Annotated in this window: 53 protein-coding genes, 3 tRNA genes and 1 pseudogene (1 of these 57 running past the window's edge); 33 read left to right on the top strand and 24 right to left on the bottom strand. The window is 72.3% G+C overall.

Translation table 11 applies throughout. From position 1 onward, the window contains the following. The first annotated feature begins 81 nt into the window (after positions 1-81). The 3 genes from ACIPUC_RS05890 (at position 82) to ACIPUC_RS05880 (ending at position 3,635) form a co-directional block, all read left to right on the top strand. The gene (locus tag ACIPUC_RS05890; protein WP_446586974.1) at positions 82-1,461 is read left to right on the top strand and encodes a helix-turn-helix domain-containing protein; all 1,380 of its coding nucleotides are present in this window, start codon (positions 82-84) and stop codon (positions 1,459-1,461) included. Positions 1,462-1,566: 105 nt separating this feature from the next. Then, positions 1,567-2,724: an acyl-CoA dehydrogenase family protein gene (locus ACIPUC_RS05885; RefSeq protein ID WP_446586973.1), complete on the top strand. Its 1,158-nt coding sequence runs from the start codon at positions 1,567-1,569 to the stop codon at positions 2,722-2,724. Between the two features lie 26 nt (positions 2,725-2,750). Next, complete coding sequence (locus ACIPUC_RS05880; protein ID WP_446586972.1) at positions 2,751-3,635, top strand: acyl-CoA thioesterase; 885 nt, start codon at positions 2,751-2,753, stop codon at positions 3,633-3,635. Positions 3,636-3,686: 51 nt separating this feature from the next. Here ACIPUC_RS05880 and ACIPUC_RS05875 read toward each other — a convergent pair whose 3' ends face one another. Beyond that, on the bottom strand, positions 3,687-4,514 hold the full coding sequence (locus ACIPUC_RS05875; protein ID WP_446586971.1) for a phosphatase: 828 nt from the start codon (positions 4,512-4,514) through the stop codon (positions 3,687-3,689). A 56-nt stretch (positions 4,515-4,570) separates the two neighbouring features. Next, the gene (locus tag ACIPUC_RS05870; RefSeq protein ID WP_446586970.1) at positions 4,571-5,149 is read right to left on the bottom strand and encodes an SACE_7040 family transcriptional regulator; all 579 of its coding nucleotides are present in this window, start codon (positions 5,147-5,149) and stop codon (positions 4,571-4,573) included. Positions 5,150-5,248: 99 nt separating this feature from the next. Here ACIPUC_RS05870 and ACIPUC_RS05865 point away from each other — a divergent pair, with 99 nt between their 5' ends. The 10 genes from ACIPUC_RS05865 (at position 5,249) to ACIPUC_RS05820 (ending at position 18,362) form a co-directional block, all read left to right on the top strand. Then, positions 5,249-6,865 carry a carboxyl transferase domain-containing protein gene (locus ACIPUC_RS05865; protein WP_446586969.1) on the top strand — a complete coding sequence of 539 codons (1,617 nt, stop codon included), beginning with the start codon at positions 5,249-5,251 and terminating at the stop codon, positions 6,863-6,865. 16 nt (positions 6,866-6,881) lie between these two features. Then, entirely contained in the window at positions 6,882-8,924 is a 2,043-nt protein-coding gene (locus ACIPUC_RS05860) for an acetyl/propionyl/methylcrotonyl-CoA carboxylase subunit alpha (RefSeq protein WP_446586968.1), read from the top strand. Further along, positions 8,921-9,853: a hydroxymethylglutaryl-CoA lyase gene (locus tag ACIPUC_RS05855; RefSeq protein ID WP_446586967.1), complete on the top strand. Its 933-nt coding sequence runs from the start codon at positions 8,921-8,923 to the stop codon at positions 9,851-9,853. The genes ACIPUC_RS05860 and ACIPUC_RS05855 overlap by 4 nt, the downstream gene beginning before the upstream one ends. A gap of 7 nt (positions 9,854-9,860) precedes the next feature. Beyond that, on the top strand, positions 9,861-11,021 hold the full coding sequence (locus ACIPUC_RS05850) for an acyl-CoA dehydrogenase family protein (protein WP_446586966.1): 1,161 nt from the start codon (positions 9,861-9,863) through the stop codon (positions 11,019-11,021). A 127-nt stretch (positions 11,022-11,148) separates the two neighbouring features. Beyond that, entirely contained in the window at positions 11,149-12,186 is a 1,038-nt protein-coding gene (locus ACIPUC_RS05845; protein ID WP_446586965.1) for an ABC transporter substrate-binding protein, read from the top strand. A gap of 2 nt (positions 12,187-12,188) precedes the next feature. Next, a complete protein-coding gene (locus ACIPUC_RS05840) occupies positions 12,189-13,067 on the top strand; it encodes a siderophore-interacting protein (RefSeq protein WP_446586964.1) in 879 nt (292 codons plus the stop codon). 142 nt (positions 13,068-13,209) lie between these two features. Next, positions 13,210-14,700 (top strand): pyridoxal phosphate-dependent decarboxylase family protein, encoded by a 1,491-nt coding sequence (locus tag ACIPUC_RS05835; protein ID WP_446586963.1) that lies wholly within the window; start codon positions 13,210-13,212, stop codon positions 14,698-14,700. Continuing rightward, positions 14,684-15,985, top strand: coding sequence for a lysine N(6)-hydroxylase/L-ornithine N(5)-oxygenase family protein (locus ACIPUC_RS05830; protein ID WP_446586962.1), 1,302 nt, complete (start codon positions 14,684-14,686; stop codon positions 15,983-15,985). The genes ACIPUC_RS05835 and ACIPUC_RS05830 overlap by 17 nt, the downstream gene beginning before the upstream one ends. Continuing rightward, complete coding sequence (locus ACIPUC_RS05825; RefSeq protein ID WP_446586961.1) at positions 15,982-16,581, top strand: GNAT family N-acetyltransferase; 600 nt, start codon at positions 15,982-15,984, stop codon at positions 16,579-16,581. The genes ACIPUC_RS05830 and ACIPUC_RS05825 overlap by 4 nt, the downstream gene beginning before the upstream one ends. Then, positions 16,578-18,362, top strand: coding sequence for an IucA/IucC family protein (locus ACIPUC_RS05820; RefSeq protein ID WP_446586960.1), 1,785 nt, complete (start codon positions 16,578-16,580; stop codon positions 18,360-18,362). Before ACIPUC_RS05825 ends, ACIPUC_RS05820 begins: the two co-directional genes overlap by 4 nt. A 90-nt stretch (positions 18,363-18,452) precedes the next feature. Here ACIPUC_RS05820 and ACIPUC_RS05815 read toward each other — a convergent pair whose 3' ends face one another. Further along, positions 18,453-20,057: a beta-N-acetylhexosaminidase gene (locus tag ACIPUC_RS05815; protein WP_446586959.1), complete on the bottom strand. Its 1,605-nt coding sequence runs from the start codon at positions 20,055-20,057 to the stop codon at positions 18,453-18,455. A 51-nt stretch (positions 20,058-20,108) separates the two neighbouring features. Here ACIPUC_RS05815 and ACIPUC_RS05810 point away from each other — a divergent pair, with 51 nt between their 5' ends. From ACIPUC_RS05810 to glmS, 3 genes are all read left to right on the top strand, one after another. Further along, entirely contained in the window at positions 20,109-21,014 is a 906-nt protein-coding gene (locus ACIPUC_RS05810) for a DUF4429 domain-containing protein (protein ID WP_446586958.1), read from the top strand. 97 nt (positions 21,015-21,111) lie between these two features. Beyond that, a complete protein-coding gene (locus ACIPUC_RS05805; protein WP_069920372.1) occupies positions 21,112-21,387 on the top strand; it encodes a hypothetical protein in 276 nt (91 codons plus the stop codon). A 73-nt stretch (positions 21,388-21,460) separates the two neighbouring features. Further along, a complete protein-coding gene (gene glmS / locus ACIPUC_RS05800) occupies positions 21,461-23,278 on the top strand; it encodes a glutamine--fructose-6-phosphate transaminase (isomerizing) (protein WP_446586957.1) in 1,818 nt (605 codons plus the stop codon). A gap of 74 nt (positions 23,279-23,352) precedes the next feature. Here the strand turns inward: glmS and ACIPUC_RS05795 are convergent, their stop codons facing one another. Then, the gene (locus ACIPUC_RS05795) at positions 23,353-23,922 is read right to left on the bottom strand and encodes an acetate uptake transporter (RefSeq protein WP_446586956.1); all 570 of its coding nucleotides are present in this window, start codon (positions 23,920-23,922) and stop codon (positions 23,353-23,355) included. A gap of 98 nt (positions 23,923-24,020) precedes the next feature. Next, a complete protein-coding gene (locus ACIPUC_RS05790; protein WP_215147414.1) occupies positions 24,021-24,554 on the bottom strand; it encodes a universal stress protein in 534 nt (177 codons plus the stop codon). A gap of 322 nt (positions 24,555-24,876) precedes the next feature. Between ACIPUC_RS05790 and ACIPUC_RS05785 the strand changes: the two genes are divergently transcribed. The 4 genes from ACIPUC_RS05785 (at position 24,877) to ACIPUC_RS05770 (ending at position 27,761) form a co-directional block, all read left to right on the top strand. After that, positions 24,877-25,329 carry a hypothetical protein gene (locus ACIPUC_RS05785; protein ID WP_446586955.1) on the top strand — a complete coding sequence of 151 codons (453 nt, stop codon included), beginning with the start codon at positions 24,877-24,879 and terminating at the stop codon, positions 25,327-25,329. A gap of 376 nt (positions 25,330-25,705) precedes the next feature. Continuing rightward, a complete protein-coding gene (locus ACIPUC_RS05780; protein ID WP_031150010.1) occupies positions 25,706-26,878 on the top strand; it encodes a helix-turn-helix domain-containing protein in 1,173 nt (390 codons plus the stop codon). 112 nt (positions 26,879-26,990) lie between these two features. Beyond that, positions 26,991-27,593: an oligoribonuclease gene (gene orn / locus ACIPUC_RS05775; protein ID WP_362587348.1), complete on the top strand. Its 603-nt coding sequence runs from the start codon at positions 26,991-26,993 to the stop codon at positions 27,591-27,593. A 95-nt stretch (positions 27,594-27,688) separates the two neighbouring features. Then, positions 27,689-27,761, top strand: a tRNA-His gene (locus ACIPUC_RS05770). An 85-nt stretch (positions 27,762-27,846) separates the two neighbouring features. On the opposite strand, the gene ACIPUC_RS05765 is transcribed toward ACIPUC_RS05770, so the two are convergent. Further along, complete coding sequence (locus ACIPUC_RS05765; RefSeq protein ID WP_446586954.1) at positions 27,847-28,674, bottom strand: NAD(P)H-binding protein; 828 nt, start codon at positions 28,672-28,674, stop codon at positions 27,847-27,849. A 94-nt stretch (positions 28,675-28,768) separates the two neighbouring features. Here ACIPUC_RS05765 and ACIPUC_RS05760 point away from each other — a divergent pair, with 94 nt between their 5' ends. Both ACIPUC_RS05760 and ACIPUC_RS05755 read left to right on the top strand, forming a co-directional pair. Then, on the top strand, positions 28,769-29,269 hold the full coding sequence (locus ACIPUC_RS05760) for a MarR family winged helix-turn-helix transcriptional regulator (RefSeq protein ID WP_446586953.1): 501 nt from the start codon (positions 28,769-28,771) through the stop codon (positions 29,267-29,269). Between the two features lie 152 nt (positions 29,270-29,421). Continuing rightward, entirely contained in the window at positions 29,422-30,714 is a 1,293-nt protein-coding gene (locus tag ACIPUC_RS05755) for an MFS transporter (protein WP_446586952.1), read from the top strand. On the opposite strand, the gene ACIPUC_RS05750 is transcribed toward ACIPUC_RS05755, so the two are convergent. From ACIPUC_RS05750 to ACIPUC_RS05730, 5 genes are all read right to left on the bottom strand, one after another. Continuing rightward, positions 30,635-30,931: a DUF3303 family protein gene (locus ACIPUC_RS05750; protein ID WP_446586951.1), complete on the bottom strand. Its 297-nt coding sequence runs from the start codon at positions 30,929-30,931 to the stop codon at positions 30,635-30,637. The genes ACIPUC_RS05755 and ACIPUC_RS05750 overlap by 80 nt on opposite strands. Positions 30,932-31,013: 82 nt before the next feature. Further along, entirely contained in the window at positions 31,014-31,667 is a 654-nt protein-coding gene (locus tag ACIPUC_RS05745; RefSeq protein ID WP_446586950.1) for a disulfide bond formation protein B, read from the bottom strand. Then, positions 31,667-31,831 (bottom strand): DUF5993 family protein, encoded by a 165-nt coding sequence (locus ACIPUC_RS05740; protein WP_446586949.1) that lies wholly within the window; start codon positions 31,829-31,831, stop codon positions 31,667-31,669. Before ACIPUC_RS05740 ends, ACIPUC_RS05745 begins: the two co-directional genes overlap by 1 nt. A gap of 67 nt (positions 31,832-31,898) precedes the next feature. Continuing rightward, positions 31,899-33,284: a sensor histidine kinase gene (locus ACIPUC_RS05735; RefSeq protein ID WP_446586948.1), complete on the bottom strand. Its 1,386-nt coding sequence runs from the start codon at positions 33,282-33,284 to the stop codon at positions 31,899-31,901. A 7-nt stretch (positions 33,285-33,291) separates the two neighbouring features. Continuing rightward, positions 33,292-33,981: a response regulator transcription factor gene (locus tag ACIPUC_RS05730; protein WP_257556221.1), complete on the bottom strand. Its 690-nt coding sequence runs from the start codon at positions 33,979-33,981 to the stop codon at positions 33,292-33,294. A gap of 79 nt (positions 33,982-34,060) precedes the next feature. Between ACIPUC_RS05730 and ACIPUC_RS05725 the strand changes: the two genes are divergently transcribed. After that, positions 34,061-34,588, top strand: a complete 528-nt coding sequence (locus ACIPUC_RS05725; RefSeq protein ID WP_446586947.1) for a hypothetical protein — start codon at positions 34,061-34,063, stop codon at positions 34,586-34,588. A 43-nt stretch (positions 34,589-34,631) separates the two neighbouring features. On the opposite strand, the gene ACIPUC_RS05720 is transcribed toward ACIPUC_RS05725, so the two are convergent. The 3 genes from ACIPUC_RS05720 to ACIPUC_RS05710 all read right to left on the bottom strand — a co-directional run bounded on the left by ACIPUC_RS05720 (position 34,632) and on the right by ACIPUC_RS05710 (position 36,686). Next, the gene (locus ACIPUC_RS05720; protein ID WP_446586946.1) at positions 34,632-35,270 is read right to left on the bottom strand and encodes a class I SAM-dependent methyltransferase; all 639 of its coding nucleotides are present in this window, start codon (positions 35,268-35,270) and stop codon (positions 34,632-34,634) included. A 109-nt stretch (positions 35,271-35,379) separates the two neighbouring features. Next, on the bottom strand, positions 35,380-36,273 hold the full coding sequence (locus tag ACIPUC_RS05715) for a spermidine synthase (protein ID WP_446586945.1): 894 nt from the start codon (positions 36,271-36,273) through the stop codon (positions 35,380-35,382). Positions 36,274-36,302: 29 nt separating this feature from the next. Beyond that, positions 36,303-36,686 (bottom strand): hypothetical protein, encoded by a 384-nt coding sequence (locus ACIPUC_RS05710; protein WP_446586944.1) that lies wholly within the window; start codon positions 36,684-36,686, stop codon positions 36,303-36,305. A gap of 283 nt (positions 36,687-36,969) precedes the next feature. Here ACIPUC_RS05710 and ACIPUC_RS05705 point away from each other — a divergent pair, with 283 nt between their 5' ends. After that, a complete protein-coding gene (locus ACIPUC_RS05705) occupies positions 36,970-38,295 on the top strand; it encodes a tetratricopeptide repeat protein (protein WP_446586943.1) in 1,326 nt (441 codons plus the stop codon). 11 nt (positions 38,296-38,306) lie between these two features. Here ACIPUC_RS05705 and ACIPUC_RS05700 read toward each other — a convergent pair whose 3' ends face one another. Next, positions 38,307-38,648 (bottom strand): VOC family protein, encoded by a 342-nt coding sequence (locus ACIPUC_RS05700; protein ID WP_446586942.1) that lies wholly within the window; start codon positions 38,646-38,648, stop codon positions 38,307-38,309. 69 nt (positions 38,649-38,717) lie between these two features. Continuing rightward, positions 38,718-39,314 (bottom strand): histidine phosphatase family protein, encoded by a 597-nt coding sequence (locus ACIPUC_RS05695; protein ID WP_446586941.1) that lies wholly within the window; start codon positions 39,312-39,314, stop codon positions 38,718-38,720. Between the two features lie 159 nt (positions 39,315-39,473). Between ACIPUC_RS05695 and ACIPUC_RS05690 the strand changes: the two genes are divergently transcribed. From ACIPUC_RS05690 to ACIPUC_RS05680, 3 genes are read left to right on the top strand one after another with little or no spacing between them, the layout of a single operon-like run. Continuing rightward, a complete protein-coding gene (locus ACIPUC_RS05690; protein WP_446586940.1) occupies positions 39,474-40,607 on the top strand; it encodes a hypothetical protein in 1,134 nt (377 codons plus the stop codon). Next, positions 40,604-42,178: a hypothetical protein gene (locus tag ACIPUC_RS05685; RefSeq protein WP_446586939.1), complete on the top strand. Its 1,575-nt coding sequence runs from the start codon at positions 40,604-40,606 to the stop codon at positions 42,176-42,178. The genes ACIPUC_RS05690 and ACIPUC_RS05685 overlap by 4 nt, the downstream gene beginning before the upstream one ends. Next, positions 42,175-43,509: an AAA domain-containing protein gene (locus ACIPUC_RS05680; protein WP_446586938.1), complete on the top strand. Its 1,335-nt coding sequence runs from the start codon at positions 42,175-42,177 to the stop codon at positions 43,507-43,509. Before ACIPUC_RS05685 ends, ACIPUC_RS05680 begins: the two co-directional genes overlap by 4 nt. Positions 43,510-43,526: 17 nt before the next feature. On the opposite strand, the gene ACIPUC_RS05675 is transcribed toward ACIPUC_RS05680, so the two are convergent. Continuing rightward, positions 43,527-44,015 (bottom strand): MarR family winged helix-turn-helix transcriptional regulator, encoded by a 489-nt coding sequence (locus ACIPUC_RS05675; protein ID WP_446586937.1) that lies wholly within the window; start codon positions 44,013-44,015, stop codon positions 43,527-43,529. Between the two features lie 116 nt (positions 44,016-44,131). Here ACIPUC_RS05675 and ACIPUC_RS05670 point away from each other — a divergent pair, with 116 nt between their 5' ends. From ACIPUC_RS05670 to ACIPUC_RS05655, 4 genes and pseudogenes are all read left to right on the top strand, one after another. Further along, the gene (locus tag ACIPUC_RS05670; protein ID WP_446586936.1) at positions 44,132-44,701 is read left to right on the top strand and encodes an NADPH-dependent FMN reductase; all 570 of its coding nucleotides are present in this window, start codon (positions 44,132-44,134) and stop codon (positions 44,699-44,701) included. Positions 44,702-44,785: 84 nt separating this feature from the next. After that, complete coding sequence (locus ACIPUC_RS05665) at positions 44,786-45,133, top strand: hypothetical protein (RefSeq protein ID WP_446586935.1); 348 nt, start codon at positions 44,786-44,788, stop codon at positions 45,131-45,133. A gap of 112 nt (positions 45,134-45,245) precedes the next feature. Further along, positions 45,246-45,837 (top strand): annotated as a pseudogene (locus ACIPUC_RS05660) (bifunctional DNA primase/polymerase). After that, positions 45,828-45,901, top strand: a tRNA-Lys gene (locus ACIPUC_RS05655). The pseudogene ACIPUC_RS05660 and the gene ACIPUC_RS05655 overlap by 10 nt, the downstream one beginning before the upstream one ends. Positions 45,902-45,950: 49 nt before the next feature. Here the strand turns inward: ACIPUC_RS05655 and ACIPUC_RS05650 are convergent. Beyond that, positions 45,951-47,186, bottom strand: coding sequence for a M6 family metalloprotease domain-containing protein (locus ACIPUC_RS05650; RefSeq protein ID WP_446586934.1), 1,236 nt, complete (start codon positions 47,184-47,186; stop codon positions 45,951-45,953). 346 nt (positions 47,187-47,532) lie between these two features. Here ACIPUC_RS05650 and ACIPUC_RS05645 point away from each other — a divergent pair, with 346 nt between their 5' ends. Next, positions 47,533-49,419, top strand: coding sequence for a putative bifunctional diguanylate cyclase/phosphodiesterase (locus ACIPUC_RS05645; protein WP_446586933.1), 1,887 nt, complete (start codon positions 47,533-47,535; stop codon positions 49,417-49,419). A 35-nt stretch (positions 49,420-49,454) separates the two neighbouring features. Here ACIPUC_RS05645 and ACIPUC_RS05640 read toward each other — a convergent pair whose 3' ends face one another. The 4 genes from ACIPUC_RS05640 to ACIPUC_RS05625 form a co-directional block, all read right to left on the bottom strand. Continuing rightward, the gene (locus ACIPUC_RS05640; protein ID WP_446586932.1) at positions 49,455-49,715 is read right to left on the bottom strand and encodes a DUF397 domain-containing protein; all 261 of its coding nucleotides are present in this window, start codon (positions 49,713-49,715) and stop codon (positions 49,455-49,457) included. Beyond that, positions 49,663-50,523 carry a helix-turn-helix domain-containing protein gene (locus ACIPUC_RS05635; protein WP_446586931.1) on the bottom strand — a complete coding sequence of 287 codons (861 nt, stop codon included), beginning with the start codon at positions 50,521-50,523 and terminating at the stop codon, positions 49,663-49,665. Before ACIPUC_RS05635 ends, ACIPUC_RS05640 begins: the two co-directional genes overlap by 53 nt. A gap of 168 nt (positions 50,524-50,691) precedes the next feature. Beyond that, complete coding sequence (locus ACIPUC_RS05630; RefSeq protein ID WP_446586930.1) at positions 50,692-52,374, bottom strand: glycosyl hydrolase family 18 protein; 1,683 nt, start codon at positions 52,372-52,374, stop codon at positions 50,692-50,694. Between the two features lie 254 nt (positions 52,375-52,628). Continuing rightward, positions 52,629-53,741, bottom strand: a complete 1,113-nt coding sequence (locus ACIPUC_RS05625; RefSeq protein WP_446586929.1) for an LLM class flavin-dependent oxidoreductase — start codon at positions 53,739-53,741, stop codon at positions 52,629-52,631. Between the two features lie 229 nt (positions 53,742-53,970). Here ACIPUC_RS05625 and ACIPUC_RS05620 point away from each other — a divergent pair, with 229 nt between their 5' ends. After that, a complete protein-coding gene (locus tag ACIPUC_RS05620) occupies positions 53,971-54,729 on the top strand; it encodes an IclR family transcriptional regulator (RefSeq protein WP_266609609.1) in 759 nt (252 codons plus the stop codon). A 74-nt stretch (positions 54,730-54,803) separates the two neighbouring features. On the opposite strand, the gene ACIPUC_RS05615 is transcribed toward ACIPUC_RS05620, so the two are convergent. Then, positions 54,804-54,877: transfer RNA gene (locus tag ACIPUC_RS05615), tRNA-Lys, on the bottom strand. 48 nt (positions 54,878-54,925) lie between these two features. Beyond that, positions 54,926-55,168, bottom strand: partial view of a LuxR C-terminal-related transcriptional regulator gene (locus ACIPUC_RS05610; protein ID WP_446586928.1) — the end only. Its footprint extends 414 nt past the window's final position; the window shows 243 of its 657 coding nt (coding positions 415-657); its start codon lies beyond the right edge, outside the window; its stop codon occupies positions 54,926-54,928.

The raw sequence follows: 55,168 nt of genomic DNA, 5'->3' as shown, positions 1-55,168 counted from the left end.
CCTTCGAGCGTAAGCCGGTGCCTGCGACCGGCGAAGTGTACGTTTCCTCCATAGAGCACCTCGAACCTGTACGGAGTATCCATGGAGGCACCGCCCACCCCGCCGGTCCCCCTCGGCGCGCTGCTCCCCGACCGGGAGCTGGGCCTGCGCCACCTCGCGGGGCCGGCCGAGGCCGACGTGCACGGGGTGCACGCCTCGGAGATGGCGGACCCGTCCCCGTACCTGCTGGGCGGCGAGCTGCTGCTCACGGCGGGGGCGGCGCTGGCCGACGCCGAGGCGTACGTCGCACGGCTGTCCCGGGCCGGGGTGGCGGCGCTCGGCTTCGGCGTGGCCCCGGTTCACGAGGCGGCGCCGCCGGGCCTGGCCGAGGCGTGCGACCGGTACGGGCTGCCGCTGCTGGAGGTCCCGCCCGGGACCCCGTTCACCGCGGTGGCCCGTACGGTCTGGCGGCTGATGGCGGAGGCCCGTACGCGCGAACTGCGCCGGGTCACCGAGGCCCAGCAGTCCCTCGCGGCGGCGGCCGCCCGGCCCGATCCGGTCCCCGCCGTGCTGTCCCGCCTCGCGGCGAGTCTGGGCGGCCACGTCAGCCTGCTCCCCGCCGGGCGCTCCGCGGGCCGGGCCCTGCCGGCGGAGAGCTCCGAGGCGCTGGCCTCCCTGCTCGCCCGCAGCGGGGCGCCCGACGGGCCGGCCACGGCCACCGACTCGGCGGCGGGCTGGCAGCTGGCCGGCTACGCCCTGGGCACCGGCCACGTCCTGGGCACCGCCACCCCGCGGCGCGTCCCGGGCGACCACGCCATCACCGCCATCGCCGCCGTCCTGCTGACCCTGCTCACCGCCGACCGGCCCGCCGGGGACGAGGCCGCCGCGCTCACCCGGCTCCTCCTGGACGGCGACCCCGCGGCGGCGCTGGCCCCCGGGCCCTGGCACGTGGTGCACGCCCGGGGCTCCGGTGATCCGCAGGCCCTGGCGGCGGCTCTGGGCACCGTACTGCTGGACCCGCGCGGGGACCCGGTACGGCTGCTCACCGACCGGGAGCCCGGGCCGCAGCCCGGCTGGCGGCTCGGGGTGAGCGCACCGGCGGCGCCCGCACGGCTGCCCGGGGCCGAGGCGCAGGCCCGGCGGGCCCTGCACCGGGCGGAGGCGGCCCGTACCGCGCTCGCCCGCCACACCGAGGGCGGCCTGACCGCCCTGCTGGACCCGGCCGAGGCCCGCGCCCACGCCGAGGCCCTGCTCGCCCCGCTGAACGCGGCCCTGCGCGAAACCCTGCGCGCCTGGCTCGCCCACCACGGCAGCTGGGACCGCACCGCGGCCGCCCTGTCCGTCCACCGCAACACCGTCCGCCAGCGCATCGCCCGCTGCGCAGCGCTCCTCGGCACGGACCTCGACGACCCGGACACCCGCATGGAACTGTGGTTTGCGCTACGCACCCTGGACACGAAGGACAACCCGCCGGTAACTTAATTGAGCAAGCGCTTAGACATCAGCCATCAATTGAGCAACCACGACGGCGCGCAGCCACCTCCGCGAGAGCGGCGGCGGTTTAGCCGCAAAAAGGGAGGGCCGGCCGTGCGCCGTACCGTTTTCAACGAGGACCACGAGGCGTTCCGCGAGACCATCCGCGCCTTCATCGAGGCCGAGGTCGTTCCCGTCTACGACGAGTGGTTCCAGGCCGGCCAGGCGCCGCGCGACTTCTACTACAAGCTCGGCGAGCTGGGCGTCTTCGGCATCAACGTGCCCGAGGAGTTCGGCGGCGCGGGCCTGGACACCCACAAGTTCGAGGCCGTCCTCTACGAGGAGACCTCGCGCGCGGGCGTCAACTTCGGCGGCTCCGGCGTCCACGTCCTGCTCGCGCTCCCCTACATCAAGATGCTCGCCACCAACGAGCAGAAGAAGCGCTACCTCGAGAAGTTCGTCTCCGGCGAGGAGATGTGGGCGCTCGCCATGACCGAGCCGGGCACCGGCTCCGACGTCGCGGGCATGAAGACCACCGCCAAGCTCTCCGAGGACGGCACCCACTACGTCCTCAACGGCGCCAAGACCTTCATCACCGGTGGCGTCCACGCCGACCGCGTGATCGTCTGCGCCCGCACCTCCGCCCCGCGCGAGGACGACCGCCGCTTCGGCATCTCCCTGTTCGCGGTGGACACCAAGTCCGAGGGCTACTCCATCGGCCGCAAGCTGGACAAGCTCGGCCTGCGCACCTCCGACACCGCCGAGCTGGCGTTCGTCGACGTGAAGGTGCCGGTCGAGGACCTGCTCGGCGAGGAGAACAAGGGCTTCTACTACCTCGGCGCCAACCTGCCCTCCGAGCGCTGGGGCATCGCCTTCGGCGCGTACGCGCAGGCCAAGGCCGCCATCCGGTTCGCCCAGCAGTACGTGACGGAGCGCACCGTCTTCGGCAAGCCGGTCGCGCACTTCCAGAACACCAAGTTCGAGCTGGCCGCCTGCCAGGCCGAGGTGGACGCGGCCGAGGCCGTCGCCGACCGCGCCCTGGAGGCCCTGGACGCCGGTGAGCTGACCGCCGCCGAGGCCGCCTCCGCGAAGCTGTTCTGCACCGAGGTCGCGCACCGCGTCATCGACAAGTGCCTCCAGCTGCACGGCGGCTACGGCTACATGAACGAGTACCCGATCGCCCGCCTGTACGCCGACAACCGCGTGAACCGCATCTACGGCGGCACCAGCGAGGTCATGAAGTCCATCATCGCGAAGTCCATGGGCCTGTAAGGAAGCCGGGCCTCGGCCCTCCCCCCATGAACGAGGCACTGACGACGCTCCTCGATCTGCTCGACCTCGAGCAGATCGAGGAGAACATCTTCCGCGGTACCAGCCGTTCGGCGCTGGTACCGCGCGTTTTCGGCGGTCAGGTCGCGGCCCAGGCACTGGTCGCGGCCGGCCGCACCGTGCCCGGGGACCGCACCGCGCACTCGCTGCACTCGTACTTCCTGCGCGCCGGGGATCCCGGCGCGCCCATCGTCTACTCGGTGGACCGGATCCGCGACGGGCGCTCGTTCACCACGCGCCGGGTGGTCGCCGTCCAGCACGGGCAGCCGATCTTCCACCTCTCCGCGTCCTTCCAGACGCACGAGGAGGGCCTCGACCACCAGGCCGCCATGCCCGCCGCGCCGGACCCGGAGACGCTGCCGACCGCGGCCGAGTCGCTGCCCGCGTACCGGGAGGTCTTCCGCGACCCGGGCACGGTGGAGCGGCTGATCGAGGCACGCGGCGCGGTGGACCTGCGGTACGCCACGACCCCGCCCTGGGGGAGCGTCGGCGAGCCGGTGGAGCCGCGCTGCCAGGTGTGGTTCCGTACGGCCGGCAAGCTGGAGAGCGACGACGCCCTGCTGCACACCTGCCTGGCCACGTACGTCTCCGACATGACCCTGCTGGACTCGGTGCTGCTCGCGCACGGGCGCGGCGGATGGGCGGTCGGCGACGTGGTCGGCGCCTCGCTGGACCACGCGATGTGGTTCCACCGGCCGTTCCGCGCGGACGAGTGGCTGCTGTACGACCAGGAGTCCCCGTCCGCGGCCGCCGGCCGGGGTCTGGGCCAGGCCCGCATCTGGACCCAGGACGGCCGGCTGGCCGTGACCGTCATCCAGGAGGGCGTGGTCCGCGTCCCGCGGCCGCAGCACTAGGGGGCGGGCGGGCCCTGCGGGGTGTCCCCTGCCTGCCCTCCGGCAACGGCCCTACGCGACCGGCAGGCCCGCAGCCGCGAGGAGGTACGCCACCACCGGGTCGTAGAAGCGCGGATCGCGGACGTGGTCGTCCAGCGGGACCGCCACCTGGAGGGTGCCTTCGGCCTCGCCGAGGAAGAGCGCCGGGTCGTTGCAGTCCGCGTACCCCACCGCGTCCAGCCCGCGCTGCGCCGCGCAGCCCGCCCAGCCGTGGTCGGCGACGACCAGGTCCGGCTGCGGGCGGTCCGCCGCCGCCAGCCCGTCCAGGATCGCGGCCATCGGCTCCGGGGAGTGGGTGTGCCACAGCGTCGCGCCCCGCTCCAGCACGGCGACGTCCGCGAACTGCCACACCGAGCCCTCGTCGGCCGTCAGCCCGGCCGGGATCACCACGATCTCGCAGCCCGCCGCCCGCAGGGCCGCCGCCGTGGCCCGGTGGACGTCCAGCAGCCCGCCCGGGTGACCGGTGGCGAGCAGCACGCTCTGCCGGTCCAGCGCGGCCTTCCGCAGCCGGGCCGCCATCCGCTCCAGGCCGGCCACCGTCAGCTCCGGGTCGATGGTGTCCTGGCCGAAGCGGTGCGCCGGGTCGTCCACGACCCCGCAGCGCTCCGCCATCACGGCGAGCACGTCCTGCTCGTCGGTCCAGCGGTCTCCCAGCTCCAGCCCGAGCCAGTAGTGCCGGTCGCCGTTGGCGAGCTTGCGGTAGTGGGAGAGGTTGTTCTCGCGCGGGGTGGCGACCTGGCCGGCGATGCGCGTGCGGACCAGGTGGTCGACGAGTTCTGCACGGCTCGGCGTGTGAACAGAACGGTCGGGCGTCTCTATCGGCTTCGGCATGCGGCCCATTCTGCCGCCGCCGAGGCGGAGGCGCCGCGTCCATCCCGACCGGCGGACGCGCCCGTTCACACGGTCAGCGCCCCGAACGCCCCGTGCGCGAGCCGCCGGAGCAGTGACTCCGTCGCCTCCCGCCCCAGGGCGGCCAGGTGCGGGGTGGAGTTGAGCAGGCCGAAGACGGCGTGCACGGAGACCCGTACCTCCGCCTCGCCCACCTCCGGGTGCAGTTTCCGTACGACGTCCACCCACAGCTCGACGTACTGGCGCTGCAGCTGCCGGACGAGCTTGCGGTCGGTGTCCCGCAGCCGGTCGAGCTCCCGGTCGTGCAGGGTGATCAGCGCCCGGTCGTCGAGGGCGAAGTCGATGTGCCCGTCGATGAGGGAGGACAGGACCAGCGCGGAGTCGCCCGCGGCCTCCTCCACCCGGCGCCGGCCGCCGGTCAGCAGCCGTTCGCTGATGCCTACCAGCAGCTCCGCCAGCATGGCGTCCTTGCCCGCGAAATGCCGGTAGAGGCCGGGGCCGCTGATCCCGACCGCCGCCCCTATCTCGTCGACCCCGACGCCATGGAATCCGCGCGCGGCGAAGAGGCGGGCGGCCTCGCTGAGGATCTGCTCCCGACGGGTCGGGGCGGCGGCTCTGGTGCTCATGGGAAACCATTCTAGACAGGGCCGTTAGCGGTCGTTAACCTAAGCCGTACATGCGTTAACGCTCATTAACAGCGTGCACCGAGCAAGGGAGCTCGACCGATGCAGCAGGCACCAGTGCTGACGAGCGCCGCGGACCCGGCGTCCGAGGCCTGGCGGACCAACGAGGCCGCCCACCGCGAGCTCGCCGAGGGCCTGCGGGCCCGGCTCGACGCGGCCCGGCTCGGCGGCGGGGAGAAGGCCCGCGCCCGCCACACCGCCCGCGGGAAGCTCCTCCCCCGCGACCGCGTGGACACCCTCCTGGACCCCGGGTCCCCCTTCCTGGAGCTGGCTCCGCTGGCCGCCGAGGGGATGTACGGGGGCTCGGCCCCCGCCGCCGGGGTCATCGCGGGCATCGGCCGGGTCAGCGGCCGCGAATGCGTGATCGTCGCGAACGACGCCACCGTCAAGGGCGGCACGTACTACCCGATGACCGTCAAGAAGCACCTGCGCGCCCAGGAGGTGGCACTGGAGAATCGTCTCCCCTGCCTCTACCTGGTCGACTCGGGCGGCGCCTTCCTGCCCATGCAGGACGAGGTCTTCCCGGACCGGGACCACTTCGGGCGCATCTTCTACAACCAGGCGCGCATGTCGGGGGCCGGCATCCCGCAGATCGCCGCCGTCCTCGGCTCCTGCACGGCGGGCGGCGCGTACGTACCCGCCATGAGCGACGAGGCCGTCATCGTCCGCGGCCAGGGCACGATCTTCCTCGGCGGCCCGCCGCTGGTGAAGGCCGCCACCGGTGAGGTGGTCACGGCGGAGGAGCTGGGCGGCGGCGAGGTCCACTCCCGGACCTCCGGCGTCACCGACCACCTCGCGGAGGACGACGCGCACGCGCTGCGGATCGTACGGAACATCGTGTCGACCCTGCCCGCCCGCCCGGCCCTGCCCTGGCCGGTCCAGGCGGCGGAAGCGCCCAAGGTGGACCCGCACGGGCTGTACGGCGCGGTCCCGGTCGACTCCCGCACCCCGTACGACGCCCGCGAGATCATCGCGCGGATCGTGGACGGCTCCCGGTTCCAGGAGTTCAAGGCGGAGTTCGGCCAGACCCTGGTCACCGGCTTCGCCCGGATCCACGGGCACCCGGTCGGGATCGTCGCCAACAACGGCATCCTGTTCTCCGAATCCGCCCAGAAGGGCGCCCACTTCATCGAGCTGTGCGACCAGCGCGGCATCCCGCTGCTGTTCCTCCAGAACATCTCCGGGTTCATGGTCGGCCGCGACTACGAGGCGGGCGGCATCGCCAAGCACGGCGCCAAGATGGTGACGGCGGTGGCCTGCACCCGGGTGCCGAAGCTGACGGTGGTCGTCGGCGGCTCGTACGGGGCCGGCAACTACTCGATGTGCGGGCGGGCGTACTCGCCGCGCTTCCTGTGGATGTGGCCCAACGCCAAGATCTCCGTGATGGGCGGCGAGCAGGCGGCCTCGGTGCTGGCCACCGTCAAGCGGGACCAGATCGAGGGCGCGGGCCAGGAGTGGCCGGCCGAGGACGAGGAGGCCTTCAAGGCCCCGGTCCGCGCGCAGTACGAGGAGCAGGGCAACGCCTACTACGCCACGGCCCGGCTGTGGGACGACGGGGTCATCGACCCCCTGGAGACCCGGCAGGTGCTCGGGCTGGCCCTGACCGCGTGCGCGAACGCCCCGCTGGGCGATCGCGGCTTCGGCATCTTCCGTATGTGACGTGAGGAACTCACTGATGTTCAGCACTGTTCTGGTCGCGAACCGGGGCGAGATCGCGGTCCGGGTCATCCGCACCCTGCGCGAGCTCGGGATCCGCTCGGTGGCCGTCTTCAGCGACGCGGACGCGGACGCCCGCCACGTCCGGGAGGCCGACACGGCCGTCCGGATCGGCCCGGCGGCGGCCGCCGAGAGCTACCTGTCGGTGGAGCGGCTGCTGGATGCCGCGCGCCGCACGGGTGCCGAGGCGGTCCACCCGGGCTACGGCTTCCTCGCGGAGAACGCGGCCTTCGCACAAGCCTGCGCGGACGCCGGCCTCGCCTTCATCGGGCCGCCCGCCTCCGCCATCTCCCTGATGGGCGACAAGATCCGGGCCAAGGAGACGGTGAAGGCGGCGGGCGTGCCCGTGGTCCCCGGTTCCTCGGGCAGCGGCCTGTCGGATGCCGAACTGGTCGCCGCCGCCGAGGAGATCGGCATGCCGGTGCTGCTGAAGCCCTCGGCGGGCGGCGGCGGCAAGGGCATGCGGCTGGTGCGCGACGCGGCCGTCCTGGCCGAGGAGATCGCGGCGGCCCGCCGCGAGGCCCGCTCCTCCTTCGGCGACGACACGCTCCTGGTCGAGCGGTGGATCGACCGGCCCCGGCACATCGAGATCCAGGTCCTCGCCGACTCGCACGGGAACGTGGTCCACCTGGGCGAGCGCGAGTGCTCCCTCCAGCGGCGCCACCAGAAGGTGATCGAGGAGGCGCCGTCGGTCCTGCTGGACGAGAAGACCCGCGCGGCGATGGGCGCGGCGGCGGTGGAGGCGGCCCGCTCGTGCGGGTACGTCGGCGCGGGCACGGTGGAGTTCATCGTCCCGGGCGGGGACCCGTCCTCCTACTTCTTCATGGAGATGAACACCCGCCTCCAGGTCGAGCACCCGGTGACGGAACTGGTCACCGGCGTGGACCTGGTGGAGCAGCAGCTGCGGGTCGCCTCCGGCGCGGCCCTGCCCTTCGGCCAGGACGGGGTCCGGCTGACGGGCCACGCGATCGAGGCGCGCGTCTGCGCCGAGGATCCGGCGCGGGGGTTCCTGCCGTCCGGCGGGACGGTGCTCGCGCTGTCGGAGCCGTCGGGCGGGGCGGTCCGTACGGACTCCGGCCTGACGGCGGGGGTGCCGGTGGGGTCGACGTACGACCCGATGCTGTCGAAGGTCATCGCGTACGGGCCGGACCGGGCCAGTGCCCTGCGGGTGCTGCGCGGGGCTCTGGCGGACACGGTGATCCTCGGCGTCCAGACCAACGCCGGTTTCCTCCGGAGGCTGCTGGCGCACCCTGACGTGGTGTCCGGGGACCTGGACACCGGGCTGGTGGAGCGGGACCTCCCGTCCCTCCTCCCGGACGGCGTTCCGCCGGAGGTGTACGTCACGGCAGCCCTGCTGGCGCAGTGCCTCCGGGCTCTGCCCGAACCGGATGGTGCCGCCTGGGCGGACCCCTTCGACGTTCCCAGCGGCTGGCGGCTGGGCGGCACACCGGCCTGGACCGTGCATCACGTCCGCCTTCCCGGCCAGGAGCCGGCGACGGTCCGCACCCGCCCCCTGGGCACGGACTCCGAGCTGCTCGTCTGGGAGCTTGAGGCGCAGGGTCTGGGGCAGAGCGCCGGCGCACCCGCCCGCGGCCGGATCGTGGCCCGCACCACCCACACCGTCACCGTCGAACTCGACGGCGTCACCCACCGCTTCGCGTACGCCCCCTCCGCGGAGGGGACCTGGCTGGGCCGCGACGGGGACAGCTGGCACGTCCAGCACCACGACCCCGTATCCGCTCACGGCGCGGCCGGCGCGGGGGCCGACACCCTGGCCGCCCCGATGCCCGGCACCGTCACCGTCGTCAAGGTGGCCGTCGGCGACAAGGTGGCCGCCGGTCAGAGCCTGCTGGTCGTCGAGGCGATGAAGATGGAGCACGTCATCTCCGCCCCGCACGCCGGGACCGTCACCGAGCTCGACGTCACCCCGGGCGCCACCGTGGCCATGGACCAGGTCCTGGCCGTCGTCACCCCGGACGAGGACGAGGAGGAGGGCGAATGAGCAGGCTGCCCATGACCGTCCCCGCGCCCGGCCTGCCGGCCCGGGTCCGGATCCACGAGGTCGGCGCCCGTGACGGGCTGCAGAACGAGAAGACGGCCGTGCCCACGCAGGTGAAGGCGGAGTTCGTGCACCGCCTCGCCGCCGCCGGGCTGACCACGATCGAGGCCACCAGCTTCGTGCACCCCAAGTGGGTGCCCCAGCTGGCCGACGCCGAGCAGCTCTTCCCGCTGCTCGGCGACGTCGACGCGGCGCTGCCCGTGCTCGTGCCGAACGAGCGCGGCCTGGACCGGGCCCTGGCCCTCGGGGCCACCCGCATCGCCGTCTTCGGCTCGGCGACCGAGACCTTCGCCTCGCGCAACCTCAACCGGACGGTCGCCGAGTCCCTCGCCATGTTCGAGCCGGTCGTGGCCCGCGCCAAGGAGGGCGGGGCGCACGTCCGCGGCTACCTCTCCATGTGCTTCGGCGACCCCTGGGAGGGGCCGGTCCCGGTCCACCAGGTGGTCCGCGTCGCCAAGGCCCTGCTCGACCTCGGCTGCGACGAGCTGAGCCTCGGCGACACCATCGGTGTCGCCACCCCCGGCCACGTCCAGGCGCTGCTCAGCGCGCTCAACGAGGACGCAGTGCCCACCGACCGCATCGGCGTGCACTTCCACGACACCTACGGCCAGGCCCTGTCGAACACCCTCGCCGCGCTCCAGCACGGCGTGACCACGGTCGACGCCTCCGCCGGCGGCCTCGGCGGTTGCCCGTACGCGAAGAGCGCCACCGGCAACCTCGCCACCGAGGACCTGGTGTGGATGCTCGACGGCCTGGGCGTCGAGACCGGTGTCGACCTGGCCGCCCTCACCGCCACGAGCGTGTGGATGGCCGAACAGCTGGGCCGGCCCAGCCCCTCCCGTACCGTCCGCGCCCTCTCCCACAAGGAGTAACGAAGACATGTCCCTCGACCACCGGCTCACCCCCGAGCACGAGGAACTCCGCCGCACCGTCGAGGCGTTCGCGCACGACGTCATCGCGCCGAAGATCGGCGACCTGTACGAGCGGCACGAGTTCCCGTACGAGATCGTCGCCGAGATGGGCCGCATGGGCCTGTTCGGCCTGCCCTTCCCCGAGGAGTACGGCGGCATGGGCGGCGACTACCTCGCCCTCGGCATCGCCCTGGAGGAGCTGGCCCGCGTCGACTCCTCGGTCGCCATCACCCTGGAGGCCGGGGTCTCCCTCGGCGCCATGCCGCTCTACCTCTTCGGTACCGAGGAGCAGAAGCGGCAGTGGCTGCCGAAGATGTGCTCCGGCGAGATCCTGGGCGCCTTCGGCCTGACCGAGCCGGGCGCGGGCAGCGACGCCGGCGGCACCCGCACCACCGCCGTCCGCGACGGCGACGAGTGGGTCGTCAACGGCTCCAAGTGCTTCATCACCAACTCCGGTACGGACATCACCGGCCTGGTCACCGTCACCGCCGTGACGGGCCGCAAGGCCGACGGCCGCCCGGAGATCTCCTCGATCATCGTCCCGTCCGGCACGCCCGGCTTCACGGTCGCCGCCCCGTACTCCAAGGTCGGCTGGAACGCGTCGGACACCCGCGAGCTGTCCTTCGACGGCGTGCGGGTGCCGCTCGCCAACCTGGTCGGCGAAGAGGGCCGCGGCTACGCGCAGTTCCTGCGGATCCTCGACGAGGGCCGGATCGCCATCTCCGCGCTCGCGACGGGCCTGGCCCAGGGCTGTGTGGACGAGTCGGTGAAGTACGCGAGGGAGCGGCACGCCTTCGGCAAGGCGATCGGCGACAACCAGGCCATCCAGTTCAAGCTGGCGGACATGGAGATGCGCGCCCACATGGCCCGCATCGGCTGGCGCGACGCCGCTTCGCGGCTGGTGCGCGGCGAGTCGTTCAAGAAGGAGGCGGCGATCGCCAAGCTGTACTCCTCCACGGTGGCCGTGGACAACGCCCGGGACGCCACTCAGATCCACGGCGGCTACGGGTTCATGAACGAGTACCCGGTGGCGCGCATGTGGCGGGACTCGAAGATCCTCGAGATCGGCGAGGGCACCAGCGAGGTCCAGCGCATGCTCATCGCCCGCGAACTGGGCTTCTCCGCCTAGTCGGGGGTCGGGTGTCGGGGGTCCTGAGGAAACTTAGGGCCCCCTTACCTTTTCCAGCCAAGGTTAGGCTAACCTTCGTTCCGAACGGCTCAGTGGCCGCCCGGAACGCACGAAAACGGACATCGACATGCCCAAGTCCCGCACCTCCTCCTTCACCCGCCGCGGGTTCATCGCGGCCGGCGGCGCCCTCGGCCTCGTCGCGGCACTGGCCGCGTGCGGCGGCACCGATTCGGCGAAGGGCGACGGCGGCGCGGACAAGAGCGCCGCGGCGTCGGGCCCGTGGACCTTCAAGGACGACCTCGGCAAGGACGTCAGCACCAAGGCCAAGCCGAAGAACATCGTCGCCTTCACCGGCACCGCCGCCGCGCTGTACGACTACGGCATCCCGGTCAAGGGCGTGTTCGGCCCGACCAAGACCGCCGACGGCAAGGCCGACGTCCAGGCCGGCTCGATGGACATCTCCAAGGTCGAGATCATCGGCAACGTCTACGACGAGTTCAACGTCGAGAAGTACGCGGCCCTGCAGCCCGACCTGCTCGTCACCAACACCTGGGACGGCAGCTACTGGTACGTGCCCGAGGCCTCCAAGGACAAGATCCTCGGCCTGGCCCCGGCCGCCGCGATCTCCGTGGGCGGCGACGCCACCCTCGACAAGGCGCTGGAGCGCACCGCGGAGCTCGCCAAGTCCCTCGGCGCCGACATGAACGCCAAGAACACCGTCGACTCCAAGGCCCGCTTCGAGGCCGCCGCCGCGAAGGTCCGCGAGGCCACCAAGGCCAACCCCGGCATCAAGGTGCTCGTCGGCTCCGGCTCCGCCGACCTGTTCTACGCCTCCACCCCGGACACCTCGGCCGACCTGAAGTACTTCAAGTCCCTCGGCGTCGAGTTCGTGACCCCGGAGAAGCTGGACGAGGGCGGCTTCTTCGAGAGCCTCAGCTGGGAGAACGCCGGCAAGTACAAGGCCGACGTCGTCCTGCTCGACAACCGCACCGGCACGCTGCAGCCGGCGGACCTGAAGGCGAAGGCCACGTGGGCCGAGCTCCCGGCGGTCAAGGCCGGCCAGATCACCCCGCGCACCACCGAGCCGATCTACTCGTACGCCAAGTGCGCCACGATCCTCGAGGACCTCGCGAAGGCCATCCAGAACGCCAAGAAGGTCAGCTGACCATGACGGCCGAAGCGCACTTCCGGTTCTTCGCGCTCGATGTGCTCCGCACGCGCCGCCTCGGCCGCTCGTTCCTGCGGGTCACGTTCGGCGGCGAGTCCCTCGCGGACTTCCGCCCGGGCGGCTTCGACCAGAGCCTGTCGCTCTTCCTGCCGGCGGGCGACCAGGAGCACACCGTCCTCCCGTCCACGGACGAGGACACCTGGTTCGCCGCCTGGCGCGGGATGCCGGACGAGGAGCGGCCGGTGATGCGCTCCTACACGGTGCGCGCACAGCGCCGTACGGCCGAGGGCGTGGACGAGGTCGACATCGACTTCGTCCTCCACGGGGACTCGTCCCCCGCCTCGCGCTGGGCGGGCCGCGCGGTGACCGGCCGCCGGATCCTGGCGATCGGCCCGACCGTCGCGGAGAACAAGTCCGTACGGTTCCAGCCGCCGGCCGGGGCCGACGCCGTCTGGATGTACGCGGACGAGACCGCCCTGCCGGCCGCGGCCGCGATCCTGGACGGGCTGCCGGCCGGGACCCGGGTCCGGGCCTGGTTCGAGGTCCCGCACGAGGACGACCGGCTCGCGCTGTCGACCCTCGCCGACGCGGACATCAGCTGGATCGTCCGCGAGGGCGACGGCCGGGACCGCACCGAACAGGTGCTGAGCGCGCTGCGCGCGGCCGGGCCGCTCGCCGCCGAAGCCCCGTACGTCTGGCTGGCGGGCGAGGCGGGCACCGTACGCGCGACGCGCCGCCACTTCGTGCAGGAACGATCCGTCGACCGCCGCTCGGTGCGTTTCACCGGCTACTGGCGGCTCGGCGCGAGCGAGGAGCAGCTCCTCGCCGAGGCATACGCGGGCCAGGCGCCCAGTGAGGACCCGACCTCCGACCTGTAGTCGATTTCCGCACGTCACAGGGCATTTCAGCGATGGGCCCCGGCTTTCAGCCGGGGCCCATCGTCGTTTGGCTTGTTACTTAGGTTAGGCTAACCTAAGTGCACACCCCACCCCCCTTCTCCCCCTGCCCGGAGGAAAGTTGATGCGCTCGCATCTGCTGAACGAGACGACCGCGGACCTCTACCGGCGATCCGTCACCGAGGGCGTCGACCGTGTCGCCGCCAAACTCGCGACCACGCAGCGCCCCCACACCGGTATCTCCGTGGACGAACTCGCCCCGGTCATCAACGGGATCGATCTGGACAAGCCGCTCGAGGACCCCTCCGCCGTCCTCGACGAGCTGGAGGACGTCTACCTGCGCGACGCGGTCTACTTCCACCACCCGCGCTACCTCGGCCACCTCAACTGCCCCGTCGTCATCCCGGCGGTGCTCGGCGAGGCGGTCCTCTCGGCCGTCAACTCCTCCCTCGACACCTGGGACCAGTCCATCGGCGGCACGCTCATCGAGCGCCGCCTCATCGACTGGACCGCGCAGCGCATCGGCCTCGGCCCCGCCGCGGACGGGATCTTCACCTCCGGCGGCAGCCAGTCCAACTTCCACGCGCTGCTGCTGGCCCGCGACGAGGCCTGCCGCACCGTGATGAAGAAGGCGCTGGCCGGCGGACGCGAGCTCACCAAGGCCGAACTCCTCCCCAAGCTGCGCATCTTCACCTCCGAGGCCGGCCACTTCAGCGTGAAGAAGTCGGCCGCCATGCTCGGACTCGGCTACGAGGCCGTCATCGCCGTCCCGGTCGACCGGAGCCGCCGGATGGACACCGCGGTGCTCGCCCTGGAGCTCGAGGCGTGCGCCGCCGAGGGCCTCTTCCCGATGGCCGTCGTCGCCACCGCCGGCACCACCGACTTCGGGTCCATCGACCCGCTTCCCGAGATCGCCCAGCTGGCCGCCGAGCACTCCGCGTGGATGCACGTGGACGCCGCCTACGGCTGCGGACTGCTGGTCTCCCCCACCCGTCGGCACCTCCTCGACGGCATCGAGCGCGCCGACTCCGTCACCGTGGACTACCACAAGTCGTTCTTCCAGCCCGTCAGCTCCAGCGCCATGCTGGTGCGCGACCGCGACACCCTGGGGCACGCCACGTACCACGCGGACTACCTCAACCCGCGCCGCATGGCCGAGGAGCGCATCCCCAACCAGGTCGACAAGTCCATCCAGACCACGCGCCGCTTCGACGCGCTCAAGCTCTGGATGACCCTGCGCGTCATGGGCGCCGACGGGATCGGCTCCCTCTTCGACGAGGTCATCGACCTGGCCGCCGCGGGCTGGGACCTCATCGACGCCGACCCCCGCTTCGAGGTCGTCGTCAAGCCCCGGATCTCCACCCTGGTCTTCCGCTACGTACCGGAGGGCGACGTCCGGGGGGACCTGGTCGACGAGGCCAACCTGCACGCCCGCAAGGCGCTGTTCGCCTCGGGCGAGGCCGTCGTCGCCGGCACCAAGGTGGACGGGGACCAGTACCTGAAGTTCACCCTCCTCAACCCGCAGACCACGACGGCCGACATCGCGGCCGTACTCGACCTTCTTGCCGCACACGCCGAGCAGTTCCTGGGAGAATCCCTTGCCGTCCACCGTTAAGCCCCACGACTTCATCGGCATCGGCCTCGGCCCCTTCAACCTGGGACTCGCCTGCCTGACCGCCCCGATCGACGAGCTCGACGGCCTGTTCATCGAGTCGAAGCCGCACTTCGAGTGGCACGCCGGAATGTTCCTGGACGGCGCGCACCTGCAGACGCCGTTCATGTCGGACCTGGTCACCCTCGCGGACCCGACCTCGCCGTTCTCCTTCCTGAACTACCTGAAGGACAACGACCGGCTGTACTCCTTCTACATCCGGGAGAACTTCTACCCGCTGCGGGCCGAGTACAACGACTACTGCCGCTGGGCCGCCGACCGGCTCGACAACGTCCTGTACTCCACTTCCGTCACCGAGGTCACCTACGACGAGCGGGCCGGCCTCTACGAGGTCCACACCGACAAGGGCGAGACCCACCTGGCCCGCCGCCTGGTCCTGGGCACGGGCACCACGCCCTTCGTCCCGGAGGCCTGCGCGGGCCTCGGCGGCGACTTCCTGCACAACTCCGCGTACATGCGGCACAAGCCGGAGCTCCAGAAGAAGAAGTCGATCACGCTGGTCGGCTCGGGCCAGAGCGCCGCCGAGATCTACTACGACCTCCTCGCCGAGATCGACGTGTACGGCTACCGGATCAACTGGGTCACGCGCTCACCGCGCTTCTTCCCGCTCGAGTACACGAAGCTGACGCTGGAGATGACCTCCCCCGAGTACGTGGACTACTTCCACGCCCTCCCCGAGGACACCCGCTACCGGCTGGAGACCCAGCAGAAGAACCTCTTCAAGGGCATCGACGGCGATCTGATCAACGCCATCTTCGACCTGCTCTACCAGAAGAAGATCAGCATGCCCGGCCCGGTCCCGACCACCCTGCTGACCAACACCTCGCTGAACAGCACGGCGTACGACACCACCACGGGCACGTACACCCTCGGCCTGCGCCAGGAGGAGCAGGAGCGGGACTTCTCCCTCGCCACCGAGGGCCTGGTGCTGGCCACCGGCTACAAGTACCGGGTCCCGGAATTCCTCGCCCCGGTGCGCGACCGGCTGAACTTCGACGGCCGCGGACGCCTGGACGCCGCCCGCAACTACAGCGTCGACACCACCGGCCGCGGGGTCTACCTCCAGAACGGCACGACCCACAACCACTCCCTCACCTCGCCCGACCTGGGCATGGCCGCGTACCGCAACGCGTACATCATCGGCGAGCTCCTCGGCCGCGAGTACTACAAGGTCGAGAAGTCCATCGCGTTCCAGCAGTTCGCAGTCCCGGAAGGCATGCACGCATGAGCACCACCGGCTCCACCACCGAGATCCTCTACGCCCGCACCGACGCGGTCCTCGGCACCTTCGCCATCCGCCCGCTGGACCCGTTCTCCGACGCGGAGCTCCTGCACGGCTGGGTCACCCACCCCAAGGCCTCGTTCTGGATGATGCAGGACGCCTCGCTGCCGGACGTCGAGCGCGAGTACATGAGGATCGCCGCGGCCGAGCACCACCAGGCCTTCATCGGCCTGCACGAGGGCCGGCCCGCCTTCCTGATGGAGACGTACGACCCGGCCCGCCTGGAGCTCGTCGGCCTGTACGAGGCCCGGCCCGGCGACGTCGGCATGCACTTCCTCGTCGCACCGAGCGAGCAGCCGCTGCACGGGTTCACCCGCGCGGTCATCACCACCGTCATGGCGGCCGTGTTCGCCGACCCGGCGGCCGAGCGCGTCGTGGTCGAGCCCGACGTCCGCAACACCGCCGTCCACGCCCTGAACGAGGCCGTCGGCTTCGTGCCCGACCGCCCCGTACAGAAGCCGGAGAAGGAAGCCCTCCTCAGCTTCTGCACCCGCGCCCGGTTCGAGGCGGCCACCGGCCTCACCAAGGAGCTCTCGATATGAGCCTCGCCGACGCCGTCTCCCACCTCGACCCCGAGCTGTGGGCCCGCGCCAACCGCGCCCTGGTCCGCAAGGCCCTCTCGGAGTTCTCCCACGAGCGCCTGCTGACCCCGAAGCTCCTGGACTGCGGCCGCTACTCGGTCCTGAGCGACGACTCCTCGGTGGAGTACCGCTTCGCGGCCACCCACCACGCCCTGGACCACTGGGCGGTGGACGAGTCGTCCATCACCCGCCACCAGGACGGCGGCGAGCTTCCGCTGGACGCCCTCGACTTCCACATCGAGCTCCGGCAGTCCCTGGGGCTGAGCGCCGAAGTCCTGCCCGTCTACCTGGAGGAGATCTCCTCCACCCTGGCCGGTTCGGGCTTCAAGTACACGAAGCCGCAGGTCTCCTCCGCCGTCCTCGCCAAGTCCTCCTTCCAGGACATCGAGACCGGCATGACCGAGGGCCACCCCTGCTTCGTCGCGAACAACGGCCGCCTCGGCTTCGGCGTGCACGAGTACCTCTCGTACGCCCCGGAGACGGCGAGCCCGGTCCACCTGGTGTGGGTGGCGGCCCGCAAGGACGTCTCCACCTTCACGGCGGGCGCGGGCCTGGACCACGACACGTTCATGCGCGCCGAGCTGGGCGACGAGACGATCGCGGCCTTCGCCGCCCGGATGACCGGCCTCGGCCTGGACCTGGCGGACTACCACCTGTTCCCGGTCCACCCCTGGCAGTGGTGGAACAAGACCACCATCACCTTCGCCGCCGAGATCGCGAACCGCCGCCTGGTCCTGCTGGGCGAGGGCGCGGACGCGTACCTGGCACAGCAGTCGATCCGCACCTTCTTCAACACCAGCGCCCCCGGCAAGCACTACGTCAAGACGGCCATCTCGGTGCTGAACATGGGCTTCATGCGGGGCCTGTCCGCCGCGTACATGGAGGCCACCCCGGCCATCAACGACTGGCTCCACCAGCTGATCGGGTCGGACCCGGTGCTGCGGTCCGTCGACTTCTCGATCATCCGCGAGCGCGCGGCGATCGGCTACCACCACCGCCAGTACGAGCGCGCCACCGACCGGTACTCCCCGTACCGCAAGATGCTGGCCGCGCTCTGGCGCGAGTCCCCGGTGAACTCCCTCCAGGGCGACGAGCGGCTGGCCACGATGGCCTCGCTCCTCCACGTCGACGCCGAGGGCAAGTCCTTCGTCGGCGCCCTGATCGCGGAGTCGGGCCTGACCCCCGCCGAGTGGCTGCGCTCGTACCTCCGGGCCTACCTGGTCCCGCTCCTGCACTGCTTCTACCGGTACGACCTCGCGTACATGCCGCACGGCGAGAACACCATCCTCGTCATCGAGGGCGGCGTGGTGAAGCGGGCGATCTTCAAGGACATCGCCGAGGAGATCGTCGTCATGGACCCGGACGCGGTGCTGCCGCCCGCGGTCGAGCGGGTCCGGGCGGACGTCCCGGAGGACATGAAGCTGCTGTCGATCTTCACGGACGTCTTCGACTGCTTCTTCCGCTTCCTGGGCCCGATCCTGGCGACGGAGGGCATCTGCGAGGAGGACACCTTCTGGCGGGCGGTCGCGGACTGCGCCCACGAGTACCAGGACTCCATGCCGGCCCTGGCGGACCGCTTCGAGCGCTACGACCTGTTCGCCGCGGAGTTCCAGCTGTCCTGCCTGAACCGCCTCCAGCTGCGCAACAACGAGCAGATGGTCGACCTCGCCGACCCGTCCGCCGCGCTCCAGCTGATCGGCACCCTCGAGAACCCCCTCGCGCGGTTCGCTGCGCGGCGGTGACGAGGGGGTGGGCGGGCAGCCGATACGGTCCCTCGGCTGCCGCCCGCCTTCTCTGGGCTCCGCCCCGATCTTTTCAACGGCGCCGCGCCGCTAAGACCACGGGACGTCAGGGGCGCGGTAGTACGCGATGTCCTGCGCGTCCAGGCGCGGGCCCTGCGCGCCCAGGCGCCGGCTGTACGACGCCCAGTCAAGGGCAGCGGCCGGCGACCAGCCGAGCTCGGCGAGGCCCAGCACCCGCGGAAACGCCATCAGCTCCCAGTCCGCCCGCGTGGCGACCGTCTCCGTCCACAGCGGCGCCTCCACGCCCAGGACGGCCGACTCCGGGACCCCGGCCAGGTACGCCCCCGGGTTCCAGGAGTACGACCGCTCGACCGGCACGAGCCCGGCCCATGCCAGCCCCGGCTTCGTCTTCAGGTCGTACTTCATGTCCAGGTACAGCCGGTCCGCCGGCGACAGGATCAGCGGATGCCCCGCCTTAGCCGCCGCGACGACCCCGGCCTTCTCCGCGGCCGGCGTCCGGTCGTGCCCCCAGTACTGCAGCACCGCCCCCTGCGCGGGCCGCGCCGCCGCGAGCTGGTGCCAGGCCACCACCGTCTTCCCGTACCGGCCCACCACCGCCTGCGCCCGGTCCATGAAGGCCGCGTAGTCCGCCGCCGGCGTCGAGTGCGCCTCGTCGCCGCCGATGTGCAGGTAGCGGCCCGGCGTCAGCTCCGCCAGCTCGCCGAGCACCTGGTCGATGAACTCGTACGTCCGCTCCTTGGCGACGCACAGCGAGCTGAAGCCCACCTTGATCCCGGTGTACCGCGGCGGCGCCTTCCCGTCGCAGTTCAGCTCCGCGTACGAGGCGAGCGCCGCGTTCGTGTGCCCCGGCATGTCGATCTCGGGGACCACGTCCACGTACCGCTGCCCGGCGTACGCGACGAGCTCCCGGTACTCGTCCTTCGTCCAGTGCCCGCCCGGTCCGCCGCCGACCTCGCTGCCGCCCCCGTACTCCGCCAGCCGCGGCCAGGAGTCGACCGCCAGGCGCCACCCCTGGTCGTCGGTCAGGTGCACGTGCAGCGTGTTGACCTTGTACTGGGCCAGCTGGTCGACGTACCTCTTGACCTGCTCCACCGTGAAGAAGTGCCGCGCGATGTCGATCATCGCGCCCCGGTACGCGAAGCGCGGCCGGTCCACGACCGTCCCGCCGGGCACCGTCCCGGGCCCGGCCACCGGTACCAGCTGCCGCAGCGTCTGCCCGGCGTGGAACAGTCCGGCCGGGGTCCGCGCGGTGAGGGTGATCCCGGCCGGTCCGGACTCCAGCCGGTACCCCTCCGCCCCGACCCCCTCGGCCTCCTCCTCGATCCGGAGCCGGATCCCGTCCCCCTCGGCCCCGTCGACCACGGGCAGCGGGAGTCCGCTCGGGCCGCGCAGCTGCTCCGCGAGGAGTTCGCCGACCCGCCGGACCTCCTCGTCGGGGCCCGGGCCCGTACGGATGACCGTGCCCGCCCCGAAGGAGTACCCGGGGCCTTCGGCGCGTGCGGAGACGGGCGCCGGAAGCAGCCGTTCGAAGGGGGTGAGGGCGGCGGCGGGGGCGTGGCCTCCGGGTCTGGCGTCGTCGCCCCGGGCCGCGGTGCAGGCTGTGACAAGGGCTGGGGCGGCTCCCAGTGCGCAGAGGGCGAGGAGGGTGCCGAGCGTGCGTCGCAGGACTCTCATGGCTCAGGTATAGGCCAAGTGGGCCCGGGTGGCCGGTGCGAGAATCGACGGATGGCGGAAATCATCCAGAAGGACGGCACTTGGACTTTCGACGGGGACACGGTGCGCATCGTGCCGGGCCGCGACAAGGGGGTGGGCCTGCTGCGCCAGACGCTCGGCGAACTGGCCGTACCGCTGCGCGCGCTGGCCGGGATCAGCTTCGAACCGGGGCGCAAGGCGGGCCGGTTGCGGCTGCGGCTGCGTGACGGCGCCGACCCGCTGCTCCAGGTGACCGGGGGGCGGCTGCCGGACGCCTCCGACCCGTACCGGCTGACCGTGGAGACGGACCGGACCGGGGTGGCGGAGTACTTCGTGGACGAGGTGCGCCATGCGCTCCTGCTGGAGCAGGTGGAGACCGGCCCCGCCAGTGCGTACCTGCTGCCGGGCCCCGCGGTCCCGATCACGGCGGGCGCGGGCGACGGGACCGCGGCCTTCGACGGGGACCGAGTGTCCCTGGAGTGGAACTGGACGGCCGAGGAGGCCAAGCGTTCCGGCGGCACGCGGGTGTTCCGGGTGGCGGACCTGCGGTCGGTGGAGTGGTCCCCGTCGAAGGGGCTGGGGAGCGGCTGGCTGCGCTTCCTCCCGGCGGGCACCGCGGCACCGGCCTCGCCCAAGTACGACCCCTTCACGGTGGAGCTCTTCGGTTTCAAGAACGACCCGCTGATGGCCCTGGTCGCGGCGGCGGTGGCGGCCCGGCTGCCCCACCCGGCGGCGGCCGCGGCCGACCCGGCGGGCTCCGCCGCGCTGGGCGCCGGACCGGTCGCGCAGCCGGCGGTGCCGGCCTCGGCGGAGGAGACCGCGGCGGACCACGACACCCTGCTGCGGCGCTTGCGCGAACTCGGTGAGCTGCACCAGTCGGGGATCCTCACGGCCGACGAGTTCGCGGCGGCCAAGCAGGCCGTTTTGCGCCGTTTCTGACCGGATCCATCCATTCCGCTGGTCCAGACCAGAAGGATCCTGCCCGATTTCGGGCAGGATCTTTGCGTTCGGCGCCCCGACCCGCCAGTATCTACGCGTGCTCGATCGCCGTCCGTCACACGACGACCTCGTCGACCACCTGGTGCGCAGCACCTCGCTGCAGCGCGGCGAGGCCGCCCGGGTGGTCCTCGACGTGCTCGCGTACTTCGACGAGACGACCGAGGAGTTCGTCCGCCGCCGCCACCGGGAACTGCAGTCCGGCGGAGCGGTCAACGCGGAGATCTTCGAGCGGATCGCGGCCGAGCTGCCGCACCGCGCCGTGGCGCCTCCGGAGCTCTCGCTCCGGCAGCTGCGCCGCATCGTCTACGGCTGACGCACGACAGCGAACCACGGCTGAGACCCAGCCACCGAGCACACGTACCGAACTTCAGGAGGGGCAGAACCGTATGTGCGGAATCGTCGGTTACATCGGCAAGCGTGACGTGGCACCACTGCTGCTGGAGGGCCTGCAGCGCCTCGAGTACCGCGGATACGACTCCGCGGGCATCGTCGTCAACAGCCCCAAGGCCGCGGCCCTGAAGGTCGTCAAGGCCAAGGGCCGGGTCCGCGAGCTGGAATCCCGCGTCCCCAAGCGCTTCACCGGCACCACCGGCATCGCCCACACCCGCTGGGCCACGCACGGCGCCCCCAGCGACATCAACTCCCACCCCCACCTCGACGCCGAGAACAAGGTCGCCGTCGTCCACAACGGCATCGTCGACAACGCCTCCGAGCTGCGCGCCAAGCTCGAGGCCGACGGCGTCGTCTTCGTCTCGGAAACCGACACCGAGGTCATCGTCCACCTGATCGCCCGCTCCCTGGCCGACTCCCTCGAGGAGAAGGTCCGCGAGGCCGTCAAGGCGATCGAGGGCACCTACGGCATCGCCGTCATGCACGCCGACTTCGCCGACCGCATCGTCGTCGCCCGCAACGGCTCCCCCGTCGTCCTGGGCATCGGCGAGAAGGAGATGTTCGTCGCCTCCGACGTCGCCGCCCTGGTCGCCCACACCCGCCAGGTCGTCACCCTCGACGACGGCGAGATGGCCACCCTGAAGGCCGACGACTTCCGCACCTACACCACCAGCGGCGCCACCACCACCGCCACCCCCGAGACCGTGGAGTGGGAGGCCGCCTCCTACGACATGGGCGGCCACGACACCTACATGCACAAGGAGATCTCCGAGCAGCCCGACGCGGTCGACCGCGTCCTGCGCGGCCGGATCGACGACCGCTTCAACACCGTCCACCTCGGCGGCCTGAACCTGGACCCGCGCGAAGCGCGCGGCATCCGCCGCGTCAAGATCCTCGGCTGCGGCACCTCCTACCACGCCGGCCTCATCGGCGCCGGCCTCATCGAGGGCATGGCCCGCATCCCCGCGGACGCCGAGCCGGCCTCCGAGTTCCGCTACCGCAACCCCGTCGTGGACCCCGACACCCTCTACATCGCGGTCTCCCAGTCCGGTGAGACCTACGACGTCCTGGCGGCCGTGCAGGAACTCAAGCGCAAGGGCGCCCGCGTCCTCGGCGTGGTCAACGTGGTCGGCTCCGCGATCGCCCGCGAGGCCGACGGCGGCGTCTACGTCCACGCCGGCCCCGAGGTCTGCGTCGTCTCCACCAAGTGCTTCACCAACACGGTCGTGGCCTTCGCGCTGCTCGCCGTGCACCTGGGCCGCATCCGGGACCTGTCGGTCACCGACGGCAAGCGGATCATCGAGGGCCTGCGCAAACTGCCCGCCCAGATCCAGGAGATCCTCGACGGCGAAGAGGACATCAAGAAGCTCGCCGCCCAGTACGCCGACGCCAAGTCGATGATGTTCATCGGCCGGGTCCGCGGCTACCCGGTCGCCCTGGAGGCCTCCCTCAAGCTGAAGGAGATCTCCTACATCCACGCCGAGGCCTACCCGGCCTCCGAGCTCAAGCACGGCCCCCTCGCCCTGATCGAGCCCTCCCTGCCGACCGTCGCGATCGTCCCCGACGACGACCTGCTGGAGAAGAACCGCGCGGCGCTGGAGGAGATCAAGGCCCGCAGCGGCCGCATCCTGGCCGTCGCGCACCGCGAGCAGGAGAAGGCCGACCACACCATCGTGGTCCCGAAGAACGAGGACGAGCTCGACCCCATCCTGATGGGCATCCCGCTCCAGCTCCTCGCCTACCACACCGCCCTCGCCATGGGCCGCGACATCGACAAGCCGCGCAACCTCGCCAAGTCGGTCACGGTCGAATAGGCACCGGCCCTGCCCGTCCCGGGCATGCGAAGACCCCCGTGCGCACCGCGCACGGGGGTCTTCGCACAGGGTGCTCAGCCTGCGGCGACCGCGCCGCGGCCCGAGGCCTTGCCCATCGCCATGGGCCAGTGCGCCAGTGCCGCGGTGGCTCCGTACCAGGCCAGCAGCCCGGACACGGCGGCGGCCCAGCCGCCGGCCTTGGCGAGCCCGTCGCTGCCCGCGAACGAGGCTATGGCCAACAGGAGGAGGGACAGGGTCAGCAGGGCGTAGACGCCCTGGCCGAACAGACCGCTCGCCGCGGAGACCGTGAGGGTCAGCGCGAGCAGGGCGAAGAGGACCAGAAACGTTCCGGCGGCTTCCTCGGAGACCGATGCTCCCGCCCCCTTGGCCCACGTGAACCAGAAGACGCCGAGGCCCGCGAACGCGGTGCCGTTGAACCCGTTGCCGCCGCGGTACTCGAGGAGCCCGAGGAGGAACAGGGCCGCGCCGCCGACGTACATGGCGAGCGACACGGAGTCGGCGGCGGTCACTCCGTCGATGACACCGGTGTGGCCGATACCGAACGCGAGAAGGGTGAGACCCAGGGCAATGTTCCCCAGGGTCGAAGTCGAGGCCGTGCTTCCCGCAGAGACACCATTGTCCACGGCGGGCTCCCTTCGATCTGCAGTTGTTTGCTGCGTCCCAGCAGCATTTATCTACCCTTTACACGGGGGCACAACCACACAATCGCCTTAACCGGCGGTCACGGAATGACAACGACCGGTCGCTGTGCGCGCTTGGCCAGCCGCCCCGCGACCGACCCGAAGATCCGGCCCACGATCCCGTGGGTGGAGCCGACCACGATGGCGTCGGCCGAATACTCCCGGCCGACCTCCTCCAGCTCGTGGCAGATGTCCCCGCCGCGCTCGACCAGGATCCAGGGCACCTCGGCCAGGTAGTCCGCGCAGGCCAGTTCCAGCCCGAGCACCTCGGTGCGGTGGTCCGGCACGTCGACGAATACGGGAGGCTCGCAGCCGGCCCAGACGGTCGTGGGCAGCCGGTTGGCGACATGGACGATGATCAGACCGGAGCCGGAGCGGCGGGCCATGCCGATCGCATACGCGAGCGCGCGCTCACTGGACGTGGATCCGTCGAATCCCACAACGACTCCGTGCCGGAAGGCCGGATCGCAGGGCAGGCGCGTCTGTTCCACCGCGCGCAGATCGGCGGCCGACGCGGGGTCGGCGACCCGTTTGCGCTTGCGGTCCGCGGGTTCGGAGAATTCGTGACCGGCCATGGGTGTCTCGGCGAAGAGGTCCTTGGAGGAAGCAACAGGGGCGAAATCGGCGACGCTGGGTGACGGAGCTCTGTCCGGGAAGCATCTTCCCAAGCCCATACCCACCAGGGTACGGCGACACTCCTGTCCTGCACAGGGCTTGCCGCCCTTGGAGAGCGTCCCAGGGAGCATGCCGGAGCGAGCGCTCCTTGGCAATGCCCGCTGTCCCCTACAGCCAGTGACGATCGGACCCGGCGCCACCCGTGCGCACAGTGACCGAGCCCGGTCGAGCGGCGTTGGACACGAGTCCGACCGTTCAGGAAGAGCCCGCAGGGAGCACGCCGTGCCCGGCCATCCGGTACACCCCGTCCAGCCAGCTCAGCCGACGCAGTCCGTCCACCACTACGCCGAGACCGCACCGCTCCACTCCCCTTCCCACCCTTCCGCCCTTCACTCGTCCGTGCACCCCGGCGGGCGTCGTCACGACGACCCCGCGGGTGACGTCGTGCGCTGGGCCGCCTTCAGCTGTCTGCTCGTCCCCGTGGTCCTCGTCGTCTACGGGACGTCCTTCGGCGGGGCGGCGGTCGCCACCCTCGGCCTGGTCGCGGTGACGGCCGCGTGCCGGGCGCTGCTGCGCTACTCGGAGCGGGTGGAGCGGGCCACGGCCCGGGTGCCGGCGCAGGAGCGGCCGCCGGCCGGCCCCGGTCCGCGCGGCCGGCACTCGCGCGGCGGGTCCGGTGGACATCGCGTCTGCGGCGGTTCCGCCCCGCGCGCGGCGCCGCCCCCGCACGACTGACTCATTCGCACACCCACACCCGCACGTTTTCAGCCAACTTCCCGGCAGGGTGCCCCTCTTGCCGGAATGTCCCCCCAACCCCCCTACCACCAGCGACGACAGACGCCGGGGGGCGCTGCGACCCTACGGGTACTGGCCACGGGCGGACCGGACGCTTCTCATGCAGGTAGCGGAGCGGAACGCTTCCTGATCGAATGCTTTTCGCCAAGTTGAGAAGTCGACATAGCGCTGCGTGCTGAACTTGTCACGCCGACACCACGGGACGCAGTAGATTCGATCATGTATTTACGGCGGGGGATCCACGTGCAAGGCCGAGGGGAAACGTGCAGGTGCGACCAGACCAAGGAGTCGCGACACCCAAGGGGGGCTTAGCGCCATGAGCCAGGATTCCACCGCCGTCGTCGCGGACGCCGGCCGGAAGCTCGCGGGGCGTCGCCGCAGGGAGATCGTCGCGGTGCTGCTGTTCAGCGGCGGACCGATCTTCGAGAGCTCCATTCCACTTTCCGTGTTCGGCATCGACCGGCAGGACGCGGGAGTTCCACGCTATCGACTGCTCGTGTGCGCCGGTGAGGACGGTCCGCTCAGGACCACCGGCGGACTCGAACTGACCGCGCCATACGGGTTGGAGGCGATCGCCCGGGCAGGCACGGTCGTCGTGCCCGCATGGCGTTCCATCACTTCACCGCCGCCTCCCGAGGCGCTCGACGCACTGCGTCTGGCGCACGAGGAGGGGGCCCGGATCGTCGGACTGTGCACGGGAGCCTTCGTGCTCGCCGCCGCCGGTCTGCTCGACGGCCGGCCCGCGACGACGCACTGGATGTACGCGCCGACGCTGGCCAAGCGGTACCCGTCCGTCCACGTCGATCCGCGCGAGCTGTTCGTCGACGACGGGGACGTGCTCACGTCCGCGGGCACGGCGGCCGGAATCGACCTGTGCCTGCACATCGTGCGCACGGACCACGGCAGCGAGGCGGCCGGGGCCCTGGCCCGCAGGCTCGTCGTGCCGCCGCGCCGTACGGGCGGACAGGAGCGCTATCTCGACCGGTCGCTGCCGGAGGAGATCGGCGCCGACCCGCTGGCCGAGGTCGTCGCCTGGGCGCTGGAACACCTCCACGAGCAGTTCGACGTGGAGACCCTGGCGGCCCGCGCCTACATGAGCAGGCGCACCTTCGACCGCCGGTTCCGCTCCCTGACGGGCAGCGCGCCGCTCCAGTGGCTGATCACCCAGCGGGTGCTCCAGGCACAGCGGCTGCTGGAGACCTCCGACTACTCGGTCGACGAGGTCGCCGGGCGCTGCGGGTTCCGTTCGCCGGTCGCCCTGCGCGGGCACTTCCGGCGGCAGCTGGGGTCCTCCCCGGCCGCCTACCGCTCCGCCTACCGGGCGCGGCGGCCGCAGGCCGACGTGGCCCAGGTGTCCCAGCTCTCGGAGAGCCCGGTCCCGCACCAGCGCACTCCGCAGCCCCAGCGGGCGGCCGCGGCCCTGGCCGCGGCGGGCCCGACGGTGACGGAGCTGTACTCCCCGGGCCGGGTCCTGCGGGAACACGCGTAACCCTCACCACGGGTACGACAAGCGAAGGTCCTCCATCGGTCACCACCGATGGGGGGCCTTCCGCATGTGCGGCCCGGACCCGCCGGGACCGCGACCGCATAAGGTGGGACACATGAACGATCGCATGGTGTGGATCGACTGCGAGATGACCGGGCTCTCGTTGACGGACGACGCACTTATCGAGGTGGCCGCACTGGTCACCGACTCGGAGCTCAACGTGCTCGGCGAAGGCGTGGACATCGTGATCCGCCCGCCGGACGCGGCCCTGGAGACCATGCCCGACGTGGTGCGCGAGATGCACACCGCCTCCGGACTGCTCGACGAGCTGGCCGGCGGGACCACCCTGGCGGACGCCGAGGCACAGGTCCTGGCGTACGTACGGGAGCACGTGAAGGAGCCCCGCAAGGCGCCGCTGTGCGGGAACTCGGTCGGCACCGACCGCGGGTTCCTGCTGCGTGACATGGCCGCGCTGGAGAGCTACATGCACTACCGGATCGTGGACGTGTCCTCGGTCAAGGAGCTGGCGCGCCGCTGGTACCCGCGGGCGTACTTCAACAGCCCCCCGAAGAACGGCAACCACCGGGCGCTCGCGGACATCAAGGAGTCCATCGCCGAGCTGCGCTACTACCGGGAGGCGGTCTTCGTCCCGCAGCCCGGCCCCGACTCGGACACGGCTCGGAGCATCGCCGCCAAGTACGTCCTGCCCGCCGAATAGCCGACCCGGAGCCAAGGGCACATCAACGGGGGAGCGAGCACCCTCCCGGACCCTGTACCCTTTTCTTCGGCCGGTCGGTTCTCCGACCGGACATGGTGGGTGTAGCTCAGTTGGTAGAGCACCTGGTTGTGGTCCAGGTGGCCGCGGGTTCAAGTCCCGTCACTCACCCTGCGAAGCAGAGGGGTCCCGTCCGCGAAGAGCGGACCGGGGCCCCTCTTCTCGTTCCCGCGCCGTACGGGTACGGGTACGGGGCTCAGGCGGGGGCCCCGAAGGCGTCGGCGTGGTCCTCGGCCCACTGGCCGAAGGTGCGGGCCGGGTGGCCGGTGAGGCGCTCGACGGCGTCGGTGATCTCGACCGGCAGGCCGTCGGTGGAAGCCCAGTACTCGAGGAGCGCATCGGCATACGGCCCGGGTATGCAGCCGTCGACCCCGGCCTTCCACTGCTCGGCGGAGACGGCCTCGAACGGTAGGGGCCGGCCGAGGACTTCGCCGAGTATCCCGAGCTGCGCCGCGAACGTCAGCGACTGCGGTCCGGTCAGGGTGTGGGCGCGGCCGCCGAGAGCCGGGTCGGCGAGGACCGCGAAGGCGGCCTCGGCGAGGTCGGCCTCGTGAACGGGGTCGCAGAAGGAGCCGGGATAGGGCAGGTGAACCGGGCGGCCGGACTTCAGCGGCCAGGCCCAGCCGAGGGCATTGCTCGCGAAGGAGCCCGGCCGCAGCAGCGTGGTCCGCAGGGGAGAGGCGGACAGGGCCTGCTCGACGACGAGATGGGACGCGGACAGCGGGCTGTCGGCGGCGCCGTGGCTCAGCACCGCGGAGGAGGACAGGAGCACGACGTGCTCGACCCCGGCGGTGACCGCCTCCTTCACAAAGGCCTCGACACCGGACGCCTCCGCGTAGAGGAAGACGGAACGGACTCCGGCCAGGGCGTCGGGGAAGGTCGCCGGGTCGGTGAGGTCGCAGCGGACGGCATCGGGACGGTCCGGTTCCCGGGATCCGAGCCGGTGCGGGAGACCGTGGGAGGCGAGCAGGGCGGAGAGCCCTCGGGCGACGGCGCCGCGGCTACCGGTGACGAGGATCGACATGGCTGGCTCCTTTTCATAGGATAGGTACGTGATGCAGATTCTGCGCCACACATTCTCTGCGTCACACAGATAAATTTGGAGCATGGAGAAGCCGATGTCAACCGATTCCCCTCGTACGGGTGATGAGTGGAGCCGCGCCGAGCTGCTCGCGCGCATCGTCACCGAGAGCCAGCGCCACTACGCCGACTACTCCCTCTTCAACCAGGCCATGGCCGACCACGTCGGACTGCACCCCACCGACATGCAGTGCGTCGCCCTCCTGGACATGGAGCCCGCCCCGGTCAGCACCGGCGACATCGCCCGCCTCACCGGCCTGACCTCCGGCTCCGCGACCCGCCTCGTCGACCGGCTGGTCAAGGCGGGCATCGTCGAGCGGCGCGCCGATCCGAACGACCGCCGCCGCTCCCTGGTCTCCCTCTCCCCCGAGGCCCGCGAGCGCATCGGCAAGGCCTGGGACACCCCCGGCCGGGCCTTCGGCGCCGTACTGGAGGGCTACTCCGACGCCGAACTCGCCGTCATCGCCGACTACCTGCACCGCGCCGCCGAGGTCGGCCGGGCCCAGGCCAAGAGGCTGGCCTCGGGCGACGCCGGCTGAGGCGCACACCCGAGGCCGGTGAGGCGCGCACCCCCGGGCCCGCGTCCGGACAGGGGCTTCCGGGGCGGCCGCCCCGCCGGTACGGTCACGACCAACGGGCAACGGCGCGCGCCGGAGAAACGGGAGGGTCGGCGTGCGGATGGAGGTTGTCCGTGACCCGATCCACCCGCCCCGCCCGGCCCATGCCGATGCCCGAGCCGCCGGGCGGCGGCCTCCGCGGAGTGCTCGCACTCGGCGGTACCGCCCTCCCCCTCTACGCGTTCCTCGCCCGCCTGCCCGCCGCGCTGTGCCCCATCGGAACGCTCCTGCTCATCAACGAACGCGACGGCATCGGCGACGCGGGCACCGTCGCGGCCGCCCTCTGGCTGGGCCAGGCCCTCGGCGGCCCCGTCATCGGCCGGCTCGCCGACCGGCGCGGCCACCGCCCCGTCCTGCTGCTCGCCTGCGCGGCCAACGCGGCCGCGCTCCTCGCCCTCGTCACGGCCGTCCTCGGCGGGCTGCCGCTGGCCGTGCGCATGGCGCTCGCCGTCGCCGCCGGGCTCACCGTCCCGCAGATCGGACCGCTGGCCCGGGCCCGCTGGGCGCGGCTGGCCGGCGCGGACAAGAAGCTGCTGGGCTCCGCCCTGTCCTTCGACACCACCCTGGACGAGGTCGGCTTCATGGTCGGGCCCGCGCTGGCCGGGATCCTGGCCGTGACCGTGCACCCCGCCTCGGCGCTGCTCCTCGCCGCCGCGCTGATCCTCGTCTTCGGAACCCTGTTCGCGGTGCATCCGACCGTGCCGGGGCCGACGCTCGCGGCCCCCGGCGCGCGGGCCGGCGTACGGCTGTGGTCGCCCGGTCTGGTGGTGCTGTTCGCGATGGCGGTGCTCCAGGGAGCGGCCTGGAGCGGGGCCAACACCGGGGTCAACGCACTCGCCGAGTCGCTGGGCGCGCCGGGCACGGCCGGGCTGGTGTGGGCCGCCATGGCCGTGACCAGCTCGATCGCCGGCTTCGTGACGGTGGCCCGGCCGGGTTCGGCGGATCTGACCGTGCGGCTGCGGTGGACGATCGCCGTCCAGGCCGTCCTCACGCTGCCGCTGCTCGCGGTGTCGGGGCCGGCCGGCGCCGCCCTCGCGCTCGCGGGCATCGGGCTGGCCGTGGCCCCGCACCTGATCGCCCTGTTCGGGCTGGTGGAACGGACCGGTCCGGCGGAGCGGATGGGCGAGGCGATGACCGTGGTCGGCAGCGGCCTGATCCTCGGCCAGGCGGTGGCGGCGGCCGCCGCGGGGCCGCTGGCGGCTGCGTACGGCCACCGGGCGGCCTTCGCCGTGGCGTGCGCGGCCGCCGTCGCCTCGGCCGTCCTGGCGCTCTCGGCGGTCCCGGCGGCTACGCGGACTGCAACGCCGCCAGCGCCTTCGCCAGTTCCTCGGGCCGCATCACCGGACCGACCTCGATCTCGGCGTTGAACTCGTGGAAGAGGTCCCACGTCAGCGACGGCATCATCGCGCTGTCCTGCAGGTCGAAGACGATCCAGCAGGACCGCACGCCCTCGTGCAGGCCGAAGTAGGCCGCCTCCGGCTTGACCGTGTCCATCAGCTTCTTCATCGCCCGGGGCAGGGCCCCGGTCGCGATGGCCTCGTTGGTGGCAGCCGTGTCGAAGTGGGCGCGGAGCATGACTCTCATGCTGCCTCCTTCCCTCACGCCCACCCTGTTCGGCCCGGACACAGGCGGCAACATCTCCGCCACCGTCCGGGTCGGAGACCGGCTAGCCCAGGATCCCCACGTCGTAGAAGAACTGGTACCGGGCGGGGTCGTCCGGCAGGAACCAGTGGAAGCCCTCCTCGAGGAAGACGGCCACGAGGTTGACGGCGAGGACCAGACCCAGGAACCCCAGCGCGAACGTGCCGACCGTCCGCAGCGGCCCCGGCACGTTCGCCGGAACGGACCGGTCCGCCGTCGAGTGGGCGAAGGCCAGGGCGATGCCGATGGCCACCACCGAGGCCTGGAAGAGGATCCAGGCCCATACGTACAGGTGCAGGCCGAGCACCTCGCTCCCGTACCCCTTGTCCCCCGGCAGGATGTGCAGCATCGTCTGCCGCCAGGACGCGAAGGAACCGGCGGTCACCGCCACCAGGGACAGGCCCCAGCCCATCATGTAGTCCCGGCCGGTCACCGTGCCGTACGCGAGCGCAGTCCGCACGATGTAGGCCGCGCCCATCGCCGCCAGCAGCATGAACATCCGCTGCACGATGCAGAGCGGGCACGGGTACTCCCAGAGCCCGAACTGGTAGAAGAGGCCACCGCAGACCACACCCGTCCAGCCGATGGCGAAGACGCAGGCGAACCAGTACTGGACCCGCCCCAGCAGCCCGCCCGTCGGCACGTCCTCCGTGAGGAGGCCGTGCGTCGTGACGGCCATCAGTAACTCAGGTTCAGGGCGAGGCTGCTGGTGATGTGGTGCGCCATCAGCAGGATCACGGCGATCAGCATCACCCACCACGCTCCGAGCACGACCATCCGGGACGACTCCCGGTACATGGCGATCAGCGCGGCGAGGAGGCCGCCGAAGATGAGGGTGTCCATGCCGCGGACCGTACCGATCCACGGACAGGGCGCCCGCGAGGCGCGCCCCCGGCCCTGCCCCGTTACGTCAGTTGCTGCGCCGCTTGCGCCGGCCGCGCCGCGCCCGCACCCCGCCCGAGCCGCCGCGCGTCCGGCCGTCCAGGCCGATCCAGACCCGTACCTCGGTGCCGCCGAGCACCGAGCGCCCCAGCCGGACGTCGCCGCCCGTCGACTCCGCGACCCGGCGCACGATGTCCAGGCCGAGGCCGGTCGAGCCGTCGCGTCCGCCGTCGTTGCCGCGGCGCAGGGCGGCGTCCGGGTCGGCGATGCCGGGGCCCGCGTCCGAGACGAGCACGATCACCGCGTCCGAGGCGTCGTGGACGTCCACCGCGAAGGGGGTGCCCTCGGGGGTGTGCCGGAAGACGTTGCCGAGCATGGCGTCGAGGGCCGCGGCGAGTTCGGGCCGCGCCACCGGGATCCGTACCGTACGGTCCACTCCCGCGAGCCGCACCTCGCGGCCCTCGTCCTCCGCGAGCGCCGACCAGAAGGCCATCCGGTCGCGGATCACCTCGGAGGCGTCGCATCCGGCGCCCGCACCGCCCCCCGCGGCGGCCGGCGCGCGCTGCTCGCGGGCCGTACGGATGATCGTGTCGACCTCGCGTTCCAGCTGCTCCACGGCCTCGCGGGTCTGTTCGGCGGCCGGGCCGTCGCCGAGCGAGGCCGCGTTGAGCCGCAGCACCGTCAGCGGCGTCCGCAGCCGGTGCGACAGATCGGCGGCCAGCTCCCGCTCGTTGGCGAGGAGTTCCACCACCTGGTCCGCCATCGCGTTGAACGCGGCGGCCGCCGAGCGGAGTTCCTTCGGGCCGTCCTCCGGGACGCGCGCCCCGAGCCGGCCCTCGCCCAGCTGGTGCGCCGCGTCCGCGAGCCGCTCGGCCGGCCGCACCAGCCGGGCGCCGAGCCGGTCGGCGACCCCGACCGAGCCCACGATCAGTGCCAGCCCGACGCCCGCGAGGATCAGCCAGGCGGTGGTGACGCCGTTGCTGACCTCGCTCTCGGGCACGAAGACCTCCACGACGGCGATGTCACCGGACCCGAGCGCGGTCGGCTGGAGCAGCGCCGAACCCCCGCCGGGCACCGAGGCCGTCGTGGCCCGGCCGATCCGCCGGGTCTCCGCGACGGCGTGCGCGCCCGCCCGGCCCTCGCCGATGTCCACCGGCGGGCTGTCGCCGATCGCGGGGACGTGGACGGCCATCCGCCGGGCCGCGCCCATCTGCGTGGACTCGACCGCCCTGCGCAGCTGCACCGGGTCGGTGGTGATGGACAGCGTCGGCCCGATCGTGGCGGCCTGCCGCTCGGCGTTGGAGAAGGCCCGGTCGCTGGCCATCTCCTGCACCACCAGCCCCAGCGGCACGGCGAAGGCCACGACCACCATGGCGGTCACCGCGAGGCACACCTTGACCAGCGCCCACCTCATCGCGGCGTCACCGGGGCGGCTCCAGCTTGACCCCGACCCCCCGCAGCGTGTGCAGGTAGCGCGGCCGGGCGGCGGTTTCGCCCAGCTTGCGGCGCAGCCAGGAGAGGTGGACGTCGATGGTCTGGTCGTCCCCGTACGACTGCTGCCAGACCTCGGCGAGCAGCTCGCGCCGGGCCACGACCACCCCGGGCCGCCCGGCGAGGAAGGCCAGCAGGTCGAACTCCCGGCGGGTGAGGTCCAGTACCGTCCCGTCGAGCTCGGCCTGGCGGCGCAGCGGGTCGATGGCCAGCCCGCCGACGCGCAGCACGCGCGAGGGCGGCTCGGCCCCGGCGGCGGCGCGGGCCCGGCGCAGGACGGCGGCCATCCGGGCCGAGAGGTGCTCCACGGAGAAAGGTTTGGTCAGGTAGTCGTCGGCGCCGTCGTTGAGCAGCCGGACGATCTCCGCCTCGTCGTCGCGCGCGGTCGCGATGATCACGGGCACGTCGGTGATGCCGCGCAGCATCTTGAGGGCTTCCGACCCGTCGAGGTCGGGCAGCCCGAGGTCGAGGATGACGACGTCGAACCGGTGGTGGGCGACCTCGCGCAGTGCCTCCAGGGCCGTGCCGACGCTCCGCACGGTGTGCGAGGCCTCGGTCAGGTGCCGGATGAGGGCGGAACGTACGAACTGGTCGTCCTCGACCACGAGCACACTTGCCATGGCCCGCACCGTAGTCCATCCGGGCGCCCCGGGGAGGGGCCGGGCCGCCTCTGTGACGGGTGGTGCAGTATGTCCCCTGATGCAGCGAGGTCTTGTACATGCCATGGCTTGGACGCTGGCGACCGGGGCGGCGGTGACGCTGTCGTGGTGGGGCGTGCACACCGTCATGTCCGGCACCGCCTACGACCGCCCGCTCGCGGTTCCGCTGGCCACCCGGCCGCTGTCGTCCTCGACGCGGCACTCGCCGTCCCCCCAGCCGGAGGGCTCCCCGTCCGCCTCCCCGAGCCCGCAGCCATCGGCGTCGGCCTCCACGTCGGGCGCCTCTCCGTCCGCCGGGGCCTCCTCCGCCTCCGCCAAGCCCTCGCCGAAGGCGTCCCCGCGCGGGGGCACGGTGAAGGCCTACCCGGTCTCGGGCGGCCGGGTGGTCTTCGACCTGGGCGCTTCCTCGGCCGAGCTGGTCTCCGCGACCCCGGCCGCCGGCTGGCGGATGCAGGTGTGGAAGCAGGACTACTGGATCCGGGTCACCTTCACGCGGGACGGCCGTGAGGTGTCCGTCTTCTGCACCTGGCACGACCACCCGCCGGTCGTCGAGATCGTCGATCCCTGACCGATCGCCCCGGGTACGGACCGCCCGCCGTACGGACCGCCCTCTAGCGGGCCGCCGCCGGAACGGTGCCCACCAGCACGAACTCGTTGTACGGGAAGACCTTGCCCATCGGGCGGGGGAAGGGGAAGGAGTAGGTGCGCCGCACCCCGACCCCGGCCCGGGCCGCCGCTGCGCGCAGCTCGTCGAAGCCGACCCAGCGGATGTGGGTGGCGTCGGAGCGGAATCCGACCTCCTGCGGGGTGATGAGGACGAGCGAGCCGCCCGGCTTCACGAGCGGAAGGTACTGCTCCAGCAGCGCGGCCCCGGTCTCCTCGTCGACGTGCTCCAGCACGTGCGAGGCCAGCAGGCTGTCGAAGGAGCCGGGACCGCAGTCCGCGGCCGCTGCCAGCTGGTCGGGGGTGTAGGCGGTCAGCCCGCGCTCGCGGCAGGTCTGCACGGAGTGCGGGTTGTGGTCGACCCCGACGCTCTCGGGGCCGCAGTTGAGCAGGTTCCGTCCCAGGCCACAGCCGATGTCGAGGACCCGGCCGAGCCGCAGTCTCCGCAGGTTCCAGCGGTACGGCGCCTGCGTGGGCAGAAGGCGCTTGAGCCCGGACTGTTCCAGGCGGGCGAGCCTGCGGGTGTAGTCGGGGGTCGCGGTGCTGGGTGCGGGGGTACCCGGGGTTCCAGCGTGGGAATCAGACATCGTTGGCCGTCTCCGTAGCGCGTCGTAGGAGGGGCGGGCCTCCTAGGGATCAACACACTACGCATCAGGACCGATTGTCGGGAGACCTCTTTTTATTGTCGGCCGTCGGCTAGCGGAATACGGAGGGCGGCGGCTGCGGCGAAGCGACCGCCGAGGAGTCCGCGACCGGCGCGGCGCCGCCGGCGAAGTCCGCCAGGGCGCGGCCGTGCTCCACCCGGCCCGGATGCGGATCGCTCGCGACCCGGCGGGTGAACTCCGCAACCGGAAGTTCGCGGTCCGAGGCCACCAGGACCGCGTTGCCGAAGCGTTTCCCCCGCCACACCACGGGATCGGCCGCCAGCGCCAGCTCCGCGAACCGGGACGCCGCCGTCGCGATCTGGCCGCGCAGGTGGGCCAGGGGCGGACCGTCCGCGAGGTTCGCCACGTACCACCCGGTGGGCGCGAGGGCGCGGCGTACGTCGTCCAGGAACTCGGTGCTCGTCAGGTGCGCCGGGGTGCGCGCACCGCTGAACACGTCCGCGATCACCAGGTCCGCCCAGCCGTCCGGCACCTTGGCCAGGCCCGCCCGGGCGTCCACCGCCCGGACCCGGATCCGCGCCTGCGGGTCCAGCGGCAGGTGTTCCCGTACGAAGGCCACGAGCGCGGCGTCGATCTCCACGATCTGCTGGGTGGAGCGGGGGCGGGAGGCGGCGGTGTAGCGGGCGAGGGTGAAGGCGCCGCCGCCCAGGTGCACCACGTTCAGCGGCTGCCGGGCGGGGGCGGCGAGGTCGATCAGGTGGCCGATCCGGCGCTGGTACGCGAAGTCCAGGTGCCCGGGGTCGGCCAGGTCCACGTGCGACTGCGGGGCTCCGTCGATCAGCAGGGTCCAGGCCTCCGCGCGCTCGCGGTCGGGCGCCAGCTCCGCCCGGCCGCCGGCCACCTGCCCGACGACCGGCTCGGCGGCGCCGCGTCCGCGCTGCTGCTCGCCCTTGTTCCGGCCCTTGCCTCTGTCTTTGCCTGCCACCACCCCATTGTGGCCGGTCAGCGGCGATGTCAGCGGCAGTTGTCGGCGGCCTCGATCAGCCGGGCCGCCTCCCCCAGCGCCTCGCGCAGCACCGCGGGGTCGGTGACCGGCCCGACCGCCTCCGGCGGGAGCAGCCAGCCGGTGGCTCCGGTGGCGGGCGGGACCGCGTCTCCGAAGCGCATCCCGCGCCCGTTGGTCTGCGTACACGCGCTGCCCGGCATGTCCCAGGCGTCGGCGGTGCCGGGCGGGACGAGGAAGCCGAGGGTGTCGCCCGATCCGTCGTGCAGGACGGGCCCCACCGCCCCGGCCCGGCTGGCGCGGCGGATGATGTCGACCGCCTCCAGGCCCTGGCGGGTGGGCACGGTCACCAGGTCCGGGGCGTCGGTCGCGGTGTTCGTTCCAGTGCTCTCCATGCCGGCCTCCACCAAGGGAACCCCTCCTCGATCCGCGTACGAGCCGGGAGCGGTCAGTCGCCTCCCACTCCGCATGGGTTCAACGCCCCGGAACGTCAACGGGTGCGGCGGCAAGACGCTGCAAAGGATGGCAGTTCATGGCAGATCGCGGGTGAGATATCCGTTTTGTAAACAAACATCGCGTGAAGGGACCCTCGCTGGCGGTACGTTCATGCGCGCCGGACCACACCTCCCCACACCTTCCCGTACCGGCGCTGCGTTCCTTGCCAGAGAGGCCACGTCCATGGCGGCGTCCCCCCACTCACCCAACTCCACGTTCCGGCGGCTGCGCGGGCAGCAATCCCCGGCCGAGTTCGCGGCGCTGGTCCGCCGGGCCGCGAAGGAGATCGGCGAAACGGTTTCCTGCGACGCCCGCTACGTCGGCCGCGTCGAGTCCGGCGAGATCCGCTGCCCCAACTACGCGTACGAGCGGGTCTTCCTGCACATGTTCCCCGGCCGCACCCTGGCCGACCTGGGCTTCTCACCGCGCGAGGCCGTCCGCGGCCGCTCAGCGCTGCGCGACCCCTCCGCTCCCGCCCCGTCCCCGGGCCCGTCCCCTTCCCGTTCCAAGGAGAGCGACGTGCTGCGTCGCGCGTTCATGGCGGGCGGCTCCGCGACCGTGGCGGCCGCGACGCTCAGCCTCACCCTGCTCGGCGACACCCGCCGGCTCCCCTCCCGCGCCGGAGAGTCCGAGGCCGCGGCCGTCGAGGACGCCGTACGCCAGATCCGGCTGCTCGACGACCGGCACGGGGCCGACGCGCTGTACCGCAAGGCCGCCGGGCCGCTGCGCGCCGCGTACGCTCTGCTCGACGCGGGAGCCACCCGGCAGTCCACCGAGGACCGGCTGCACGCGGGCGCCGGCGAACTGGCCGTCTCGGTCGGCTGGCTCGCCCACGACTCCGGCCGCTTCGACGACGCCCGCTCGCACTACGCCGAGGCCCTGGCGACGGCCCGGGTGTCGGGGGACGCGGGCCTGGAGGCGCACGCGTTCAGCAACATGGCCTTCCTGGCCCGTGACTGCGGCCGCTCCCGCGAGGCGGTACGGGCGGCGCAGGCGGGCCGCCGGGCCGCCCGCTCCCTGGGTTCCCCGCGGCTGCTGTCGCTGCTGGCGCTGCGGGAGGCGGGCGGCTGGGCGGGCCTGGCCGACCGCAGGGCCTGCGAGGACGCGCTGGCCCGGGCCCACACGGAGTTCTCCCGGGGCGGTGCGGGCGCGGATCCGGAGTGGATGTCCTTCTTCGGGGAGGCCGAGCTGGAGTTCCTGGAGGCCAGGTGCTGGGCGACGCTCGGCGAGCACGCCCGCGCCGCCCGGCACGCCCGGCGCGCCGCCGACCTGCAGGATCCGCACTTCGCCCGGAACGTGGCCCTCTACACCGCCGAGCTGGCCGGCGACCTGGCCCACGCGGGAGCTCCCGACGAGGCCGCCTGGGCGGGCGGCCGGGTGCTGGACCTGCTGGCCGAGGTCCAGTCCACGCGGGTGCGGTCCCTGCTCTCCGATACGGCCCGCACCCTGGTCCCGCACCAGCGCTCCCCGCGCGTGGGCGCCTTCCTCACCCGGCACGCCGCCGTCTGACGCGGTCCGGCTCAGACGCCGAGGTACTCGTAGACCCCGCCCTCGGGATGGCGGACCACCGCGCGGCGCCCGTTGGGCGTGGGCGCGGGAGCCGCGACCACCTCGCCCCCGGAGGCCGCGCAGTGCGCGACCGCCGCGTCCAGGTCGGCCACGGCCAGCGTGGCCGCCACCCCGGCGAACCGCTCCGCGAGCGCGTCGGGCCCGCTGAACAGCAGGAACGGCCCGACGCTCGCCAGGTCCAGGCCGGCGAACCGGAACCGGGTCGCCGGCTGGCCGGTCAGCCGTACGTAGAAGTCCAGAGCCGGACCGAGATCGTCCACGCGCCGCCGCAGCACCACGGAAGTAATCGTCATGGGCCCATCCTCTCAGCCGCGCGACGGCCCAACTCCCTTGCTGCAGCAGCCTTTTCGGCCGAGATGGACTCAGGCGTCCAGGTGCCCGGTGTCGTTCCAGCGCTCCAGCGCGGGGGCCCCGTACGCCCAGCCCAGGACCGACAGCGAGGTGGGTTCCAGGCGGATCCGGGCGCCGAAGGAGGCCTCGAAGCCGAGCCAGCGGGCCGCCAGGGTGCGCAGGATGTGCCCGTGGGCGAAGACCAGGACGTCGCGCTCGGCCGAGCGGGCCCAGGCGACCACCTCGTCCGCGCGCGCCGCGACGTCGGCGACGGACTCGCCGCCCGGTACGCCGTCGCGCCAGATCAGCCAGCCGGGGCGGACCGCCTGGATCTCGGCCGGGGTCATGCCCTCGTAGTCCCCGTAGTCCCATTCCATCAGCGCGTCCCACGGCTCCGCCCGGACGCCGAAGCCCGCGAGTTCGCAGCTCTCGCTCGCGCGGGCCAGCGGGCTGGTGCGGACCTCCAGGCCGGGCAGGCCCTTCCACGGGTCCCGGGCCAGCCGCTCGCCGAGCAGCTTGGCACCCCGCTTGCCCTCCTCCAGCAGGGGCACGTCCGTGCGTCCGGTGTGCTTGCCGAGCTGGGACCACGCCGTCTGGCCGTGGCGGGCCAGCAGGATGCGGGGGGCCATGTGAGTTCTCCCGGTGGGTGAGCTTTTGTGCGCTTTTACTGCGATTCTGTCGTCCGTACATCATCCAACACGGGAACGGGCGGGCTCACCCACGGCCCCCCGCGGCCCCTTTCCGCCGTAAGTGCACGATTGTCAGTGGCGGATGGGACACTTCCGCGGGTGAGCTCCTACCCGCCCCGCAGCGCTCCGCAGACGACCCTGCGGCAGCGGCTCGCCGGCCTGCGCGGCCCGGCCGTTCCGCCCCGCCCGCTCGACGCCCGGGCCCTGGCGGCGCTCGCCGCCAACCCGGGCTGCGGCAGACGCGCCCTGCTCGACGGGGCCGGCGTGGACAAGACCGCCCTCGCCTCGGCCCTCGGCTCCCCCGCGCCCTTCGGGCAGTCGCAGTTCGCCATCGTGCGCGGGAACTCCTTCGAGGCCAAGGTCAAGGGCGACGGCGGGGCCGAGCTGCTGCGGCTGGTGCACGGGCACCTCGGCGCCGGCGCCGAGCCCCCGGGTGCGGACACCCGCGTCCCCGACCTGACCGCGGCCGGACCCGAGGGCCGCGCCGCCCGGACCGCGCTGGCCCTGCGCGAGGCCACCGCCGCCGGGCGGGACACCGGGGCGTGGACGCTGCTCGACCACCCGATGCTGGCCCTGGAGGTCGCGGGCACACCCGCCTACCTGGAGCCGGACGCCGTCGTCGTGCATCCCGACGGCCGCTGGACCGTCGTGGAGATCAAGTCGTTCCCGATGATCGACGGGGCCGCCGACGCCGCGAAGGTCGGCGCCGCCGCCCGCCAGGCCGCCGTCTACGTGCTGGCCCTGGAGAAGACGGCCGGGAAGCTGGCCGGCGCCGAGGTCGGGCACACCGTGCTGCTGGTGTGCCCCAAGGACTTCTCCAACCTGCCCGCCGCCGCGCCCGTCGACGTCCGCCGCGAGCGCTCCGTGACCCGGCGCCAGCTGGAGCGGCTGACCCGGGTCGAGGAGCTGGCCGCCGCGCTGCCCGAGGGGCTCAGCTTCGACCCGGCGCGCACCGCCGGTGAACTGGCCGCGGCCGTGGCCGCGGTGGACGCCTCCTACGCGCCCGAGTGCCTGGCCGCCTGCGAGCTGGCCTTCCACTGCCGGGAACGGGCCCGCGCCGCCGACGAGGTGACCGCGCTGGGCCGTTCCGTACGGGGCGAGCTGGGCGCGCTGACCACCGTCGAGCAGGCCCTGGCGGCGGCCGCCGGCGCCGGCTGCGCCGAGGATCCGACCGCGGCCGCGCTGCACCGGGCGGCCCGGCTTCGCGCCGAGGTACTGGAGGGGTCCGGATGAGCCTGCTGACCACCCTGGCCCGGCTGGAGGCGGTGCGGGCCGGCCGGGCCCAGCCGCTCGCGACCGTACGGCACCGGCATCTGAGCGAGCGCCCGCTGGTCCTCGTACCGCTGACGACCGCCGGTGAGGCCGGGGCTCCGCTCGGCGCGCTGGTCGGCACGGACCGCGCGGAGCCGCGGCTGCTGGTCGTACCGCAGCCGCGCGACCGGGATCTGCGGTGGGCCTTCCTGGCGGAGCTCGCGGGCGAGGTGCTGCCGTACGTGGACGCGTACGGCGACGCGGTCGAGCTCGTGGAGCGCACCGAGACCGACCCGGAGACGGGCCGGAAGTCCAAGGTCGAGGCCGAGCTGTGCCTGGACGCGCCGCAGCTGATCGTGCCGAGCCGGGCGGGCATCGAGTACGTGCGCCTGCTGGGCCGGTCGATGCGGTTCCGGCGGACGGCCGAGGAGGATCCGGACCATCCGCATCCGGCGCCTGCGAAGGTGCCGCTGCTGGGCCGCTGGTTCACCCACCTCGGCGAGCGGGCGCGGGTGCCCGGCTCCTCGATGCTCCTGTCCGCGACGGAACTGCTCGGACGGCACTGGGCGAGCGGCCAGAGCAATCTGGAGGACCAGCACCTGGGCGCGCTGCTGGCCTGGATGGATCCGCCGCCGGGCGAATCCGGCGCCGAGGCGGCGCTGCGGGCCGAGCTGGGCCGGGACCGGGAGGGCCGCCTGCTCGTCCCGCCCGCCGGTCCGGCCACCGACCCGGCCTTCGACAACAAGCTCCTGGCCCCGGCGATGGCCCGCTACGACGCGGCGCGCACCTCCGGCGCCCCGGACGCGGCGCAGCGCGCGGAGCTGGCCGAGCAGGCGGTGCGCGCGCTGGTCGTGGACCAGATGCGGCCCACGTGGGAGGCGGTGTGGCGGTCCCTGGACCTGCTGCGCGCGCTGCCCGCCGGCCTGCGGGCCGAGGAGCGCTGGACGCGCGACCGCTGGTCGTACACCGGCCACCGGGACCGGGTACGGGCGGGCGAGCCGCCGCAGCCGCGCCGCGACGACGCGGTGACGGCGGCGCAGAAGCTGGCCACGCGGGAGACCGAGCAGGTGCGCCTCGACGCCCAGGAGGCGCTGGACGACCCCCTGGCGATGGCGGGCCGGCGGCTCGCGGGCGAGGCCTTCGCCGGTGAGGTCACCGAGGTGGTGATGGAGTGGACGGAGTCGAAGCGGCCGAGCCCGCGCCCGCTGGTGACCGTGGCCACCGAGGACCGGCCGCAGCTCGCGGACGGGGGCGGCGGGAAGGTCTACCGCTCGCTGGACGGGCGCCCGCAGAGCGCGCAGTTCGTCCGCTTCGCGGAGGACGGGCGGCTGGTGCTGCGCCTCCTGGACAAGATGGGCCGCGGCCGGGAACCGGAACCGGGCTCGGTGCCGGAGAAGGGCGACCGGGTGTGCTGGACGCTCTTCGAGCACGACGCGCGCGGCGGCCCGAAGCTGCCGGATCCGGAGCGGACCCCGTGGACCCACGGCGGCCCGCCCGGACACCTGACCGCCCCCGTGCTGCCCGACGCCGTGACCGACGAGGACCTCCTGTGACCGCGACCTTCGACCCGGGGGCGGCCGCCGCCGAGGCGACCGCCGCCATCCTGCGCGACACCCTGCACGGGACCGAGCGGGGCGTGGTCGTCGACTCCCCGCCCGGGGCCGGCAAGTCCACGCTCGTCGTCCGGGCGGCCCGGGAACTGGCCGCGGCCGGGCGCCGGCTGATGGTGGTGGCGCAGACCAACGCGCAGGTCGACGACCTGGTGCTGCGGCTCGCGGACAAGGATCCGGGGCTGAGGGTCGGCCGGCTGCACAGCAGCGAGGGCGACGCGTACGACCCCGCGCTGCGCGAGCTGCCCTCGGTCACCCTCTCCGCGAAGCCGGGGGACCTCGCGGAGCTGCCGATCACCATCTCCACGGCGGCGAAGTGGGCGTACGTCAAGGACGTGGAGCCCTGGGAGCACGCCATCGTCGACGAGGCCTACCAGATGCGTTCCGACGCGCTGCTGGCCGTGGCCGGGCTGTTCGAGCGGGCGCTGTTCGTGGGCGATCCGGGGCAGCTGGACCCCTTCAGCGTGGTGGGCGCGGAGCAGTGGGCGGGCCTGTCGTACGACCCTTCCGCCTCGGCGGTGAGCACCCTGCTCGCGCACAACCCGCAGCTGCCGCAGCACCGGCTGCCGGTGTCGTGGCGGCTCCCGGCGACGGCCGCGCCGCTGGTCTCGCGGGCGTTCTACCCGTACACGCAGTTCCGCAGCGGTACGGGTCGGGGCGAGCGGCGGCTGTCGTACGGGGTCTCCTCGGACGGGTCGGGTCCGGACAAGGTGCTGGACGAGGCCGCCGAGTCGGGCTGGGGCCTGCTGGAGCTGCCCGCGCGGCACACCCCGCGCACCGACCCGGAGGCGGTGGCGGCGGTGGCCCTGGTGGTCCGCCGCGCCCTGGACCGCGGGGCGGTGACCTCCGACGAGCAGTCGGCGGGACCGGCCCCGCTGACCGCGGACCGCGTCGCGGTGGGGACCGCGCACCGCGACCAGGCGTCGGCGATCCGGGCGGCGCTGGCCGCGCAGGGGGTCGCCGGGGTCACGGTGGACACCGCGAACCGCCTCCAGGGGCGGGAGTACGACCTCACGGTGATCCTGCACCCGCTGTCGGGCCGCCCCGACGCGACGGCCTTCCACCTGGAGACGGGCCGCCTGTGCGTGCTGGCCTCCCGGCACCGGCACGCCTGCGTGGTGGTGGCCCGGGCGGGCATAGCGGAGCTGCTGGACGACCACCCCTCGACGGAGCCGGTGCAGCTGGGCGTGACGGTGAAGTTCCCCGACGGCTGGGAGGCGAACCACTCGGTCCTGGCCCACCTGGCGGAACACCGGGTGCCCTGGAAGCCGTAGCTCCGCCGCTCGTGGGACTACCTGGGCTCGCTGCCCTTGCGCTCGGCGCCCATCCGCGTGCGGAGCACCTCGCCGATCTCGGCCAGGGCGCGGAGCTGCTCCGGCGTCAGGACGTCGATCAGGTGGCGGCGTACGGACTCCACGTGGAGCGGGGCCGCGGCCGTGATCATGTCCACCCCGGCCCCGGTGAGGACCACCTCCGCGCCCCGGCCGTCGCCGGCGACCTCCTCGCGGCGGACGATCCCGCGCTGTTCCATGCGGGTGAGCTGGTGCGACAGCCGGCTGCGCGACCAGTGCATGAGCACGGCCAGCGCGCTGATCCGCATGCGGTGGCCGTCCGTGGAGCCGAGCACCGACAGGACGTCGTAGTCCGCTTCGGAGAGGCCGCTGTCCTGGCCGAGGTCCCGCGCGATCTCTGCGTTGACCAGCGGGAACATCCGCCGCCAGGCGTACCAGGCGTCCTGTTCGGGCTCCGAGAGCCAGCGGGGCTCGGATGGGGGGGTCATGTCAGCACTGTAACCAGGTCGGTGACACATCACCTAGATGGTTGACACGTCACCCACACCCCGGGTTTTATAGGTGACACGTCAACAACCACACGTACCGATCGGGAGTCCACACCGTGACCCGTCTCCACGTCATCTCCGCCGCCACCCGCCCCACCTCCTCCGGCCGCCCGCTCGCCGAGTGGGTCGTCGGGCAGGCCCGCTCCCGCGGCGGCTTCGAGGTCACCCCCGTCGACCTCGCCGAGATCGCGCTGCCCTTCCTGGACGAGCCCGAGTACGCCTCCAGCGGCGTCTACGCCCACCAGCACACCCGGGATTGGAGCGCGCTGGTCGACGCGGCGGACGCCTTCGTCTTCGTGCTGCCGATGTACAACGGCGGCTTCACGGCCCCCTTCAAGAACGCGATCGACTTCCTCTACCGCGAGTGGCAGGGCAAGCCGGTCGGCATCGTCAGCTACAGCGCGGGCCCCACGGGCGGTGCACCGGCCGCCGAGATGCTGCTGCCGGTGCTCACCCGGGTCGGCATGCAGCCCGCCGCGCGCTCCCTCGCCGTTCCCGGCATCCCGGGCCTGGTCGGGCCCGAGGGGTTCGAGGCGCCGGAGGGCTTCGCGGACCAGCTGGCCGGCGTACTCGACGACGTGGCGGAGCTGGCGGCCGGGCGCGCCGCCGAGGCCGTCACCGTGTGAGCCCGGTCTCGCCGCGGTCTTGCGGGGCGTTGGACAATGGACGGTGGCCCGGAAGCATTTCGCACGCGCAGCAGGAGGACAGGCATGGCAGAGCCCGAGCGGACCGAGCGGAGGCTTCGGCCCGCACCCCTGCTCTTCGAGCCCTCCGAGGCCGCCACGGACCCGGAGCACTTCTTCGACCTCGAGTCGATCGAGGACCCGCTCGAGCTGCTGGCCCGTGCGACCGAGCTGACGCTGGCCTTCCGGGCCGCGCAGGAGCGGGCGGTGGAGTTCCAGGCCCTGGCGGCGGCGCAGCTGGCGGACCCCCGGCGGTTCGACCGGCTGTCGCCGGCGCTGATCGCGGAGCAGGCGGAGTGGACCGAGGACTACGCCCGCAAGATGATCGAGTTCGGCGAATCCCTCCAGCGCGACGCGGGCCCGGAATCAACCTGACGGCAGAGCGGCTGGCATATGCGGGGCGCAACATACCGCAGCGGTGCCCGCCCTGTCCCGGATTTCTGTAACTCGCAGAAACCGGAACGTTACGGCGGGTAGACCTGGAGGCATGACGACGCTGACGACGGCCCCCGGACGCCCCGCCCACGACGTACGCACCGCCCCCGCCACCCACGTCACCCCGCAGGGCGCCGCCTGGCTCGTCTCCGCGTGCGCGCACCCCCGGAGCACGCTCGCGGCCTGGGAGGCCCGTCCCACCGCGCCCGCCGCGCTGCCCTGCGGGAACGCCTTCGACGTCGTCAACGTCCCGGTCGTGTTCGGGCGCCGGATCCTGGACCTGCTCTGGGCCGAGGGCCCCGGTTCCGGCCCGGTCGCCGTGCACCGGGGCCGGATGCTGCTCTTCGCCGCCACGGGCACCGCCCACCGGCTTCCGGCCCTGCTGGCATGGGAGGAATGGGGAGGCTCCCGTTCCGCGCCCGCGCCGCTGTGCCACGGGCTCGGCGACGCCGTCACCGTGCCGCCGCTGGCCGCGGCCCCGGGCCCGTCCCGCTGGCTGGTCGCGCCCGACGCGCGCACGCCCTGGCTCCCCGGGCCCGAGGCCCTGCTGTGGGCGTTCGTCCGCGCCGCCCGAGCTGCGGATATCGATTTTTAGTTCCGCGGAACCTCCTGGTAATGTCTACGACGTCAGCAGGCGCCGCTAGCTCAGTTGGTTAGAGCAGCTGACTCTTAATCAGCGGGTCCGGGGTTCGAGTCCCTGGCGGCGCACAGACGGAAGAAGGCCCCCACTCCTCGGAGTGGGGGCCTTCTTCGTCGTTCAGGTCGTGATCTTCACCGTGTACGCGCCCGACTGGGTCCGGTCGGCCACCTCGATGGTGATCCGCTCCCCGGGCACGGTGAAGGTCTCGCCCACCTCCAGCGGCGCGTCCGCGAGCGGCGGGTACACGGAGCGGTCCCAGCACGCCTCCGTCGCCGGATGCGCGTCGAGGACCTCGATCGGCCCGCCGCCCGACGCGGCCTCGTTGCGCACGCGGTAGACCAGGACGCCCTCCGTACAGGTGTCCCCGTCGTTGCCGGCCGAGCCGCGCGCCTCGACGGCGATCGCGCTGCCGGGTCCCGTACGGACCACGGCGAGCCGGGTCCCTCCCGTACGGCCCCGCACCGGGGCCTCGGCCAGCGGCTGGAGGGTGTGCAGCGAGGAGCCCGACTGGACGCAGTCCACCTGGCCGGGGTCCAGCCAGCCGAGCTTCCACTTGTGCCAGGCGAAGAGGTCCGGGGCCATCCCGAACTGGCTGCCCATCACGTCCCAGTCCCCGACGTAGGTGTCCCAGTCGCCCTTGCCGTCCGTCGGCCGGTGGTAGAGGTCGGGCAGGTCGAAGACGTGCCCGGTCTCGTGGGCGAGCACGTTGCGGTCCGGCGGGTGCCGCTCGAAGACGGTGACGATCCGCCGCAGGTCCGTGCCGTCGGCGCGGATCGGACGGTCGAAGTTGACGACCTTCGTGGCGTCGGAGTCCACCCCGGGCGCGTCCGGATCGGCGACGAAGTAGACGACGTCGTACTTGCCGAAGTCCACCTGGGCGTCGGCGGTCGCGACCGCGTCCCGCAGGTAGGCCGCCCGGTCCTCCGGGGCCCAGTCGCGCTGTATCCCGTACGCGGTGGACGGCTTGGGCATCCGGACCCACTGCTTCTGCGGATGCGGGACCAGGCGGAACCGGCCGTAGGAGGCCCGCTCGAAGAAGTCGCTGGTGGCGGGGAAGTAGTCGCCGGCGATCTCCTCGGGGGCGAGGGCGGTCCGGTGGTCGGGGAAGGAGAGGAAGACCATGACCGCGTCGAGGGTGCGCTCGGGCCGCGGGTAGGCGCCGTTCCAGGTGTCGAGGCCCAGCGAATGATGTGCGGCCGTACGGGTCAGCGCACACGGGCCGGCCCCGGAATCGGCCACCGCGGGCCCCGCGACGAGCGACATGGCGGCGAGCGCCGTCAGGGAGGTGAGGCCTGCCGCCGTACTTCGGATGCGGGAACGGTCCACTCCCCCGGGTGTCAGCTGACGCGCCACATCGACCTCCGGTGGTGGATTCGTACCTGTTCGTCCACCTTGAGGCGCTTGTCTTACCAATGCCCTGTTGCTCTGCCCCACACGAGTGAGCAATCCGGCAAGCCGGTGACCCTTGGCCTTCACTCGCCTACCTACAGAACGTCACGTCCGATCACGCGAGATCAGCAGGGGCCTCCGCATGCTCAGAGCCGCGCAGAAACGATCGCCCCGGCCCGGGCCGTCACTGCGTCATCACGCCGAACTCCCGCCCCCCACACGGCGACGCCGCTGGATAGGGCCTCCCGGCAGCCTCTATGATCGGCACACTTTCCTGCACGGACACTCACGAGCACTGCGGGAGCCAACGGTGAGCGGAACCCCAGAAGGAACCGGTTCGGCGGCCGACAGCATCCGATCGGCCATTACGGAGCGTCACGCGGCAGTGTCGGCAACGGCAATCCCGCCGCGCGCCGAATCGGAGCGGCGCGACTACCGGGCCGCCTTCAACGCGGCCCACCTCCCCATGGCCGTCGTCGACCGCGAGGGGTACGTCGTCGCCGCCAACGAGGCCTTCGCCGGCCTCCTCGGCGCCGAGCCGAACGCACTCGTCCACCGGTGCGCCGCCGACCTGGTGGACCTGGCCGCGGAGGCCCGCACCTGGGCCGCGTACCAGGAGGTGCTCCGCGGGCGGCAGGCCCGGCTGCGGTGCACCCGCCGCCTCAAACACCCCGACGGGCACTCGCTGTGGACCGAGGTGACCCTGGGGCCGGTACCGGGGACCGGCGACGTCCTGCTGTCCGTCGCCGACATCAGCGACCGGCGCGACCTCCAGGCGCGGCTGCGCCACCTCCAGATGCACGACCCCGTCACCCGGCTGCCCAACCGGGCGCTGTTCTTCGAGCGGCTCTCCGCCGCGCTGGAGGCGTCCTCGTACGAACACGGGGGCGGCACCGGCCGGATCGGTCTGTGCTACCTGGACCTCGACGGGTTCAAGGCGGTCAACGACACCCTCGGCCACCGCGTCGGCGACCGGCTGCTGGCCGCCGTCGCCGCCCGGCTGACCCAGTGCGCCGACCAGTCCGGGTACGGCCGCACGAGCGGCCACCTCGTGGCGCGGCTCGGGGGCGACGAGTTCGCCCTGCTGGTCGAGGACTCCACGGGCACGGAGCAGCTAGCGGACCTGGCGCGCAGCGTACTGGCCGCCGTCCAGGAGCCCTTCGACCTGTCCGGGCAGCGGCTGTCGGTCTCCGCGTCGATCGGGGTGGTGGAGCGGACCACGGCCGGCACCTCGGCGACGGGGCTGATGCAGGCCGCCGACACGACCCTGTACTGGGCCAAGGCGGACGGCAAGGCCCGCTGGACCCTCTTCGACCCGGAGCGCAACGCGCACCGCATGACGCGCCAGGCCCTGTCCTCGACGCTGCGGCCGGCCGTGGAGCGGGGGGAGTTCGAGCTGGAGTACCAGCCGCTGGTGGACCTGGAGAGCGGCGCGGTGCGCGGGGTCGAGGCCCTGGTGCGCTGGAACCACCCGCAGTTCGGCACGTTGACGCCGAATCGGTTCATCGGCATCGCCGAAGAGGACGGGTCCATCGTCCAGTTGGGGCAGTGGGTGCTGCGCACGGCCTGCCGGCAGGCGCGGCGCTGGCAGATCGAGCAGCCCAGCGACGCCCCGGTCTTCGTGTCGGTCAACGTGGCCGTGCGGCAGGTGTGGGACTCGGACCTGGTGGGCGACGTCGCGGAGATCCTGGCCGAGACGGGGCTCGCGCCGCAGCTGCTGCAGCTGGAGCTGACCGAATCGGCCGTGATGGGCTCGGCGGGCCGGCCGCTCCAGGCCCTCCAGGCGCTCAGCGACATGGGCGTGCGCATCGCGATCGACGACTTCGGCACCGGGTACTCGAACCTCGCCTACCTCAGCCGGCTGCCGGTGTCGGTGCTGAAGCTGGACGGGTCCTTCGTACGGGGCTTCCGCTATGAGGAGGGCACGCACCCGAATCCGGCCGACGAGACGATCGTGGAGGCCATGGTCCAGCTCGCGCACCGGCTGGGCCTGACGGTCACGGCGGAGTGCGTGGAGACCGCGGGGCAGGCGGCCCGGCTTCGCCGCGTCGGCTGCGACACGGGGCAGGGCTGGCTCTACTCCCGTGCGGTGGCCCCGGACGTGATCGCCCGCATGATCAGCCGCCAGGCCGCGGCCGCCGCGTCGGCTTCCGCTTCCGCACAGCCCGACGAGCCCGCCCCGCACCCCCTGGTCTGAGAACCGGGAGGGGTGCGGGGCCGGCCTCGTACGGGTCAGAGACTGCGGACGAAGGCGGTGAACGCCTCCGGGGCGACCGCGAAGGCGGGGCCGTCGGGGTTCTTGGAGTCCCGGACGGCGACGAGGCAGGGCTGCGTGGCCACCTCGACGCAGTCACCGCCGGTGTTACCGCTGTACGAGGCCTTGCGCCAGGCGGTGGCGCCGAGGGGCGCACACTCGACGCAGTCGCCCCCGCTGGAGCCGCTATACGACGACTTGCGCCACGTCTCGCCCATCGGGTTCTGGCTGCTCCCCATAACGCTCCTCCATGACCCGCGTGATCAACGCCGCCGAGTCCTCTACGGAGAGTGCGGCGGCCTGCAAGTGAGCGTAACGAAGCGCGGCTTCCCTGACTGTGTCGGGGTTGGCCGTCATGTGGCCCGAGATGAGGTCTTCCGTGTAGACGATGTCCGGATCGTCGGTGAAACGCAGTCCGTTGAATGACCCGATCAGGCCTGCGTGTTGCCCAGCCGCATAGGGGAGCACCTGGATCTGCACCCACCGGTTCTCGTGATGGCTCAACAAATGGGCGAGTTGCTCACGCATCACCTGCCGACCGCCAATCGGCCGGTGCAGCACCCCCTCGTCGAGCACCACCCAGACCATCGGCGCCCTCTCCCGGTGCAGGATGCGATGACGTTCCATCCGAGCCGCAACCAACTCATCGATCCGGTCCGGCATTCCGGTCGCCAGTACAGCCCGTGCATACGCCTCCGTCTGGAGCAGTCCGTACACCACTTGAGCCTGGTAGGCCGAAATGAACGCCGCCCGGGCCTCCATCTCCGCGTACGCCTGGAACCACGTCGGCAGCACGCTCCGCAGGACCAGCCCCACCAGCCGGGAGAACGTCCCGTCCGTGCCGAGCGCCGCGTCCACCCGTTCCGAGAAGTCCCGCGTCGGCACCCGCTTGGTGTTCTCCACCTGGCCGATCAGCGAGCCCGTGCAGTAGATGACGTCGCCCAACTGCTGCTGCTTCAGGCCTGCGGCCTCTCTCAGGCGGCGCAGTTCGTAGCCGTAGTAGTCCAGCGGCGAGGCGCTGGGGTCGAGGTCGCGGGCCTGGACCACGGGACGGTCACCCCCATGAAGACGTGGGTCGGATTGAGCCTGTGGCCGAGCGTAACGACATCGGCACGCAGAGATATCCGGAATTCCACAACCATGTGACACACCTCCGCCCCGCACCCGGAACACGGGTGCGGGGCGGAGTGCCGCTCGGCGCGGGGTGGGGGGAGATCAGCAGGCGCCGAGGTCCTTCCAGACACCCCACTCGCCCGTGGTGCCCGGGGTCTCGTTGTGCGTCCACCACTGGGCCTTGTACTTGCGGCCGTTGTGGGAGACCTCGTTGCCGGCGGTGTAGACGGTGCCCGCGACGTACGCCGGGGTCGAGCCGCAGCCGGTCGGCGGCTGGGTCGTCGGAGGCGTCGTGGTCGGCGGGGTGGTCGTCGGAGGCGTGGTGACCGGCGGCTGCGTCGCCCCGCCGAGGGCGTCCGAGATCTGGTTCAGCAGCGTGGTGTTGGCGTCCAGGCCGAGCAGGGAGTACATCATCGCGCCGGCCAGGCCGCGCTGCTTGCCGTAGTCGACCCGGGCCTGGATGGACCGCTGGTTCAGGCCGGTGAAGAACTCGCCGTCCTTGTAGAAGTACGAGGCCTTGGCCTGGTCGTCCCAGAAGGTGCTCGCCGGGTTGTCGACGATCCCGCCGAGCTCCTTGTACATCGCGATGCCGGCCTGCTGGCTGGTGGGCCGGGCGGCCGAGGCGCCGGTGGCGGTCTGGGCGAGGCCGCCCGCGGTGCCCGCCGGAACGCCCTTCCAGCCGCGGTAGTAGAACTCGTAGCCCAGGGTCAGCTTGTTGGCGGGGAAGCCGCCCGCGATGCCGTAGGCCGGGTTGCCGTCGATCCAGGAGTCGATGGCGTTGTCGATGCTGTACTTCTCGGTGCCGGGCGCGATCGGGTCGGTCGGGTCGGCGGCCGAGGGCTGGAGCGGGGACTGGTGGTACGTCGGCCCGTCGCCGTCCCAGGCGCCGTGCATGTCGTAGGTCATGATGTTCGCGTAGTCGAGGTACGCGCCGATCTTGTCCGTCTCGATGTGCTTGATCTTGTCCTGGCCGGCCGGGAGGGCGGAGGTCAGCAGGTACTTCTTGCCGCCGTTGGCCGCGCCGTGGGCGTCGAGCTGCTGGCGGAACTCCTTGAGCAGGAGCGTGAAGTTCTGCTTGTCCTCGGGGGCGTAGTGGTTGCCGAGGTGGCCGCCCGCCGAGCCCGGGTACTCCCAGTCGATGTCGATGCCGTCGAAGATCCCGGCCGCCGAGCCCGCGCCGCCGTAGCCGCCCTCGACCGGCAGGTTGCCCTTGATGTACTGGTCGATGCAGGAGGAGACGAGCTTCTTGCGGGAGGCGTCGGTCTTGGCAGCGTCGCTGAAGTACTTCGAGTACGTCCAGCCGCCGAGCGAGATGTTGATCTTCAGGTGGGGGTACTTGGCCTTCAGCTGCTTGAACTGGTTGAAGACGCCGACGATCGGCTGGTCCCACTTGTCGGCGACCCCGCTGACGCTGTCCGCGGCGCTGAACGACTTCTGGTAGTCGGCGTACGAGTCGCCCGCGCCGTCCCCGGCGTTGGGGTTGTTGTCGTCGCCCGCCGCCTTGTTCGCCTCGAAACAGGTGAGTTCGGTGGGGTGGATGTTGCCGAACGAATAGTTGATCACGTCCAGCTTGCCCGCTATCCCCCGTGTGTCGAGGTGCTTGGGATAGAAGGCGTTCCCGTACACGCTCCACTGGTCGTAGTAGGCGATGCGTACGCCGCCGGCCGAGGCGGTGACGGAGGCATCGGCGGCCTGGGCGGTACCGAGCCCGGCGAAGGAGGCGAGCGCACCGGCTGCCAGCGCGGCCGTGGCGGCGGCCGCGATGAGGGGTTTACGGATGTGCATGAACTGCCTCCGGGGGGTGGGAGGGGAGAGCATCAGCTTCAGGTGAGAGAAGTGATAGCGATCACGCCATGCCCCAGTCAATGGTTTGGACCAAAGAAGGACTAGACCACTGAGCTGCCAAATGCCCAAGTCAGAGAGCTGAGCGCACATCAGAAACCGCTCGCCACCCCGGGTGACGAGCGGTTTAAGGGTGCCTTAGGCCATCCCCCGGCAAGGTTTCGGCAACAAACCAGCCGAACCCCGTTTCCCTGCGGTCACACCGGGTCCGGGCCCTGCGGCGGCATCCCGTACGCATCTGCGACGAGCCCGTAGGAGCGCAGCCGGGCCGCGCCGCTGTGGGCGTTGGCGGTCAGCATCAGCTCGTCCGCGCCCGTCCGCGCGGCCAGGGCGTCGAGTCCGGCGCGCACCTCGTCCGGGGTGCCGTGGACGATGTTCGCGACCCAGCCGTCCACGAACTCCCGCTCCAGCGGGGAGAAGGGGTACGCCGCCGCCTCCTCGGGCGCCGGGACCAGGCCGGGCCGCCCGCTGCGCAGCCGCAGCATCGACAGCGCTCCGGTGAGCACCTGGGCGCGGGCCTCCGCCTCGGTGTCCGCGGCCAGCGCGGAGACCCCTATGAGGGCGTACGGGGCGTCCAGGACGGCCGAGGGGCGGAAGCTCTGCCGGTAGAGGTCGAGCGCGGGCAGGGTGCCGGCCGCCGAGAAGTGGTGGGCGTAGGCGAAGGGCAGGCCGAGCTCGCCGGCGAGGCGGGCGCTGTAGCCGGAGGAGCCGAGCAGCCACAGCGGCGGCCGCCCGGCGGGCCCCTGCACCGGGCCCGGCACGGCGTGCACGCGGGCGTACGGGTGCCCGTCGGGGAAGTCGTCGTCGAGGAAGCGGATGAGCTCCGCGAGCTGCCGGGGGAACTCCTCGGCGGCCTCGTCGAGGCGGCCCGGTCCGCGCAGCGCCTGGGCCGTGCGCCCGTCGGTGCCGGGAGCCCGGCCGAGGCCGAGGTCGATCCGGCCCGGGGCGAGCGCCTCCAGGGTGCCGAACTGCTCGGCGACGGCGAGCGGGGCGTGGTTGGGCAGCATGACCCCGCCCGAGCCGAGCCGGATGCGGGAGGTGTGCGCGGCGAGGTGGGCCAGGATGACGGCCGGGGAGGAGCTGGCGACGCCGGGCATGGAGTGGTGCTCGGCGACCCAGTGGCGGTGGTAGCCGCGGGACTCGGCGAGCCGGGCGATCTCCACGCTGGTGCGCAGGGAGGCGTGGGCGGTGCTGCCGGCGCCCACGGTCACCAGGTCCAGGACCGAGAGCGGTACGGGTGCGCCGCCCCTCGCGGTGCCGCGGATCCCGTCGCGGCTCTCCTGCCGGCCCGCGTCCCCGGTGTCACTCATCGTCGCTCCCGTCTCGATTCCTCGTCCGTACGAAGAACTCGAACCGTCGGCGATGCCCGGGCATTCCCGGCACACCAGGCCAGTGCGCGTGACCATGGCATATGCCAGCGGAGTAGATCCTGGCGGGGAGACGTGATTGAGCCATCAATCTCCTCAACAGGCGCTCCACATGGGCCTCTTGATGGCTATCGTGGTAGGGCAAGCGGTAACAACCTGCTAGGGGGAAACCGTGGCGCTGAAGCCCGAGCCGACCGCGCCGTTCCACTCTGTGCAGTACGCACTACGCGTACTCGAAACGATCGCACGGCACACCGGCGGTGTGACCGATGTGCAGATCGCGCGTGAGACCGGCCTGCCCGCAGTCCATCTCGCCCCGATGCTGCTCATGCTGCGCCGGGAGGGATATGTCCTGCAGGTGTCCGACGGCGCCTACGCCATAGGGGATTCCCTCGTCCTGCTCGGCTCCGGCGTCGACCGGCAGCAAGCCCTGACCGACAAGCTCCAGGAGACCCTGGACCGGCTGCGGGACTCCGTGGGGGCGGCGGTCTACATCAGCCGGTACGTGGACGGCGAGGTCAGGATCACGCAGTTCGCGGACAGCCCGCGCACGCCGAAGGTCCACGAGTGGGTCGACTTCCGCTCCGCGGCGCACGCCAGCGCGGTCGGCAAGTGCCTGCTGACCCAGCTCGACCTGAACGGGCGGCGCGACCACCTGTCGCGCCACAAGATCGCGCGGCTCACGTCGAAGACGATCGTGAACGAGCGGATCCTGTTCTCCAAGCTGGACGCCCAGCCGGCCACCGTGCCCGTGCTGGACCTCCAGGAGTACGCCGTGGGCACCGTCTGCGCGGCCGTCCCGATCACGGCCGGGGCCTCGGTGGGCTGCCTGGCCCTGTCGATGCCCGTCGAGCACGCGCACCGGCTGCGGGCCGCGGCGGACACCCTGAACCGGAAGGCCGCGCCGCTGCTGCTGTCGCTCACGCTCTAGCGGGGGCCGGCGGGAGGAAGCCGGAAAACACTTCGGGCGGTTCCCCGTGAACCGGAAACCGCCCGAAGGACAGGTGCGCCGCCAGGGACTCGAACCCCGGACCCGCTGATTAAGAGTCAGCTGCTCTAACCAACTGAGCTAGCGGCGCCTGCTGACAGAGAAAATACTACCTGCTCCTCTGGGGTGCTCAAAACCATTACCGGCGGAGGTACGCGAGGACCGCCAGCACCCGGCGGTGGGTCTCCTCCGCGGGCGGCAGGTCCAGCTTTCCCAGGATGTTCCCGATGTGTTTGCCGACGGCGGCCTCGGACACCACCAGCTCCCGGGCGATCGCCCCGTTGGACTTCCCCTCCGCCACCAGGCCCAGCACCTCGCGCTCGCGCGGGGTCAGCGCGGACAGCGGGTCGCGCCGCCGGCGCAGCAGCTGGCGTACGACCTC

The sequence above is a fragment of the Streptomyces sp. LARHCF249 genome (genome assembly GCF_052871255.1).
This window is presented reverse-complemented; position numbering and strand designations above follow the sequence as displayed.

Coding starts and splice junctions, on each gene's coding strand:
- ACIPUC_RS05875 (WP_446586971.1), bottom strand. CDS start 4,514: ATGGGCCGCATGCCGAAGCCGATAGAGACGCCCGACCGTTCTGTTCAC.
- orn (WP_362587348.1), top strand. CDS start 26,991: ATGAACGATCGCATGGTGTGGATCGACTGCGAGATGACCGGGCTCTCG.
- ACIPUC_RS05700 (WP_446586942.1), bottom strand. CDS start 38,648: ATGACGATTACTTCCGTGGTGCTGCGGCGGCGCGTGGACGATCTCGGT.
- ACIPUC_RS05815 (WP_446586959.1), bottom strand. CDS start 20,057: ATGAGAGTCCTGCGACGCACGCTCGGCACCCTCCTCGCCCTCTGCGCA.
- ACIPUC_RS05845 (WP_446586965.1), top strand. CDS start 11,149: ATGCCCAAGTCCCGCACCTCCTCCTTCACCCGCCGCGGGTTCATCGCG.
- ACIPUC_RS05855 (WP_446586967.1), top strand. CDS start 8,921: ATGAGCAGGCTGCCCATGACCGTCCCCGCGCCCGGCCTGCCGGCCCGG.
- ACIPUC_RS05735 (WP_446586948.1), bottom strand. CDS start 33,284: ATGAGGTGGGCGCTGGTCAAGGTGTGCCTCGCGGTGACCGCCATGGTG.
- ACIPUC_RS05765 (WP_446586954.1), bottom strand. CDS start 28,674: ATGTCGATCCTCGTCACCGGTAGCCGCGGCGCCGTCGCCCGAGGGCTC.
- ACIPUC_RS05760 (WP_446586953.1), top strand. CDS start 28,769: ATGTCAACCGATTCCCCTCGTACGGGTGATGAGTGGAGCCGCGCCGAG.
- ACIPUC_RS05665 (WP_446586935.1), top strand. CDS start 44,786: ATGGCAGAGCCCGAGCGGACCGAGCGGAGGCTTCGGCCCGCACCCCTG.
- ACIPUC_RS05730 (WP_257556221.1), bottom strand. CDS start 33,981: ATGGCAAGTGTGCTCGTGGTCGAGGACGACCAGTTCGTACGTTCCGCC.
- ACIPUC_RS05685 (WP_446586939.1), top strand. CDS start 40,604: ATGAGCCTGCTGACCACCCTGGCCCGGCTGGAGGCGGTGCGGGCCGGC.
- ACIPUC_RS05810 (WP_446586958.1), top strand. CDS start 20,109: ATGGCGGAAATCATCCAGAAGGACGGCACTTGGACTTTCGACGGGGAC.
- ACIPUC_RS05880 (WP_446586972.1), top strand. CDS start 2,751: ATGAACGAGGCACTGACGACGCTCCTCGATCTGCTCGACCTCGAGCAG.
- ACIPUC_RS05850 (WP_446586966.1), top strand. CDS start 9,861: ATGTCCCTCGACCACCGGCTCACCCCCGAGCACGAGGAACTCCGCCGC.
- ACIPUC_RS05745 (WP_446586950.1), bottom strand. CDS start 31,667: ATGGCCGTCACGACGCACGGCCTCCTCACGGAGGACGTGCCGACGGGC.
- ACIPUC_RS05630 (WP_446586930.1), bottom strand. CDS start 52,374: ATGCACATCCGTAAACCCCTCATCGCGGCCGCCGCCACGGCCGCGCTG.
- ACIPUC_RS05870 (WP_446586970.1), bottom strand. CDS start 5,149: ATGAGCACCAGAGCCGCCGCCCCGACCCGTCGGGAGCAGATCCTCAGC.
- glmS (WP_446586957.1), top strand. CDS start 21,461: ATGTGCGGAATCGTCGGTTACATCGGCAAGCGTGACGTGGCACCACTG.
- ACIPUC_RS05675 (WP_446586937.1), bottom strand. CDS start 44,015: ATGACCCCCCCATCCGAGCCCCGCTGGCTCTCGGAGCCCGAACAGGAC.
- ACIPUC_RS05625 (WP_446586929.1), bottom strand. CDS start 53,741: ATGAGTGACACCGGGGACGCGGGCCGGCAGGAGAGCCGCGACGGGATC.
- ACIPUC_RS05640 (WP_446586932.1), bottom strand. CDS start 49,715: ATGGGGAGCAGCCAGAACCCGATGGGCGAGACGTGGCGCAAGTCGTCG.
- ACIPUC_RS05740 (WP_446586949.1), bottom strand. CDS start 31,831: ATGGACACCCTCATCTTCGGCGGCCTCCTCGCCGCGCTGATCGCCATG.
- ACIPUC_RS05820 (WP_446586960.1), top strand. CDS start 16,578: ATGAGCCTCGCCGACGCCGTCTCCCACCTCGACCCCGAGCTGTGGGCC.
- ACIPUC_RS05860 (WP_446586968.1), top strand. CDS start 6,882: ATGTTCAGCACTGTTCTGGTCGCGAACCGGGGCGAGATCGCGGTCCGG.
- ACIPUC_RS05780 (WP_031150010.1), top strand. CDS start 25,706: ATGAGCCAGGATTCCACCGCCGTCGTCGCGGACGCCGGCCGGAAGCTC.
- ACIPUC_RS05835 (WP_446586963.1), top strand. CDS start 13,210: ATGCGCTCGCATCTGCTGAACGAGACGACCGCGGACCTCTACCGGCGA.
- ACIPUC_RS05725 (WP_446586947.1), top strand. CDS start 34,061: ATGCAGCGAGGTCTTGTACATGCCATGGCTTGGACGCTGGCGACCGGG.
- ACIPUC_RS05840 (WP_446586964.1), top strand. CDS start 12,189: ATGACGGCCGAAGCGCACTTCCGGTTCTTCGCGCTCGATGTGCTCCGC.
- ACIPUC_RS05750 (WP_446586951.1), bottom strand. CDS start 30,931: ATGAGAGTCATGCTCCGCGCCCACTTCGACACGGCTGCCACCAACGAG.
- ACIPUC_RS05705 (WP_446586943.1), top strand. CDS start 36,970: ATGGCGGCGTCCCCCCACTCACCCAACTCCACGTTCCGGCGGCTGCGC.
- ACIPUC_RS05695 (WP_446586941.1), bottom strand. CDS start 39,314: ATGGCCCCCCGCATCCTGCTGGCCCGCCACGGCCAGACGGCGTGGTCC.
- ACIPUC_RS05720 (WP_446586946.1), bottom strand. CDS start 35,270: ATGTCTGATTCCCACGCTGGAACCCCGGGTACCCCCGCACCCAGCACC.
- ACIPUC_RS05710 (WP_446586944.1), bottom strand. CDS start 36,686: ATGGAGAGCACTGGAACGAACACCGCGACCGACGCCCCGGACCTGGTG.
- ACIPUC_RS05890 (WP_446586974.1), top strand. CDS start 82: ATGGAGGCACCGCCCACCCCGCCGGTCCCCCTCGGCGCGCTGCTCCCC.
- ACIPUC_RS05865 (WP_446586969.1), top strand. CDS start 5,249: ATGCAGCAGGCACCAGTGCTGACGAGCGCCGCGGACCCGGCGTCCGAG.
- ACIPUC_RS05825 (WP_446586961.1), top strand. CDS start 15,982: ATGAGCACCACCGGCTCCACCACCGAGATCCTCTACGCCCGCACCGAC.
- ACIPUC_RS05790 (WP_215147414.1), bottom strand. CDS start 24,554: ATGGCCGGTCACGAATTCTCCGAACCCGCGGACCGCAAGCGCAAACGG.